We start from the raw sequence: 56,782 nt of genomic DNA, 5'->3' as shown, positions 1-56,782 counted from the left end.
TACGCTCTTCGATACCGGCGCGCAGCCGGATGCCGCGGAACTGGCCGCCGCGCTCGCGGCGCCGGCCGCGGCCGGCCGCTACGACGAACTGCGCGGCAGCGCCGCCGGCCTCACCGCGCCGCTGCTCGCGCCTGCATGGCGCAGCTTCTTCACGTCGATCGGCAGCGACGGCGTGGCCGACCTCGACCGCCGCGCCGATGCGCTGCAGCGCCGCATGCGCGAGAACGGCCTGTTCTATCAGCTCCACGAACAACGCGCGGGCGACGGCGCGGCCGGCCCGTGGTCGCTCGACCTGCTGCCGCTGATCGTCACGCCCGAGGACTGGGTCGCGATCGAGCGCGGCGTGCTGCAACGCGTGCGGCTGCTCAACGCGACGATGGCCGACCTGTACGGGCCGCAGACGATCCTGCAGCGCGGGCTGCTGCCGCCCGCGCTCGTGACCGGGCATCCGGGCTACCTGCGCGCGATGCGCGGCGCACGCGTGCCGGGCGATACGTGGCTGCACGTCGTCGCGTTCGACCTCGCGCGCGGCCCCGACGGGCAATGGCGGATCGTCGCGCAGCACACGCAGGGGCCGTCCGGGCTCGGCTATCTGCTCGAGAACCGGCTGATCGTGTCGCGGCTCTTTCCGCGTGGCTTCCGCGGGCTGCGCGTGCAGCGGCTCGCGTCCGCGTACCGGTCGCTGCTGCAGAGCATGCAGGCGCTCAGCCCGGCCGCCAGGAATTCGCGGATCGTGCTGTTGACGCCGGGGCCGCACAGCGCCACGTATTTCGAGCACGCGTATCTCGCGCGCTATCTCGGCCTCACGCTCGTCGAGGGCGGCGACCTGACCGCGCGTGACAACCGTGTATTCCTGAAGACTTTGCGCGGGCTCGAACCCGTGCACGGCATCCTGCGGCGCGTCGACGACGCCTGGCTCGATCCGCTCGAACTGCGGCCCGATTCGCTGCTCGGCGTGCCGGGGCTGCTGCAGGCCGTGCGCGCAGGCAACGTGCTGCTCGCGAATGCGCCCGGCTCCGGCTTCCTCGAATCGCCGGGCATGCTCGGTTTCATGCCGCGCCTCGCGGAAGGGCTGCTCGGCGAAACGCTGACGTTGCCCGCCGTGCATTCGTGGTGGTGCGGCGAGGCGGCGGCATGCGACGACGCGCTGCCGCAGCTCGCGCGCTGTATCGTGAAGCCGTCGTATCCGCCCGACGCGCAGGCCGGCGGCGCGTTCGACCCGGTGATCGGCGCGCGGCTCACGCCGGCGCAGTTGGCCGAATGGCGTGCGCGAATCCTGGCCCGGCCCGAGCATTACACGGTGCAGGCCGACCTGCCGCTGTCGCAGGCGCCGACCTGGCCGGGGCCCGACACGCCCGACGGCTCCGGCGGCGCGCGCATCGTGCCGAAGCCGCTGCTGCTGCGCGTGTTCGCGCTCGCCGATGGCGCGCAACGCTGGCGGCTCCTGCCGGGCGGGCTGTCGCGGGTCGGCACGCGCGATACGCTGTTCAACGCGCCGATGCCGCGCGGCGGCAGCACCGTCGATACGTGGGTGATGACCGAAGGCATCGTCGATTCGACGACGCTGCTGCAGACCCGTCTCGGCCCCGACGATCTGGTCGAGCGCCCGCGCGCGATCGCGAGCCGCGCGGCCGAGAACCTGTTCTGGCTCGGCCGCTACACCGAGCGCGCGACCAACCTGATGCGTCTCGCGCGCGCCGCGCTGGAGCGGCTGCGCGGCGAGGACGACGTCGACAGTCCCGCGCATCTGGAATTGATCGACACGCTGTGCCGCGACACCGGGCTGATCGCGCCCGACGCACCGAACGCCGTCGATGCGCCGCGCGCGTTCCAGCACGCGCTCGCGACGTCGCTGACGCGCGGCGCGGACCGTACGTCGGGCATCGCGTCGTGCCTGTTCGGGATGCGCGCGGCCGCCGCCGCGATCCGCGAGCGGCTGTCGAGCGATCAGTGGCGGCTGATCGACGACGCGACGCAACTGTTCGCCGACAGCGCCGATCATCCGGAAGCCGAGGAGCAGATCGGCAACGAGGCGTTGCAGCTGCTCGAGCGGCTGGGGCTGCTGCTCGGCGCGATCACCGGCGCGCAGACCGACAACATGACGCGCGACGACGGCTGGCGACTGCTGTCGATCGGCCGGCAGATCGACCGGCTGGACTTCCTGTGCAGCGTGCTGAAGTTCGCGTTCGACGATGGCGCCGTGCATCGGCAGGACGGCTTCGAACTCGTGCTGGAACTGTTCGACAGCACGATCACGTTCCGCTCGCGGTTCCAGCGCGGTTTCGACGTCGCGCCGCTGCTGTCGCTCGTGGTGCTCGACACCGACAACCCGCGCTCGCTCGGCTGGGTCGTGCAGGCGTTGCGCGGCCGGCTGACGAAGGTCGAGCGCAGCGAGGGCTATGCGCTGTCCGAACTGGCCGAGACGATTCCGGACGTGCCCGCGTGGTCGCTGCACGAGCTGTGCGAAACCGGCGACGACGGCCGGCACGACAAGCTGCTCGATGCGCTCGACACGACCGTGAAGGCCGTGTGGGAGTTGTCGAACCGGATCGGCGAGCGCTATTTCAGCCACGTGCGCGAGGCGGGCAGGACGCTATGGTGACGACGAAACACGCGGCGAAGACGCCGCCTGCGACCGGTTCCGGCAGCGCGAAGGAGGCGGCCGCGCCCGCCGCACCCGCAACGCCGGCGGCCGTCGCGGCCGGCCGCGTGCTGCGCGTCACGCACGACACCGAATACCGCTACGCCGCCCGCGTTGAATCCGCCCAGCACCAGGCGCGGCTGCAGCCGCTCGCGACACCTCGCCAGCAGGTGCTGTCGTTCGCGCTCGACATCGAGCCCGCGCCGGAAGCGGTCTGCACCGAGATCGACGCGTTCGGCAACGCGCGCGCATCGTTCGCGCTGAACCAGCCTCACGACGCGCTGCTCGTGCGCAGCCGCAGCACGGTGCGCGTGAGCCCGCCCGTGTGGTCGCAGGGCGCACGCGGCGCGCCGCCGCCCGCGATCGCGCATCCCGACGCCGAACATGCAACGGCATGGGAAGCCGTGCGCGACCGCTTGCGGTTTCGTGCCGGGCAGCCGTACGACGCGGCGAGCGAGTTCGTGTTCGCGTCGCCGCACGTCGCGTGCGATCCCGAACTGGCCGCGTATGCGGCCGCCAGCTTCACGCCGCGGCGGCCGCTCGTGCAGGCCGCGTGGGACCTGATGCGGCGGATTCACGCCGACTTCGCGTATACGCCGAACAGCACCGACATCACGACGACGGCGCTCGATGCGTTGCGATTGCGCAAGGGCGTCTGCCAGGATTTCGCGCACGTGATGATCGGCGCGCTGCGCTCGCTCGGGCTCGCCGCGCGCTACGTGAGCGGTTATCTGCTGACGCAGCCGCCGCCTGGACAGCCGCGGCTGATCGGCGCAGATGCGTCGCATGCATGGGTCGACGTCTACGACCCGGCGTGGCCCGAAGACGGCGGCTGGCTGCAGCTCGATCCGACCAACGACCGCGCGCCGGGCGACGACTACGTAATGCTGTCGATCGGCCGCGACTACGCGGACGTGACGCCGCTGCGCGGCGTGATCCGCGGCGGCGGCGCGGATCAGGAGCTGAAGGTCGGCGTGACGGTCGAGCCGCTCGATACGCCGTAAGTCACGCGGCATGGTCGCGCCGGCGCCGCGCGCGTCGACCGTTTAAGTCTTCGTTAATTCTGCCCGCCTAGCATGGTGATGCCGACGAACGGACCGGATCCGGGTCCGGCGCCGGCGGTACGCACGGGTGCGTCGACGTCACGGCGCCGCGCCGTCGCGCGTGGCCATTTCATTGCAACGGCGGCGGACATGATCAAGAACTTCGACTACCCGCTCGGTAACGAGACGATCGCGCTCTGCGCGAGCTTCGGCGCGGGCCCCGCATTCCGTCGCGTGCTCGTGAGCCGCGCGGATTCGATGGAGACGCTCGTGGTGCTCGACGCGCGCGGCCTGTCGGGCCTGCTGAAGGTCGCGACCGAGCAGCCCGAAGGATTGCTCGACGATGCGATCCGCAAGGTCGCCGACGAACAGCTCGTCGAGCGCGCGATCAGCGGCCGGACGATCGTCGAGGCCGCGCTTTGAGCGGGCGGCGCGTGCAGGCCGGCATGGACGGCTGCAACGCGCCGCCTGGCGTTGCGGCTTACGCGGCGAAGCGGTCCGTCGCGGCGAGCAGTGCCTTCAGGATGCCCGGTTCGTTGTACGCATGCCCGGCGTCCGGCACGATCTCGAACGTCACGTCGGGCCATGCCTTCGCGAGGTCCCACGCGGTGCGCGCGGGCGTCGCGATGTCGTAGCGGCCTTGCACGATCACACCCGGAATGCCGGCGAGGCGATGCGCGTCGCGCAGCAACTGGCCTTCGTCGACGAAACCGCGGTTCACGAAGTAGTGGTTTTCGATTCGCGCGAACGCGAGCGCGTAGTGGCCGTCCGCGAAGTGCGCCGCCAGCGCCGGATCGGGCAGCAGCGTGATCGTGCGGCCTTCCCAGATGCTCCATGCGCGCGCGGCTTCGAGCTTCGCGGCTTCGTCGTCGCCCGTCAGCCGGCGATGGTATGCGGCCATCAGGTCGCCGCGCTCGGCTTCCGGGATCGGCGCGAGGAATTCCTCCCACAGGTCCGGGAACAACCACGACGCGCCTTCCTGGTAGTACCACAGCAACTCCGCGCGGCGCATCGTGAAGATGCCGCGCACGACGAGCGCGCTCACGCGCCGCGGGTGCGTTTCCGCGTAGGCGAGGCCGAGCGCGCTGCCCCACGAGCCGCCGAACACGAGCCATTGTTCCGCGCCCACCATCTCGCGCAGCCGCTCGATGTCGGCCACCAGGTCCCAGGTCGTGTTGTTGTCGAGGCTCGCGTGCGGCGTCGAACGCCCGCAGCCGCGCTGGTCGAACAGCAGGATGTCGTAGCGCTCGGGATCGAACAGGCGGCGATGGTCGGGGCTGCAGCCCGCACCCGGGCCGCCGTGCAGGAACACCGCCGGCTTGCCGGACGGGTTGCCGCAGCGCTCCCAGTAGATGCGGTGGCCGTCGCCGGTGTCGAGGTGGCCATGGGCGTAGGGTTCGATCGGTGGGTACACGGGCAGGCTCCGGGTGAGGGTCGGCAGGAGGGCGGATGAGGCACGGGCCGGTGTGCGATCGGAATACCGCGGCGCCGGTATCGCGGATATTGCGGCGCCGCAAAATTCGTTGTGTCTGCATCGGACCGGCCGCCGCCGGACAAGGCTTGTCATTATGCCCATTCATTCCGCCCGTCGTGCGCCGGCCGGCATCGGGTGTGTGGCGCGGCCATTTCGGCCGACAGGCGCACCGAAATTTTTTGAAGCAATTTCGTTCCGATATTTTTCAGACAAAATCCCGGCGACATATCGGCGAGCCGGTCGCGGGCGCCGGCCTTCATACCGTTCCTCCACCGTGCCAACGGGAAACGAGCCGATGAACCATCGCGTCAAGCAGCTGACCGGGTTGCGCGCCGTCGCGGTCACGATGGTCGTCGTCGGCCATGCGGAGCACGTGCTGCCAGGCGGCTACACGGGCTGGTTCGCGCCGCTGCGGCTGATCGCCGACGGCCGGCTCGGCGTGCTGATCTTCTTCGTCCTCAGCGGCTTCCTGATCACCAACGTGCTGCGCGCGGAATTCGCGCGCACCGGCGGAATCGCGCTGACGTCGTTCTACGTGCGCCGCGCGTTGCGGATCTGGCCGGCCTGCTACGTGTATCTCGCGACCGTCGGCGTGCTCGCCATCGCAGGCTGGCTCGACGTCGATCGCCGGCAATGGCTGTATGCGGCGCTGCATCTGTGGAATTACTCGGCGTGGTTCGGGCTGACCGGCGACAACACGCTGCATCCGGCCGGCGCGTGGTATCTCGGCCATTTCTGGTCGCTCGCGCTCGAGGAGCAGTTCTACTGGTTCTGGCCGCTGCTGTTCGTGTACGGCGCCCGCCGTCGCGGCACGCGCTGGCTGGCCGCGCTGATCCTCATCGTGCCGCTGGTGCGCGCGCTCACGTATTTCGTCGCGCCGGCGCTGCGCGGGCAACTCGGGATGATGCTGCATACGGGCGTCGATCCGATCCTGATCGGCTGCTACGCGGCGCTCAACCGCGAACGGCTCGAAGCATGGATCCGCTCGTGGCGCGGCGAGACGCGCATCGTGACGGCGCTCGTCGTCGTTGTGCTGTTCGGGATGCCCGTTGCCGAGCATCGGCTCGGTGGCTTCTGGAACGCAACCTACGGCGTGACGCTCGAGGCCGCGTTGATCGCGATCGTGATCGTCGTGCTGAATTTCCGCAGCGAGTTCTGGTGCGCGCGGTGGCTGCGCGCCGCGCCGGTCGTGTTCGTCGGCACGATCTCGTTCAGCCTGTATCTGTGGCAGCAGCCGTTCGCGAATCCGGATCTGGCGGTTCCACACGCGTTCCCGCTCGGTATCGTGTGGGCGCTGCTGGCCGCGACGGCGAGCTATTTCCTCGTCGAGAAGCCGTTCCTGCGGTTGAAGGATCGCTACGCCGCGCGCGAGGCGCGACGCATGCGCGACGATGCGCTGCGGATGCCGGTGCCGACCGATGCGATCGGGCCGAAGGTGGTGGAGTAGGGCGTCGCGTGCTCGCCTGCCGCCTCACTTGAAACGCTTCAGGGCCTCGGACGAATGCGCGTCTTCGCTTCGCGCGTTGCCGGTGCCGGCGGCGAGCGCGAGCAGAGGCAAAAGGCGAAGGTGTGTCGTCATGGTCATGATCGAAAATGCTGCGCGGCTTTCCGGGGAGTGTGCTACCGGCCCGAAGCCCGCTTTCCGCGCAGTCCGATCGCACGTCGCTGTTCGGCGAAGGACGGACAGCGCGTGATGCGCCTATTGCTTCTGTTTCGCTGCGACAGGCGTGTCGCTCGTCTGTAGGCCGTGCCGCCGAAGGACGATGGAAACGACTGACCACATCTGATTGTTGACTTGCTGAGACAGCGCGGCCATATAGCGCGTCGTATCGCCATCCCGCATCGCGACCGTCCATCGTTGCATGACCGGATCCTGAAGCATGACGACGAGATGCCGGAGTTCATCGTCCGAGAATTTGGCATTCTTGATGAAACGCCTTGCCAGAAGCGCCTGTTCGCCGTATCCCGGCCTGATCTTGTTCGAGATGATTTCATCGACGTCGGCGCGCACGGATTGCCACGTATTGTCCGGAACGTTCGCATTGAATCGTTTGGACGCATCGATCAGATAACCTGCCATGGTCTTTTCCATGCTGGCAGGATCCCCGCGCTCGGTCAGCGCGACCGCCTGATCGATCAGGGCCTCGGTCGCGGCGTTGCTCTCTGTGGCGGCGTGAGCGGGCCCACCCGGAAGGACGAAGCACAGCGACGCCGTGATGACTCCTGCCCGGGCGAAGGCGACACGATTCCTGATCATGGGCTTCCAGTCGTTGATTGGGGGATTTCGCATCGCACCGTGCGTTGTTCGCCGAGTTGGGAAATTCGAGGATGCGCGATGGAGGTGCGATAGCGTGCAGATTCTACACACGATGTCCCATTCGACCGAACCCGAACGACCCGTATCACATTCGCCGAAAAATCGGCGCAAATGAAAAAGGCCCTTGCGGGCCTCAGGTCGACGAGAAAGGTCAGCCGTTTACCGCGTCAACTCGGTAAAACCGTCCAGCAACCGCTCAACATCGGCCGCCTGAATCGCGCCCATCGTCGAGATGCGGAACAACTCCTTCGACAACCCGCCTTGCCCCGCGTAGATGACGAAGCCGCGCGCCTTCAGGCCGTCGTGCAGCGTCTCGTACGTGACGCCCTGCGGCAGCCGGTACGCGCGCAGCACGACCGACGATGCGCCTTCGGGCAGCACGAGCGGCATTCCGCGCGCGGCGAGCCCGGCCTGCGCCTGATCCGCGAGCGCCTTGTAGTGCGCATGGCGCGCACGCCAGCCACCGGCTTCGTCGAACTCGCGCAGCGCTTCGACGAGCGCGTAATACGCGTGCACGGACGGCGTGAACGGCGTATTGCGCTGGTCCTGAAGCTTCGCGAGGCGACCGAGATCGAGGTAATACGTGCGGCTCGCGGCCTTCGCAAGCGCGCCGCGGCGCACGATCACGAACGCCGCGCCCGGCACGCCGTGCAGGCACTTGTTCGCGGTCGCGGCGACCGCGTCGATCACGCCGCCGGCGAAGTCGATCGCTTCCGCGCCGAAGCTGCTGACGCCGTCGACGAGCATTTTCACGCCGCGCGCGCGGCACACGTCGGCGATCGCGCCGAGGTCGTTCAGCCGGCCGGTCGTCGTTTCGTGATGAATTACCGCGACGTGCGAATAACCGCCCGCGTCGAGACGCGCGGCGATCTGCGCGAGATCGGGCACCTGCATCCATTCGTGCTTCAGCACGTCGTGCGCGATGCCGTACTGCGTCGCGATCTGCGTGATGCGCTCGCCGTACACGCCGTTCTCGATCACGAGCAGCTTGCCGTCCTGCGGCACGAGCGCCGCGATCATGCTTTCGACGGCGGCGGTGCCCGAGCCCGTCATCAGCACGGCGGCCCATTCGGCCGGATCGAGCTCGTACGCGGCGACGAGGCGCGCACGCGCTTCATCCTGCAGATCGAAGAATTCGCTTTCGCGATGGCACAGGTCAGGTTGCAGCAGGCTGCGGCGCACGCGTTCGGTCAGCGTTACCGGGCCGGGATTCAGCAGCAGCATCAATGAGCTCCTTCGGCATGGGCTTCAGCCTGCGCGGCGCCGATATGCCGCATCAGGCGGGTCTTGACCTCGACCGGCGTGACGGTCGGGCGGGGCAGGCCGTCGGGCACGCCCGTGCGGATCGCCACGCGCACGAACTGCGCACCGTCGGCTTGCGTCGCGAGCGTCGCATCGAGCACGTCGAGCGTATCGCCTTCGACGGCCGATGCGTAGCCGCATGCGGCCGCGACGCCCGCGAACGACACGTGCCGCGACACGGTCGCCTGACCGCCGGTCGATTCGTGCGCGCCGTTGTCGAGCAGCACGTGCGTGAGGTTGGACGGACCGTAGGTGCCGAGTGTCGCGAACACGCCCATCCGCATCAGCGCGGCGCCGTCGCCGTCGACGGCCACCACGCGCAGGTCGGGGCGCGCGAGCGCGAGACCCAGCGCGAGCGGCGTCACGCAGCCCATCGAGCCGACCATGTACAGCTGGTTCGGGCGGTCGTCGATGGCATAGAGTTCGCGGCCGCAGAAGCCGGTCGACGCGAGCACGACGGTCGAATCGACCGGCGTGTGCGCGATCACGCGCTGCAGCGCGTCGTGGCGGGTCGGCCACGCGGCGGGCGCTTCGGCGCGTGCCGCCGACTGCGCGGCGACGTGCGCGCGCGGCGGCGCCGCCGGGTTCGCCTTCAGTTCATACGGCGCGACGCTGCCTTTCTGCATCACGAGCGCGTACGGGCGGCCCGTTGCGTCCATGTGCGCGATCGCGCGGTCGAGTGCCGGGCCGACCTGTTCGGGGTCGGTCGGGAACGTCTCCCACGGGATCTCCATCGTGTCGAGCATCGCGGGCGTGATCGGCCCCATCAGCGCATGCTGCGGCTCGTCGGCCACGCCCGGCTGGCCGCGCCACGTGACGATCAGCAGCTGCGGCAGCCGGAACGTCCAGGTCAGCGACGTGAGCGGGCTCACCGCGTTGCCGAGCCCCGAGTTCTGCATCATCGCGATCCCGCGCTTGCCGCCGAGCGTGGCGCCCGCGATCAGCGCGACCGCGTCGCCTTCGTTGGCCGCCGACAGGTAATGCAGCGTCGGGTCCTGCAGCACGTAGTTGATGAACGGCGTCAGGTACGAGCAGGGCACGCCCGCGTACCAGTCGAAGCCGCGTTCGCGCGCGGCCTCGACGAACTGGGCCGCTTCGATCATTGCGCGCCCCCGTTGCCGGCGCCCGGCTCCGACAGCGGCGTCTGGCCGTGCGCGAAGTCGCCCGCGCGGCGGAAGTCTTCGAGATCGTTGACGCCGCGCCAGTGGCCGTGCACGTACTGCACCTCGATCTTCTCGCCGGCGGCGATCAGTTCGTTGAGCAGGGACGGGATGTCGAGCGTGTCGAAATCGGGGCGCGCCTGCAGCGTCGCGAGCATCGCCTTCAGACGATCGACGCCTGCGCCGCGCACGTTCAGCAGACCGATCCAGCGGCCGTGCGGCGTGCCGGCGGCGGCGACGTCGCTCGATACACGTTGCAGATACGTCTTCTGGCCGAACAGGCCGCGATCGTCCGCGGCCGAGCAGAGCGCGAAGTCGCGCACGCTCTGGTGGGTCTCCGTGAGCGACGAATCGACGACGACGCTGAACTCGGCCTCGCTCTCCGCCAGGTCGCGCAGGATGTAGCTGCGGAACAGCAGGTCGCCGTACGAGATCACGGTGTCGCCGGTCAGGCGTTCGGCCGCGCATGCGAGCGACGTGAGTTCGCCCGTCTGCGCATGGCGCTCGTTGACGACGAGCTTGATGCCCGACGTGTCGATCGCGTCGGCGCGATAGCCGCCGACCACGGTGATGTCGTTCACGCCATGCTTCTTGAAGCCATCGACGAGCCAGCGCAGGAGCGGCTTGCCGGCGACCGGCAGCATGACCTTGGGCTTGTCTTCGGTGACGGCCTCGAGCCCCTTGCCGCGGCTCGCGGCGAGCACGATCGCGGCGTTCGACGCGCGCGACGACGACGACAGGTAGATACGCTCGGCCGCCGAGTATTCGTCGGCGTCCTGCAGGCGGAAGATTTCGTTGACCGACGCGACGCGGTCCTCGACGTTGATCAGCGTCTGGTTTTCGTGGATCTCGCGTGCGACGGACTGCATCGCCGATGCCGACGCACGGATCAGGTGGTTCGCCCAGATCACGGTGCTGATGCCGGCCTGGCGGAACACGTCGGTCGGCGTGCTGTAGTACTTGGTCGGCACGATCACGAGCGGCGCGCGGCCGCTCCATTCGCGCGCGAACTGCAGGATCTCGTCCGGGCGCGACAGCTTGCTGTGAATCAGGATCGCGTCGGCGCCGGCTTCCGCATACGCGTTCGCGCGGCGCAGCGCCTCGTCCATCCCCCAGCCCGCGATCAGCGCCTCGACGCGCGCGACGATCGAGAAGTCGGGATCGCTCTGCGAATCCTTGCCGGCCTTGATCTTGCCGCAGAACTCGTCGATCTCGGCGAGCGGCTGGCGCTCGCCGTCGATGAAGCTGTTCGTCTTCGGGAACTGCTTGTCCTCGATGCACACGCCGGCGATGCCGCGCTGCTCGAGCTTTTTCACGAGGCGGCGCACGTTGTTGAAGTTGCCGTAGCCGGTGTCGCCGTCGAGCAGGATCGGCAGGTCGCTCGCGTCGGCCATGAACTCGAGCACGTCGACGACCTGGGTCCAGCTCGCTTCGTTGTTGTCGCGCACGCCGAATTGCGCGGAGATCGCAAGGCCCGATGCCCAGATGCCCTTGAAGCCGGCTTCGCGGACGATCCGTGCCGACAGGCCGTTGTGCGCTTCCATCAGGAATTCGAGGTCGCTGCTGACGAGCATGCGGCGCAGGCGTGCGCTGCGCGATTCGGAGAAGTTGGGTTCGCGTGCGTTCATCGTGCGGCTCCTGCGGTCGTGCGTTGAATCAGGGGAAGAATTTCTTGCGTGGCGCGTGCGACGTCGTTCGGGAAGTCGATCTCGATCCACGGCGAGCCCGTGACGTCGGCGACGTCGAACGAATGGCCGCCTTCGAGCAGCAGGTCGCGCACGGCTTCCTCGTGCGGCATGTTCGCGCGGCCGCTGTCGACGTAGCCCGCGACGATCGTCGCGAGGCGGCGCGCGGTGCCTTCGGTGAAGCGGAAGAAGCCGACCGACTCGCCGATCGTGTCGTATTCGAGGTCGACCGCGAGCTGCTTGCGCAGCTCGACCGGCACGCCGTTCTTCAGGCACAGCTTGACGGGCTCGTCGCCGGCCTCGAAGTCGCGATCGATCAGCAGGCGGTCCACCGATTTGTCCGGATCGGCGACCAGCGCGTGCAGGATGTTCTCGTCGTACAGCACGTCCGCGTCCATCAGCAGCACGTCGCCGCCGCGCGTCATCGCATCGGCGACGGTGTGCACGGTCAGCACGCTGCCGAGGTCGTAGCGCTCGTTCACCACGATCTCGGCGCTGCGGCCGAGGCGCTCGAGTTCCTGCTCGACCTTCCCGGCCTGGAAGCCGAGCCCGAGCACGATTTCATCGACGCCGGCGGCGTCGAGCACGCGCAGATGGCGCTCGAGCAGCGACACGTCGTCGAAGCGCAGCAGGCACTTCGGGAATTGCGCCTCGGGCGGTTGTTGCAGGCGCAAGCCGAGGCCTGCCGCAAGAATGATGGCTCGCATGGGTTCTCCAACCAAAAAGCCGGCGGATCTGAACGATCAGTCGGCGATGGGCTGCGGCGCGCGGCGCCGCTGCCAGTTTCTTTCACTGAAATGCAGATAGAGCAGGCCGGGCAGGCCGAGCGCGAGTTCGCGCGCGCGCTTCGCGAGCGACAGCGCGAGCGCCGCGTCGGGCGGCAGGCCGACCAGCGGCGCGAGCAGCAGGTAACCGCCTTCCTGTGCGCCGAGCGAGCCCGGGATCGCGAATGCCGCACCGCGAATCGCCTGGCCGACGCTCTCGAGCAGCAGCGCGTCGAGCCAGCTGACCGGGTGCCCGAGGAAGTGCAGCGCGAGCCACACTTCGGCGGTGCCGACGATCCAGCCGGCGAGGCTCAATGCGAAGGTCTTCGCGACTTTCGCGCGATCGCGGTAGAGCGCGCCGACGGCGTCGTCGATCGCGTCCGCGCGCGTCGCCAGCGACGACCAGTCGCGCGGGCCGAGCAGCTTCGACGCGAGACGCAGCCCGCGGCCGAACAGCCCGCGCCGCTGCGCCACGTAGAACGCGACCGCGAGGGCGCCGAGCACGCCGGTGGCGATCAGCGCCGGCGTGCGCAGGTGAGCGACGGACTCGTGCGTCGCATACACGCTGAACGCGGCGATGCCGATCAGCGCGAACGCCATCTGCGCGAGCGCCTGCATCGTCGTGCTGACGGTGACCGCGGCGGCGGCATCGGCCATCCGCGTGCCGCGCTGCGCGAGGTGGCGCACCATCAGCACCGGGCCGCCGATCTGCCCGGCGGGCAGCAGGCTGTTCACCGATTCGCCGACCCAGCGCGCGCGCAGCGCGTTGCCGAGCTCGGCGCCCGGCTGGCCGCGGCGGAACATCACCGAGATCGCCAGCGCGTCGATCACGAGCGGTACGACGTGGAATGCGGCGACGAGCGCAAGGCCCCAGCCGGCCGCGAGAAACGTCGACGCGACCGCGCCGACGCCCTGCCACGCGAGCAGGGCGACGAAGAGTGCCGTTCCGAGGGACAGCAGGATCAGGCCGGCGCGTGTCATGACCCGGCCGACCGTCGCGTGGCCAGCTGCTTGAACACCTGGCGGAAACCGAAATACGCGATCGCGTCCTTCATGTTCGAGATGAAGCGCTTCCACGGCCGCATGCCGGGGTTGGTCACGTATTCGAAAGTGAGCGACACGCGCGTCTCGTTCTGGCCGAGCGGCGTGACGCGATGCCGCAGCTTGTCGCCGTCGAACAGCACGATGCCGCCGTCGGCGATCTGCACGGAGCCCGGCGTGTCGGGCACGTCCGGATTGCGCGTATGCAGCTCGTAGTCGAGCCGGCACGACGACTCGTCGATCACGCCGATCAGCAGCGTGTAGCGGCGGCCGTCGTAGTACGACGTGTCGTAATGCCAGCCGATGTGGTCGCCCGGCTTCGTGTAGTAGTACAGCGCGTACGCGTGCGGATCGTCGTCCGGCGAAAGCATCAGCTTGTCGCCGGTGATCTTCTCGAGGAAGCCGATCAGCGCCTTCGACCGGTACAGCTCGGCGATGTACGGCGCCTGTTCGTCGATCGTGTGCCGGCTCACGCTGCCGCCTTGTTTGTGGCCGGGCAGGTAATTGCGGTTCAGGCCGGCCTGCATCGCGCGGGCGGCGGCGGCGAGTTTCGCGTGCGCGTCGGCCGGCAGGAAGGTATCGAGGTACAGGAACGACCCCTGGCGCGTGTAGTCGCCGCGCAGGCGGTCGAGGTCGAGACGGCCGACGCAGTCGGCCACGGTGCGATCGGGATCGGCCGCTGCCGCGCGCGCAGGCGCGGGGCGTGCCGGGCTCAGCACGGAGTCGTCGCGCGTGCTAGGAGTCATTTGGAAGCCTGGATTTCGGTTGAATTCTGAGGGGCGCCGCTTCGCCGAACGATGCGCCACCAGTCGATCACGACCCACGCGGCGAACAGCGGGGCGCCAATCGATGCCGCGAGCAGGAACGGCTGGACGCCGTCGACGAGCGTCACGATCGGCAGCAGATAGAGCACGTCTTCCGTCTCGAAGCCGCCGGCGAACGCCTGCTTGGTGCCGGCCTTGCCGGCGATCGATTCGATCCGCATGCGCAGGAAGAAGATCAGCGCGACGGCTGCGCCGGCCACCGCGCCGAGCAGCACCGGCGACGCGGCCATCTGGCCGCCCTGGGCGACGATGCCGACGCCCATGCTGACGAACAGCGCGACCGTCACGAGCGCGTCGGCCGCGAGGTCGTAAAAGTGACCGATCTTGCTGGACTTGCCGCTGATGCGCGCGAGTTCGCCGTCGGTGTGATCGACGAAGTTCGACAACACGATCAGGAATGCGCCCGCGTTGCTCCAGCCGAAGCCGCCGTGCGCAAGGCACCAGGCGCCGGCGAGGCCGATCAGCAGACGAAGGGTGGTGAGGTGATTCGGGGTAACGGGCGTGTCGATCAGCGGTCGGACGAGCGAGCGCGCGAGCCGAGCATCCCAGGTGCGCGGCAGGGGCGGTTCGGAGCGTGTAGCGGTTTTTCTTTGGTCCATCGGCGAAATATATACGGAATTGTAATTTGTTGCTTTTTCTTCGACCAATGTCCTGACATACGGGAGTGTTACCGCGCATTCCGGGCATCGGCCGGTTGCAAACCGGATGCGCGAAACGGCGTTCGCGCAGGCGGACCCTGTCTGATCCAGTGTGGTTCGCCTCACGCCGCTGTCAAGGGCGGACGGGCCTTGCACGCGGGCCTGGCGGCGATTCGCGCGCGTCGATGCGTTGACGTGCATCAGGCCCGCAACCGCCGCGACGGGCGACAATCGGCCGCGGCGATCGCCGATTGGCCATCGCATGCGGATTCTTCGCGTCGATGCGACTAATCCGGAAAGGTATCGGTCGATTCATGTTCAGCCGTTCGTAATTTTCGCGCGGAAAACTGGCGGTCCGCTTTCGCGCACCTTTCGGATGCATGCGCTTGCGGCCGCCACGGGCTGTCACAGAACTGTCGTTCGATACCCGGTGCATTCAGCAAGTATCTTTTGCATCCAGCGGACATTTCGCGGCGATGGCCTCTGCGATACTCCGACCGTGCCCGTGGTGCCGGGCCGCCCCTCGCGGCCCCAAGGGCTTCGCGTCGCTCAGGAGACACCCCCCCGCGACGTCAACGACAGACCAAAGCGTCAGATATACAGCCATGTCTTCTTCACGCATCCTCGCTCCCGCCCTGCGTTCGCTCGTCCGCACCGCCGACGAAGCCGCCGCGCTGATCCGCCCCGGCATGACCGTCGCCATGAGCGGCTTCACCGGATCCGGCTATCCGAAGGCCGTGCCCGCCGCGCTCGCCGCCCACATCGACGCGGCCCACGCGCGCGGCGAGGACTTCCGGATCAACGTGCTGACGGGCGCGTCGACCGCGCCGGAACTCGACGGCGCGCTCGCCCGCACCGACGGTATCTCGATGCGCCTGCCGTACCAGTCCGACCCGACGCTGCGCGACAAGATCAACGCCGGTGAAGTCGACTACCAGGACGTCCACCTGAGCCACGTCGCGCAATACGCATGGTTCGGGCTGTATGGCGAGCTCGACGTCGCGATCGTCGAAGTCGCGGGCATCCGCGAGGACGGGCTGCTGATTCCGTCCGCGTCGATCGGCAACAACAAGACGTGGCTCGAGCAGGCGAAGCACGTGATCCTCGAAGTCAACGCGCGCCAGCCGCTCGGTCTCGACGGGATGCACGACGTCTATTACGGCACCGCGCTGCCGCCGCACCGCAAGCCGATTCCGCTGACGAAAAGCGACGACCGGATCGGCGAGCCCTACCTGCGCTGCCCGGCGGAGAAGATTGTCGCGATTGTCGAGACCGACGCGCCGGATCGCAGCAACGCGTTCTCCGCGCCGGACGCCACGTCGAAGCAGATCGCGCTGCAGCTGATCGACTTCCTGCGCCACGAAGTGAAGCGCGGCCGCCTGCCGGAAAACCTGCTGCCGCTGCAGTCGGGCGTCGGCAACATCACGAACGCGGTGCTCGCGGAACTGAGCTCGGCCGGCTTCTCGAACCTGACTGCTTATACCGAAGTGATCCAGGACGGCATGCTCGACCTGCTCGACGACGGCACGCTGAGCTTCGCGTCGGCCACGGCGCTGTCGCTGAGCCCGGCTGCCGTGCAGCGTTTCGCCGACGAGATCGCGACGTTCCGCGAAAAGATCCTGCTGCGCCCGCAGGAGATCAGCAACCACCCGGAACTCGTGCGCCGCCTCGGCTGCATCGCGATGAACGGGATGATCGAGGCCGACATCTACGGCAACGTGAACTCGACGCACGTGATGGGCACGAAGATCCAGAACGGCATCGGCGGCTCGGGCGACTTCGCGCGCAACGGCTACCTGTCGTGCTTCATGTCGGCCAGCACCGCGAAGGGCGGCGCGATCTCGCGGATCGTGCCGATGGCGAGCCACGTCGACCATACCGAGCACGACGTCGCGGTGGTCGTCACCGAGCAGGGGCTGGCCGACCTGCGCGGCCTGTCGCCGAAGCAGCGCGCGCGCAAGATCATCGCGACCTGCGCGCATCCCGACTACCGGCCGATGCTCGACGACTACTTCGAGCGCGCGTCGCGCGAGAGCTTCGGCAAGCACACGCCGCACCTGCTCGCCGAGGCGTTGTCGTGGCACGAGCGTTACGTGCGCACCGGGACAATGAAGGCCTGACGTTGCGGCCCGCGGCGGGCATGCGCCCGTCGCATCGTCAATCCATCGCCGCGTGCGCGACGTCGACGCTCGCCGTTTTCTGCGGCGGGCGGATGAGCAGCAACAGCGGGATCATCAGCAGCGTCGCGACGAACATCAGCTTGAAGTCGTTCAGGTAGGCGATCATCGCGGCCTGCTGGTTGATCGTGCGGTCGAGCAGCGCGATGTCGACGTGGCTGCCGGCCATTGCCTGCACGGCCGGGTCGAACGGCGTGATGTGGGTCGCGAGGTCGGCATGCGCGACCTGCGTGTTACGCGTCATCAGCGTCTGCACGATCGAGATGCCGATACTGCTGCCGATGTTGCGCATCAGGCTGTAGGTGGCGGTGCCGTCCGCGCGCAGCTCCGGCTGCAGCGTCGAGAACGACAGCGCGCTCAGCGGCACGAACACGAGGCCCAGCCCGAAGCCCTGGACCACCCCGGGCCACACGATGTCCGCCTCGGACAGCACGATCGTGTACTGCATCATCTGCCACAGCGCGAGCGCGGAAATCGCCAGCCCGGCGAACAACAGCGCCCGCGCATCCACGTATTTCAACAAGCGCCCGACGAACAGCATCGCGATCATCGTGCCGGCACCGCTCGGCGCGGTGACGAGGCCCGTCGTCGCGACCGGATAGCCCATCAGGTTCTGCAGCATCGGCGGCAACAGCGCGCGCGTCGCGTACAGCACCGCGCCGACGACGAAGATGAACAGCGTGCCGGTCGCGAAGTTCGGGTCGCGCAGCAGCTCGGACTTGAAGAACGACGCCTTGCCGACCGTTGCCGTATGCACGAGGAAGAACGCGAAGCTCAGTGCGGCGACGAGCGCCTCGATGCGTATTTCGTACGAGCCGAACCAGTCGAGCTGTTCGCCGCGGTCGAGCATCGCCTGGAACGCGCCGATCGCGAGCGCGAGCGTCGCGAAGCCGAACGCGTCGAATTTGACGTGCGGACGCGGCGCGCGCGCGGGCAGGAAGGTCAGCACGCCGGCCAGCGCGAACGCGCCGATCGGCACGTTGATGAAGAATACCCAGCGCCAGTTGTAGCTGTCGGTGAGCCAGCCGCCGAGCGTCGGGCCGAGGATCGGGCCGACCATCACGCCCATCCCCCAGATCGCCATCGCCTGGCCCTGTTTCTCGCGCGGGTTGATGTCGAGCAGGATCGACTGCGACAGCGGCACCAGCGCGGCGCCGAACACGCCCTGCAGCAGCCGCGCGCCGACGATCTGCACGAGCGATTCGGACAGTCCGCACAGCGCGGACGCGATCGTGAAGCCCGCGATCGAGATCGTCAGCAGCCGCTTCATGCTGAGGCGGTCGGACAGCCAGCCGGTCAGCGGCGTCGCGATCGCCGCGGCGACGATGTAGGAGGTCAGCACCCAGGTGATTTCGTCCTGCGATGCGGACAGCGTGCCCTGCATGTGGGGCAGTGCGACGTTCGCGATCGTGCTGTCGAGGGTCTGGATCAGCGTCGCGAGCATGATCGACAGGGTCAGCATCGGGCGGTTGAGCGCGGGCGGTGAGGCGGGGGCGTCGTCGGCGGTGGGGTTCAAGCGAGTGTCTCCGTGGGGCGGTCGCCGTGGGCGGCGATCCGGTATGGCTCGAATTATAAGCATGCTTATTATGTTCGTGCTCATCGCCTGGCCTGAGCCCCGGGTGATTCGCGGCCTGCCCCTATAATCGCCGCATGGACAAGACTTACGAGAACCGGATCGGCTACCTGATTTCCGACGTGGCCCGCCTGCAAGGACGCCTGTTCGACCGGCGCGCGAAGCGCATCGGATTGACGCGCGCGCAAAGCCGCGTGCTCGCGTACCTGACGTGGAAGGGCGAGATGAATCAGGCGCGGCTCGCGGAATGGCTCGAGATCACGCCGATCTCGCTGACGCGGCTGCTCGACCGGATGGAAGTTTGCGGATGGATCGAACGCATCGCGAACGACGACGATCGCCGCGCGTTCGTGATCCGGCTGACCGACAAGTCACGCGACATCTTTCCGCAGATGCTGGAGGTGGGCGACACGGTCACCGACGACGGGTTGCGCGGCTTCACGCGCGACGAGCGCGACACGCTCGTGCGTCTGCTCGGGCGCGTGCGCCACAACCTGATCGACAGCGGCGGCGAATGAACGCGGTGCGCGGCGCCCAACGACCCGGTGCCGGCGGTTCATGGCGGTCCAGGCTTGTATCGAAGGAGTCGAGCGGCTATCTTGCGACTTCAAGTTCACTTGAGATCGAGCATGAGCCGTCTGGACATCGCCGAAGTTGCGCGCCGCTCGGGCTTGCCCGCATCGACGCTGCGCTACTACGAGGAAAAGGGATTGATCGAGCCGAACGGCCGTCACGGGCTGCGGCGCCAGTACGACGAGTCGGTGCTGGAGCGTCTTGCGCTGATCGCGCTCGGCCGTGAGGCCGGTTTTTCGCTGGACGACATCCTCGCGATGTTCGGCGCGGACGGCCGGCCCGCGATCGATCGCGCGAAGCTCGACGACAAGGCCGACGAGCTCGACCGTACGATCCGCCGTCTCGGCGCGGTGCGCGACGCGTTGCGGCACGCGGCCGTCTGCCCGGCGCCGAGTCATCTCGAGTGTCCGTCGTTCCGCAAGCTGCTGCGCATCGCGGCGCATCGGCATCCGGCGCGCCGCACGAAGACGGAAGGCGCGTAAGCGGTCAGGCGGTCCGGTTTGCCGAAGCGTGGGCGCTCGAGCGTGACACGGGGCGGCCGCATCGCCACGGCTGGTGCCACGAGCGCCTCATCCCGCGTAATACACGCGGCATTCCATCTCGCGTCCGCGCACGATGCGCTTGCCGACGAGCGAGCCGAGCGTTTCGGTGACGACGGTCCGCTGGTTCTCGCATTGCAACGCATCATAGAAGTAGAGCGCGACCCAGTCCGCGGTGCGCCCCGACTCTTGCGGGCGCGCGGGATACGGGCACAGCGCGGTGAAATGCCAGCCGCCTTTCGTCATGTGCATCACGGGCGGCTGAATGCTCACATCCGCGTTCAGCCGGCGTGTCACGAGCGTGGGCAGGATGCCGGCGGCGGCCTTGTTGCGGTACAGGCGGTCGATGTACAGCAGCAGTTCGACGGGCGGCTCGGTGCCGAGGCTGGCGTCGCGCGCGTGGCCTTGCCAGCGCCGGCGCCGGCTCAGCACGTCGTCGAGCGCCGCGCGGATGCCGGCCGCGCGCCGCGGGCCGACGCCCGGAATCGCCTCGAGCTGGCCGCTGCGGGCCGCGCGTTCGAGATCCTCGAGCGTATCGATGTGCAATTGGTCGTGAATCCGCAGCGCGAGCGCATGGCCGATGCCCGGCACGGCTTCGAATGCGGATGCGCGCTCCGCGTCGCCGCGCAGCCGGTCGAGCAGCCGCCAGCGTCCGGTCACCAGCAGTTCGGCGATCGCCTCTGCGACGCCCGTGCCGACTTCCGGCAGTGCGTCGAGCGCATCGACGCCGCCCGCGTCGAACCGCGTGCGAATACCATCTTCGAGCGACTCGATCGTATCGGCCGATGCGCGGTAGGCGGCAACCCGATAAGGATTCGCGCCCTGGTCGGCAAGCAACTGCGCGGCCTCGCGCAGGCAGGCCGCGATCTGCCGGTTTTCCTCGTGTGTTTGGCCGATGGTCGTTTGCATGTGCGGAGCCCGGAGATGTGCAAACGGAATGGACACGGCGCGCAACGCCCCGGTCCACCTTTTATTTCAGCACATTGTCACGGCAAGCGACGAGCAAAAATTGATGTGCGTCAACGGCAAACGTTGCACGGGCGGGACCGGTCCCGCGCGCGTTCGTGCCGGCGTGCAGCACGAGCGCGCGACCCGTTACGCGTCGAGGAACGACTGCGCGCCCTCGGCCTCCGCGGCCATGCGCAGCGTGGCGAGCGCGCGCTTCTCGATCTGCCGCACGCGTTCGCGCGACATTCCCGCGTCCTGCGCGATCGCATCGTAGGTGTCGGGCTCGGCGCCGCCGAGGCCGAATCGCCGGCGCAGCACGTCGGCCTCGGCCGGCGTGACCGAGCGCAGCAGCGACGTCACGCATTCGCGCATGCGCGTGTCGGCCAGACGCTCGAACGGGCTCGCCGATGCCTGGTCCTCGAGCAGGTCGACGAGGCCGGTATCCGCGTCGGGCAGCGGCGTGTCGAGCGACAGCGGCTCGGCAGGCAGCGCGAGCACGGCGCGCAGCTTGTCCTCGGCGAGCCCGGTCTCGGCCGCGAGTTCGGCCGGCGTCGCGCGGCGGCCCGTGCGCTGGCGAAAGCGCAGCGCATGGCGTTGCACGCGCTGGTACTGGTCGCCGACGTGCACGGGCACGCGGATCGTGCGCGAGCGGTCGGCCACCGCGCGCGCGACCGCCTGCCGGATCCACCAGGTCGCGTAGGTCGAGAACTTGAAGCCGCGCCGGTATTCGAACTTCTCGATCGCGCGCATCAGGCCGAGGCAGCCGTCCTGCACGAGATCGGGCAGGTCGACACCGCGGTTCATGTACTTGCGCGCGATCGACAGCACGAGGCGCAGGTTCGCCTCGAGCATCGCGCGCGTACCGTCGCGCACTTTTTGCTGGCCGTCGCTCAGCGCGGCGCCGAGCGCGCGCCGCGCGACCGGATCGAAGCACGCGGCATCGGCGCCCGCGGTGGCGTCCGCTCCGGCTTCGACCGAGGCAGTGGCGAGCGCGCGCACGACGCGGCTCGCTTCGTCGACGGCCGGTGCAACCCATGCGAGCGAACCGAGCAGCGCGGCCAGGCGGTTGCGCGCATCGCGATACTCGGCCGAGCGGCAGCCCTGCGTTTGCAATGCGTCGCGCACGGTCGCAACCGCGCCTTGAAGCGTGTCGTAGCGCGCAGGCGCCTGCGCGTCATCGCCGCCGTCGTCGCCTTCGTCGGTGGTCGCGGCGGTTGCACGCGTTGCGGCATGGCGCGCGAGCAACGCCTCGACGGCCGCCGGACAGCCGGCGAGCGCGTGCAGGATCTGATGGCGGCCCGTTTCGATCTCGCGGGCAAGCACGATTTCGTCCTCGCGCTTGAGCAGCGGCACCGCATGGATGCGCCGCATGTAGAGGGCGAGCGGATCGGTCGATGCGCCGGTGCCGCGCGCGAGATCGCCAAGCAGCGCGCGGCCCTCGTCGAGGGCGTCGCGATCGACGTCGACCGGTGCCGCGCCCGTGAACGGCGCCGGCGCGGCGGGCTCGTCGAGCACGGCGATGCCGATGTCCGCGAGCGCGGCGCGCACGACGTCCAGCGCGTCGGGGCTGTCGCTTTCCGGCGGCAGCGCGTCGACGAGGTCGGCGTGCGTCAGATAACCCTGTTCGCCGGCGAGCGCCAGCAGCTGGATGATCGGATCGAGGGGCGTGTCCGCCCGAAGCGTGGGGCGTGGCGTAGTCATGTCGATGGCGGCGCGAGCCGCGCTCCTGTCTGGGCGGGCCGAAGTCCGCGGGTTTCAGGCTCCCGGGGGCCGCGAACACCCGTCCGCGCCGGCCAGCCTGACTCGATATTCAACTTGAGGGCATTTGCGCCAACTTCAACGCCGGCGTGGCTGACGCGCGAGCATGCGGCATGCCCGCGCGGTCGCGCCCCGTTCTTGTTGCCGCGAAACAAAAAGTAACGGATCAAACCCGCAGAAATATGCGGGGGACGTAAGCTAGAGTCAGGCGCGCGCCACGCGGCGACGCACCGATTCCCTGCGGAGCCTCGAATGAACCCGATTCCCGCCGCGCGGCCTGCCGTCATGGCGCTGGCCATGTTCGCGCTGAGCGGCTGTTATTACACCAGCCCATACGGCTATGCACCGTATTACGCACCCGTGCCTGCCACGGTGTCGCAGCGAGAGATCCCGGTGGCGCCGGCAACCGCCGCACCGGTCGCGCCGTCGACGCCCGCGGTGCCGCCGCCGGCAGACGATTACGCCTACGTACCGGCCCCGGTATATGTCGCGCCGACCTATGTGCCTTACCCGGCCTACTATCCCGCGTACTACCCGGGCTGGTATGGGCCGCCCGTCACGATCGGCCTCGGATTCTGGGGGCATTGGGGCGGCGGCTACCGGGGCGGATACTGGCACCGTCCGTGGGGCGGCGGTCACTGGGGAGGCGGGCATGGGGGCGGGGGCCATCGACACTGACCGACGCGCGGTGGCACCGCGCGGGAGAGCATCATGAGCAACACGATCATCCGAAGTTTGTGCGTCGTCCTGTTCGGCATCGCCGCGGTGCCGGGCATCGCCGACGCCCAAAGCAGCGCCTACACGAACTCGCCGGCCGAAATCTATGCGGGGCCGGCACCCGATTATCCGGTCGTCGCGCAGGTTCCGCCCGGCACCGCGCTGGACGTGTTCGGCTGCCTGAGCGACTACTCGTGGTGCGACGTCGCGCTGCCGGGCGTGCGCGGCTGGGTCGACGCGGAGCAGCTCGACTATCCGTATCAAGGCAATTACGTGCCGTTGCTCGAATACGGCGCGATCATCGGCGTGCCGGTGACCGGCTTCGCGATCGGCGCGTACTGGGACCGCTACTACCGCCATCGGCCGTGGTTTCACGATCGCGACCGCTGGGAGCGTCGTGCCGAGCCGCGCGTCGGCCCCGGCGGGATGCCGCCCGCTTACGGACACCCGCAGCCGGGCGGGCCGAACCAGCGCGCGCCGGGCGGTGGGGCGCCCGAGCGGCATGATGCACGGCCGTCGGCCACGCGCGGTGGCTGGAACGGCCCGAACCGCGCGCCGGCGCCACAACAGGCTGCACCGGCGCCTGCGCCGATGCCCGGCGCCCGTCAGCCGCAGCAGCCGGCGCAGCAGCCCGCGCCCAACGGTGGTGCGGCCCGGATGATGGCGCCGCCCACGTATCAGGGCGGCGGCGGTTACGGCGCACGGCCGCAAGGCGGTGGAAACAGCGGCGGGAACCGCGGCGGTGGGAACCACGGCGGCGGTGGAGGCGGATGGGGCACCGACGAGTTCCGTCATTGATCGACTGACGGCGCCGGTGCCACGGCTTCGGGCCGGCGCCGGACGAAAAAAGCCGCTCCGAGGAGCGGCTTCCGAATCACGCAGGCCGGCCGTTCGCGCGGCCCGTCGTCCGGTGTCAGTCGTCGAGCAGCGACAGGTCGCGCACGGCACCCTTGTCGGCCGACATCACCAGCTTCGCATAGGCCTTCAGCGCCGCGGACACCTTGCGCGGGCGCGGTTGCGCCGGTTTCCAGCCCTTCGCGTTCTGCTCTTCGCGGCGACGCGCGAGCTCCTCGTCCGACACCAGCACGTCGATCGTGCGGTTCGGGATGTCGATGCGGATCCGGTCGCCGTCGCGCACGAGGCCGATCGCGCCGCCCGCTGCCGCTTCCGGCGAGCAGTGACCGATCGACAGGCCCGACGTGCCGCCCGAGAAGCGGCCGTCCGTCAGCAGCGCGCATGCCTTGCCGAGGCCCTTCGACTTGATGTAGCTCGTCGGGTACAGCATTTCCTGCATGCCGGGGCCGCCCTTCGGGCCTTCGTAGCGCACGATCACCACGTCGCCGGCCTTGACCTTGTCGTTCAGGATGTTCTCGACCGCTTCGTCCTGCGATTCGGTCACGTGCGCCGAGCCCTCGAACACGAGGATGCTTTCGTCGACGCCGGCCGTCTTCACCACGCAGCCGTCGAGCGCGATGTTGCCGGTCAGCACGGCCAGGCCGCCTTCCTTCGAGAATGCATGCTCGTACGAGCGGATGCAGCCTTCGGCGCGGTCGAGGTCGAGGCTCGGCCAGCGCGTGTCCTGGCTGAATGCGACCTGCGTCGGGATCCCGGCCGGGCCGGCCAGGTAGAACGTGCGGACCGCTTCGTCTTCCGTGCGGACGATGTCCCACTGGTCGAGCGCATCCTTCAGCGTCGGCGCGTGCACGGTCGGCACGTCGGTGTGCAGCTTGCCGGCGCGGTCCAGCTCGCCGAGGATCGCCATGATGCCGCCCGCGCGGTGCACGTCCTCGATGTGGTACTTGTTCGTGTTCGGCGCGACCTTGCACAGCTGCGGCACGATGCGCGACAGGCGATCGATGTCCTTCATCGTGAAGTCGATGCCGGCTTCCTGCGCGATCGCCAGCAGGTGCAGGATCGTGTTGGTCGAACCGCCCATCGCGATGTCGAGCGTCATCGCGTTCTCGAACGCCTTGAAGCCGACCGAGCGCGGCAGCACGCGCATGTCGTCCTGCTCGTAGTGCTGGCGGGTCAGTTCGACGATGCGGCGGCCGGCGCGCTTGAACAGCTGCTCGCGATCCGCGTGCGTTGCGACGACCGTGCCGTTGCCGGGCAGCGACAGGCCGAGCGCCTCGGTCAGGCAGTTCATCGAGTTCGCGGTGAACATGCCCGAGCACGAACCGCAGGTCGGGCAGGCCGAGCGCTCGACTTCGGCGACGTCGGCATCCGAATACGACTGGTCGGCCGCGATCACCATCGCGTCGACGAGGTCGAGCTTCTTCAGTTCGACGGTCTTGGTGACCGGGTTCGCGAGGCGCGTCTTGCCGGCTTCCATCGGGCCGCCCGACACGAAGATCACCGGGATGTTGAGGCGCATCGCGGCCATCAGCATCCCCGGCGTGATCTTGTCGCAGTTCGAGATGCACACCATCGCGTCCGCGCAGTGCGCGTTCACCATGTACTCGACCGAGTCGGCGATGATGTCGCGGCTCGGCAGCGAATAGAGCATGCCGTCATGGCCCATCGCGATGCCGTCGTCGACCGCGATCGTGTTGAATTCCTTCGCGACGCCGCCGGCGGCCTCGATCTCGCGCGCGACGAGCTGGCCGAGATCCTTCAGGTGCACGTGCCCGGGCACGAACTGCGTGAACGAGTTGACGACCGCGATGATCGGCTTCGAGAAATCGTCGTCTTTCATGCCGGTGGCGCGCCACAGCGAGCGCGCACCTGCCATGTTGCGACCGGCGGTGGAGGTTTTGGAACGGTATGTGGGCATGGTGATGGCTGAAGAAATATCGCGAAAAAGGGTGGAGGCACGGGAATGGAGGCCTCTCGCGCGCCCGTGCGAACAACCTCTTGAGCTGCGCCCTGGGCAAACCCGTCGATTATCCCACAGCCGCCGGGCATGCGGCCGCCGGCGGGCGCGGGCGAGTGGGCGCCGGGCTGGGCGCCTGGACGCGGGCGCGGGACACGCCGGTCGAACCGGACGGCGACTTCATCGCCCGTCCTGCCGGCGATGAAGCCGCGCCTGGCGATCGCGCGTCAGTCGAGCAGCGTCAGGATTTCGTCGTACAGCGCCTTCGGAATCCGCACGCCGTGCGCGATGCTGCGCGCACGGGCGTCGAAGCGCCGCTGCGACGGCAGCCGCGCGCCTTGCCCGGTGATCGACGCGAACATCCGCTCGCCGCGCGCGAGGCCCGCGTCGAGATCGTCGCCGAGGAACACTTTCGGGTCGAATGCGATCACGAGCTCGCCGTGGCACGGCGTCGCGCCGACGCCTTCGTCGAAGTCCATCGATTCCTGACTCGTCATGTCGCCGATCAGCGCGCCGCCGAGCAGTTCGACCATCGCCGCGAGTGCCGAGCCCTTGTGCCCCCCGAACGTGCGCATCGCGCCGTGCAGCGCGGCCTTCGGATCAGTGGTCGGCTGGCCGTCGGCGTCGATCGCCCAGTGCGGCGGGATCGCCTTGCCCTGTTTCGCGTGCAGCTCGATGTCGCCGCGCGCGATCGCGCTCGTCGCGAAGTCGAACACAAACGGCTCGCCGTCCGGGCGCGGCCACGCGAACGCGATCGGGTTCGTGCCGAACACCGGCTCGCGGCCGCCTTCCGGCGCGACCCAGCTGTGGCTCGGGTTCATCGCGATGCCGACCAGCCCCCCGGCGGCGATCGCCTCGACCTCGGGCCACAGCGCCGAAAAGTGGTAGCAGTGGTTGATCGCCATCGCGGCGATCCCGTGCTGCTTCGCCATCTCGACGAGCACCGGCAGGCCGGTTTCGAAGCTCAGCAGCGAGAAGCCGCGATGGGCGTCGACCGCGACGATCGACGACGACAGCCGGCGCAGCGTCGGCACGGCTTGCGGGTCGACCTTGCCCTTCTTCAGCGAGCGCACGCACACGAGCAGCCGATACACGCCGTGCGAGTGGCACTCGTCGCGCTGGCCCTGCGTGATCACGCCGGCGATCGCCCGCGCGTGCGCATCGGACAGCCCGTGGTGCGTCAGCACCCGCAGCGCGAGCGCATGGACCTCATCGAGCGACAGGACGACTTCGGCGAGCGGCTCAGACATCGCGCGCTTCCCGGGGCGCCGGCACGCCGTCGATGCGTTGCGGCACGTTCAGCGGGTTGCCGTTGCGGATGGCGTCGGGCAGCAGCGCGTCCGGCACGTCCTGGTACGACACGGGGCGCAGGAAACGCTCGATCGCGCGTGCGCCGACCGACGTCGTGCGCGTGTCGGACGTGGCCGGGAACGGACCGCCGTGCACCATCGCATGACCGACCTCGACGCCCGTGCCGAAGCCGTTGACGAGAATGCGGCCGGCCTTGCGCTCGAGCGTCGGGCGCAGCGCGGCGAACAGCGCGGCATCGCCGTCGGCGAGATGCGCGGCGATCGTCAGTTGCCCTTCGAGCGACTTCAGCACGCGGTGCAGCGTGTCGGCATCCTGGCAGCGCACGATCAGCGATGCCGGACCGAACACTTCGTCACGCAGTTCGGGATGGGCGATGAATGCGTCCGCCGAGGTCGCGAACAGCGCCGCGCGCGCCTGGAAGCGACCGCCTTCCACGCCTTGCGCCAGCAGTTCGACCGCGTCGTGCGCGCGCAGGGTGGCCACGCCTTGTGCATAGCTCGCGTGGATGTGCGGCGTCAGCATCGTCTGCGCGACGGTCGCCTGCACGGCGGTGGCCGCCGCGGCTTCGAACGCGCGCAGCGCGGAGCCGTCGACGGCGAGCACGAGGCCCGGGTTGGTGCAGAACTGGCCGGCGCCGAGGGCGAGCGATGCGACGAACTGCGGCGCGATCGCATCGTGGCGCGCGTCGAGCGCGGCCGGGAACAGCAGCACCGGGTTGATCGAGCTCATTTCCGCATAGACCGGAATCGGCTCGTGGCGCGCGGCCGCGATGTTCATCAGCGCCACGCCGCCACGGCGCGAGCCGGTGAAGCCGACGGCCTTGATGCGCGGATCGGCGACGAGCGCCTGGCCGATTTCGCGCGACGCGTCGAACAGCAGCGAGAACACGCCGGCCGGCAGCCCGCATTCGCGCACGGCCTGCTGGATCGCACGGCCGACGAGCTCGGACGTGCCCGGATGCGCGGAGTGCGCCTTGACGATCACCGGGCAGCCGGCGGCGAGTGCCGACGCGGTGTCGCCACCCGCGACCGAGAACGCGAGCGGGAAGTTCGACGCGCCGAATACGGCGACCGGCCCGATCGCGACGTTGCGCAGGCGCAGGTCGACGCGCGGCAGCGGCTTGCGGTCCGGGCGGGCCGGATCGATGCGCGCATCGACGTAACCGCCGTCGCGCACGAGCGACGCGAACAGCGCGAGCTGACCGACCGTGCGGCCGCGTTCGCCTTCGATGCGTGCGCGCGGCAGGCCCGTTTCGGTGACGCAGCGCTCGATCAGGTCGTCGCCGAGCGCCAGGATGTTGCGGCCGATCGCATCGAGAAACGCCGCGCGTTGCTCGGGGCTCGTCTCGCGATACGTGTCGAAGGCTTCGTCGGCGAGCGCGCAGGCCGTCTCCAGGTCGTGCAGGCTCGCGCCGCCGAATGCGGGTTCGAGCGGTTCGCCGGTCGCGGCGGCGATCGCGTGAAGGGTGCCGTTCTGTCCGGCGATGGCCGACTGGCCGATCAGGAGCTGACCTGTGAGTTGCATGGGTTTTCCTCGGAAAATGCGGGGCCGGGCGTGGGGCGCCCGGCCGGAATGAAAAGGGGAAAGTGGGTGTGTCAGTCTTCGTCGTCGTCGAGTTGCAGCTTGTCGGAACGGATGCCGGTATTGGCGCCCCAGTAGTAGATGACGAGCGCGACGGCCGCGACGACGACCGTGTCGTACGGATGCGCGAGCTGGCCCGTGCCGCCGAAGCCGCCGAAGTAGGACAGTACGATCATGGCCGCGTAGAACGCGATCAGCCACGCGGACGAACGCACCTGCTCGGCGAGGCTCAGGTGCGCGGTCGGCACCCAGCGGCGGCATGCGAGATAGATCACGAACATGACGATCTGCAGGCCGAGCAGCCAGGACACCGTGCCCCAGCCCGACCAGTAGACGATCAGCGCGGCGATCACGAACGATGCGGGGCCGGTGATGCCGAACGCCACCGCGCGGAACGGCCGCGGCAGGCCGGGCGCGGTGCGGCGCAGCGCGGCGACCGACACGGGCGCGACCGCATAGCTCAGCACGAGCGCGGCCGACACGATGTTGATCAGCGCCTCCCACGACGGGAACGGCATGGTCCAGAAGATCGCGAGGCCGAACGTGAGCCACAGGCCCGCACGCGGGATGCCCGATGCCTCGTCGACGCGCGTGAACACCTTGAAGAACGTGCCCGTCTTCGCCCAGCCGTAGACGACGCGCGGCGTCGCGTTCATGTAGATGTTGCCGCAGCCGCTCGGCGAGATCATTGCGTCGGCGACCACCATCACCGCGAGCCAGCCCACGCCGAGCGCGAGCGCGATGTCGCGGTACGGCAGCGAGAAGGCCTTGCTCACGTCGTGCCAGCCGGCGGCCAGCATGTCGGTCGGGATGCTGCCGATGAACGCGAGCTGCAGCAGCACGTAGATCAGCGTGGACAGCAGGATCGACAGGATCAGCGCGATCGGGATCGTGCGCTGCGGATTGCGCACTTCGCTCGCGACCGACACGATCGGCGTGAGGCCGAGATACGCGAAGATGATGCCGCCGGCCGACACGGCCATCTCGATGCCCGGCATGCCGAACGGCGCGAAACCGTGCGCGGTGAGGTTGGCGGGCTCGAAGAACGTGAACAGCACCGCGATCACCGACAGCGGCACGATGAACTTGAAGATGCTGATGATGTTGTTCGCCTTCGCGAACGTCTTCACGCTCGAATAGTTCAGGTAAAAGAAGAAGCACAGCAGCGCGGCCTGCACGAGCCAGCCGATCGTCGTCGGGTCGCTCGATCCGGCCTTGGTGAGGCCGGGGAACCACGCGGCCGCATACTGGCGCGCGGCGACCACTTCGATCGCGATCAGGCTCGAGAACGCGATCAGCGTGATGAAGCCCATCAGGTAGCCGAGCAACGGGCCGTGCGAGAACACCGGGTAGCGGACCACGCCGCCCGCGCGCGGCAGCGCGGCGCCGAGCTCGCAGTAGACGATGCCGAGCAGCAGCACCGCGAAGCCGCCGAGCAGCCACGAGAAGATGCCGGCCGGGCCGGCGATCGTCGACACGTGACTCGCGGCGAACAGCCACCCCGAACCGAAGATCGCACCGAGGCCGATGAACGTCAGGTCGGTCAGCGACAGCTGCTTCTTGAACTTGCCGTGACCGCCGTCGGCGGGCACGGAACGGGAAAGCGGGACGGACGGGTGTGTGTTGCCTTGACCTGGCATGGGTTTGTCTCCTGGGAAATATCGGGGCAGGTGCGGCCTGCGCCGCGCTCTGGGGCGCAGCAGGCGCAACGCCTGCCGGCCGGCGTGCGACCGGTTCGAACGACCGCGAGGGCCGGGGCCCGCTCGAGTGCGGCGCGGGCAGGCGCTGCGGCGAACGGGCCCGTGCCGGCCATGCCGGACACGGAAGTGGCGATGCGACGGGGGGAGGCCGCCGCACCGCCGGGGGGAAATCGGTCAGCGGTTCGCGCGGTTCCGTTCGGCGCGGTGCGCGGCGTCGAAAGCGATGGAAGCGTCCGGTACGAACCGGTGGCTGAGGGCGGGGAAAACTCCGGTCCGCTGGATGGCGTTTCGGCTCACTGCAATCTCCTGCTTCGTATCGGTCGACGACAGGCGCGTCGACGTGCAACCAGTATCGCCGTGCAAACACCCATCACGCTTGAGCCGTATCGCGGAGCAAAATGACGAAATCGGCACAGTGGCCGCAAGGGCCGCGACACGCGTTCCGCACTATGCCGATTTCGTCGTCGTCCTCATCGAAAAGCCACAAGCGGACGGACGCGCGACGGAGGAAGCTATGCTCCTTTCCCCACTTCGAACGGCTCATGATGAAGCGCATCCAGATCATCGATTCGCACACGGGCGGCGAACCCACGCGGCTCGTCGTGTCCGGTTTTCCCTCGCTCGGCAACGGCACGATGGCCGAGCGCCGCGACGTGCTCGCGCGTGAGCACGATCGCTATCGCACCGCGTGCATTCTCGAGCCGCGCGGCAGCGACGTGCTGGTCGGCGCGCTGCTGTGCGAACCCGTGTCGCCGGAGGCGGCGGCCGGCGTGATCTTCTTCAACAACAGCGGTTACCTCGGCATGTGCGGCCATGGCACGATTGGCGTGGTGCGCACGCTGCATCACATGGGCCGCATCGAGCCGGGCGTGCACCGGATCGAAACGCCGGTCGGCACCGTCGAGGCGACGCTGCACGACGACCTGTCGGTCAGCGTGCGCAACGTGCTCGCGTACCGCCATGCGAAGGCCGTCGACGTCGATGTGCCCGGTTACGGTCCCGTGAAGGGCGACATCGCGTGGGGCGGCAACTGGTTCTTCCTGATCAGCGATCACGGCCAGCGCGTGGCCGGCGACAACGTGGCGGCGCTGACCGCCTATTCGTCCGCGGTGCGTGCAGGGCTCGAACGCGCGGGCATCACCGGCGCGAACGGCGGCGAGATCGACCATATCGAACTGTTCGCGGACGATCCCGAGCACGACAGCCGCAGCTTCGTGCTGTGCCCGGGCCATGCGTACGACCGTTCCCCGTGCGGCACCGGCACGAGCGCGAAGCTCGCGTGCCTCGCGGCGGACGGCAAGCTCGAACCGGGCGTCGTGTGGCGGCAGGCGAGTGTGATCGGCAGCGTGTTCCAGGCGAGCTACGCGCAGGCCGACGGCGGCATCGTGCCGACGATTCGCGGCAGCGCCCACCTGAGCGCGGAAGCGACGCTGCTGATCGAGGAAGACGATCCGTTCGGCTGGGGCATCGTGTCGTGAGCGAGACCCGGACCGACGTCGTCGTGATCGGCGCCGGCATCGTCGGCGCGGCGTGCGCGCATGAACTCGCGCAGCGCGGGCTGCGCGTGCTCGTCGTCGACGACGCGAGCGGCGGCGCGACCGGCGCCGGCATGGGGCACCTCGTCGCGATGGACGACAACGCGGCGGAGCTCGCGCTGAGCCATTATTCGATCGAATTGTGGCGCGCGCTCGCCGGCGAGATGCCGGAAGGCTGCGCGTACCGCAACTGCGGCACGCTGTGGCTCGCGGCCGACGCGCACGAAATGGATCTCGCGCGCACCAAGCAGGCGACGCTCGCCGCGCACGGCGTGGCGGGCGAGCTGATCGACGCGGCGACGCTCGCGCGGCTGGAGCCGATGCTGCGCGCGGGCCTCGGCGGCGCGCTGAAGATCCCCGGCGACGCGATTCTCTATGCGCCCGTCGCCGCGAGCTGGCTGTTGCAGCGCGCGCCGGGCATCACGTTGCGGCGCGATCGTGCGGTGGCGGTCGACGGTCCGAGCGTGACGCTCGCGAGCGGCGACACGCTGCGTGCGGAGCGCGTGGTCGTCGCGAACGGCGTCGCCGCGCGCACGCTGTTGCCTGAATTGCCATTGCGCCCGAAGAAGGGCCACCTGCTGATCACCGATCGTTACCCGGGCCAGGTGTCGCACCAGCTCGTCGAACTCGGCTATGCGGCGAGCGCGCACGCAAGCGACGGCACGTCGGTCGCGTTCAACGTGCAGCCGCGGCCCACCGGCCAGCTGCTGATCGGCTCGTCGCGCCAGTTCGACACCGAGGACGCGCGCGTCGAGCCGCCGGTTCTCGCGCGCATGCTGCGCCGCGCGGCCGGCTACCTGCCGGATCTGGCCGACCTGAACGGAATTCGCGCATGGACGGGCTTCCGTTCCGCGAGCCCGGACGGCCTGCCGCTGCTCGGCGAACATCCGGCGCGGCCGGGCGTATGGCTCGCGGTCGGGCACGAAGGGCTCGGCGTGACGACCGCGCCGGGCAGCGCGCGGCTCGTCGCCGCGCTGATGACCGGCGAACGGCCGCCCATCGACATCGAACCGTATTTGCCGGGACGATTTCTGACGACGTCCCCCGTAGCCGGAGCGCTGACATGATCATTCATCTGGACGGCCGCGCGCTGACGGTGGCCGACGGCGCGACCGTCGCGGCCGCCGTCGCGGCGAGCGGCGACGACACGACGCGCGTGTCGTGCACGGGTGCGGCGCGCGCGCCGTTTTGCGGTATGGGCATCTGCCAGGAGTGCAGGATGACGATCGACGGCCGCCGCCGTCTGGCTTGCCAGACGCTGTGCCGCGACGGGATGCGGGTGGAGCGCACGCGATGAAACAGGAACGACTGAGCGTCGACGTCGCGATCGTCGGCGCGGGCCCGGCCGGATTGTCGGCCGCGCGGGCCGCCGCACGAAGCGGCGCGACGATCGCGATCGTCGACGACAACCCGCGCGCGGGCGGGCAGATCTGGCGCCAGGCGGCGGCCGCGACGCCGGTGCCGGCCGCGGCGGAACGCCTTGCCGTGCTGCGTCGGCCGAACGTCACGCATCTGGCGGCCACGCGCATCGTCGCCGAGACGCAGCCGGGCACGTTGCTGCTGGAGGACGACGAGCGCGGGTTCCTGCTGGAATTCCGCACGCTGATCGTGTGCTGCGGCGCGCGCGAGCTGCTGCTGCCGTTTCCCGGCTGGACGCTGCCGGGCGTCACCGGCGCGGGCGGCCTGCAGGCGCTGATCAAGTACGGTCTCGACGTGCGCGGGCAGCGCACCGTGATCGCCGGCAGCGGCCCGCTGCTGCTCGCGAGCGCGGCGACGGCCCGGCAGGCCGGTGCGCAGGTGTCGCACGTGCTCGAACAGGCTGCGTGGGGCGATGTCGCCGGTTTCGGCGCGGGGCTGTGGCGCTGGCCGTCGAAACTCGCGCAGGCCGCGAAACTCGTCACGGCGGCTTATCGGCCCGGCGCACACGTCGTCGAAGCGTTCGGCGACAAGCGGCTCGAACGCGTGCGGATCCGGCAGGGCGAGCGTGAATTCGAGGTCGACTGCGACCGGCTCGCATGCGGCTTCGGCCTCGTGCCGAACACCGTGCTGCCGAGCCATCTCGGCTGCCGGATCGAGAACGGCGCGGTCGTGGTCGACGCGCACCAGCGCACGAGCCGCGACGGCTGTTTCGCGGCGGGCGAGTGCACGGGTGTCGGCGGCAGCGAACTGGCGATGGTCGAAGGCGAGATTGCCGGCTGCGCGGCCACCGGGCAGACGGCGCCGCTGGCCGGGCTGATTGCGCAGCGCGCGCGCTGGCAGGCATTCGCGGACGCGGTGCGCGAACGCTTCGCGATCCGCGAGCCGATCCGCCGGCTCGCGCGGCCCGATACGCTGCTGTGCCGTTGTGAGGATGTGCGCTTCGACGCGGTCGCGCCGGCGCCCGGCTGGACGGCCGCGAAGCTGCAGACGCGCTGCGGGATGGGGGCATGCCAGGGCCGCGTGTGCGGTGCGGCCGCGCAGGCGCTGTTCGGCTGGACGCCGTCGGTGCCGCGCACGCCGCTCGTGCCCGCGCGGGTCGGCACGCTGATGCTGGACGACACGGCGTCCTGCGACGGCGCCTGACGCGCCAAGGCGAGGCGGCCCGGTTCGCAGCGGGCCGCCTCGCCGTTCATTCCGTCGTCACTTTCTCCCATCCGCCCACCTGCGGCGCCGCACAGGCACGCAGGCACTCGATCGCGGCGGCCACGGCCGCGCGATTCGCGCTGTCCGGATGCCAGTACATCGACACCGCGCCCTGGCCCTCGAGCCGCATCGGCAGGATGCGGATCGCGTTCAATTGCTCGAAGCGCCGCGCGGCACGATGCGAGGCGACGCCGAGCAGGTCGGTGTTGTTCAGCAGCGTGAGGTTCAGGATCGACGAATTCGATTCGACGCAATGCGGCGGCTGTACGCGGCCGGCGGCCGTCAGCGCGACTTGCAGCGCGTTGTGCACGGGTGTGCCGGACGGCCAGACGATCCACGAGTGGGCCAGCACCTCGTCCCAGCCGACGGAGGCCGCGCCGACGAGCGGATGATCGGGCCGCGCGACGAACACCACCGGATCGACGTACAGCGCTTCGGCGTGCAGGTGCGGATCGACGGACGCGGAGCCCGAGCGGCCGACGACGATGTCGAGTTCGCCGCGCGCGAGTTGCGGCATCAGCTGGTTCATCGTGCTCTCGGTGAGCCGCACCTGTGCGCGCGGCATCCGCTTCAGCAACTGCGACACCGCGAGCGGCACGGTATCGGCCGCCGCGACGCCCGACGTGCCGATCGTGACCAGGCCACTGCCGCCTTCGCGCAGCGCGGCCATGTCGTCGCGCGCGACGTCGAGCTGCGCCTCCACACGGCGCGCGTGCTCGATCAGCGCATCGCCGTAGGCCGTCGGCCGCAGGCCGCGCGCGTGCCGCTCGAACAGCGGCAGCCCGACATCCTCTTCCAGTTCCTTCAGCCATTTCGACAGCGCGGGCTGGGTGGTCGCCAGCGCCGTCGCGGACTGGCTCAGGTTGCCCGTGCTGGCCAGGCTCAGCAGCACCTGGAGGTGCCGCAATCGCAGCCGGTAGGTCCAGTCCATCGCGTGCTCCGTGTCGGAAGGTATATCCGAAATCATATGGATTAGATGATTTCGCCATTTTACCGGGTATGTCTGCGTCGAATATAAATGCGCTAACGGACTGAAGCACGCGGTCCCCGACCCGACACAGCGCCGACCGCGATCGGCCGCCCCAAGGAGACATCATGACCAGCCGACACCCGGATACGTCGCGCGCCGACTACTACGCACGGATCGCCGAACAGCGCCTCGCGCCGTTGTGGGAGTCGCTGCACAACCTCGTGCCGAAAGCGCCGCAGCCGGCCGCGCAGGCCGCGATCTGGAAGTACGCGCAGGTGCGCGACCTGGTGATGCAGGCCGGCGGCGTGATCAGCGCGGAAGAAGCCGTGCGCCGCGTGCTGGTGCTGGAGAACCCGGGGCTGCCCGGCAAGTCGAGCATGACGCCAAGCCTGTACGCGGGCCTGCAGCTGATCCTGCCGGGCGAGATCGCGCCGAGCCACCGGCATACGCAGTCGGCATTGCGTTTCATCGTCGAGGGCAAGGGCGCGTGGACCGCGGTGAACGGCGAGCGCACGACGATGCATCCGGGCGACTTCATCATCACGCCGTCGTGGGCGTGGCACGACCACGGCAACCCGTCGGCGGAAGACGGCGGCGAGCCGGTGGTGTGGCTCGACGGGCTCGACATCCCGCTGGTCAGGTACCTCGACGCGGGCTTCGCCGAGAACTATCCGGAAGCCGAGCAGCCCGTCAGCCGCGCGGAAGGCGACAGCTTCGCGCGCTTCGGCCACAACATGGTGCCGGTGCGCCATCGCGCGAGCGATCCGACATCGCCGGTGTTCAGCTATCCATACGAACGCACCCGCGAGGCGCTCGACGCGCTGTACCGCAACGGCGAGCTCGACGCGTGGGACGGCGTGAAGCTGCGCTACGTGAATCCCGCGACGGGTGGCTGGCCGATGCCGACGATCGCCACCTTCATGCAGTTCCTGCCGGCCGGCTTCGACGGCCGCACGTATCGCAGCACCGACGCGACGATCTACTGCGTCGTCGAAGGCAGCGGCACCGCGCACATCGGCGGCGACGCGTTCGCGTTCGAGCCGCACGACATCTTCGTCGCGCCGTCGTGGGCGCCGGTCCGGCTGTCGGCGTCGTCCGACAGCGTGCTGTTCAGCTATTCCGACCGGCCCGTGCTGTCGGCGCTGAACCTGCTGCGCGAAGCGCGCGACTGACGCCGCCGGTTGGCCCGATTTTCCTGATTTCCTCGATTCGTCCAGTGCGCCGCCGAGGCGGCGCGCGTTCCTTCCTTCATGCCTACGCTGGAGCCGTTCATGACTTACGTTTTCCCGCCCGAAGCGCCGGTGGCGCTTCCCGTCGCCGGCAGCGACGCCCGCTTCGCGGTTCGTCGCGTGTACTGCGTCGGCCGCAACTACGCGGCCCATGCGCGCGAGATGGGCTTCGATCCCGATCGCGAACCGCCATTCTTCTTCTGCAAGCCGGCCGACTCGATCGTGCCGGTCGCCTACGGCGAAACGCTCGATTTGGCGTATCCGTCGCAGACGCAGAACTACCACTACGAAGCCGAACTCGTCGCGGTGATCGGCAAGGGCGGTTCCGACATTCCGCTCGAGCGCGCGCTCGAGCACGTGTGGGGTTATGCGGTCGGCCTCGACATGACGCGCCGCGACTTGCAGATGAAGATGCGCGAGATGGGCCGGCCGTGGGAAATCGGCAAGGCGTTCGACCGTTCCGCGCCGATCGGCCCCGTGCATCCGGCGAGCGAGGTCGGTCATGTCGATCAGGCCGGCCTGTGGCTGACCGTCAATGGCGCGACGAAGCAGAAGAGCGACGTGTCGCAACTGATCTGGTCGGTCGCGGAAACGGTGGCCGACCTGTCGAAGTTCTTCCGCCTCGAACCGGGCGACGTGATCTTCACCGGCACGCCAGAAGGTGTCGGCGCGGTGGTCAAGGGCGACGTGATGAAGGTCGGCGTCGAGCGACTCGGCGAACTGGCCGTGCGCGTGGTCTGACGCGCGTTCTTCGATTTCCTCGAAAGGTCACATCGTGCAACTGCATAGTTTCTTCAACAGTTCGACATCCTATCGGGTGCGCATCGCGCTCGCGCTGAAAGGGCTGCCGTTCGATACGCTGCCCGTGAACATCCGCACGGGCGAGCACCGCGAGGCCGGCTACGTCGCGCGGGTGAATCCGTCGGCGTCGGTGCCGGCGCTGGTCGATGGCGATTTCCGTCTCGGCCAGTCGCTCGCGATCATCGATTACCTCGACCAGATTCATCCGGCGCCGCGGCTGATTCCGCTGGAACCGCGGCAGCGCGCACGCGTGCTGGAACTCGCGACGCTGATCGCGTGCGACATCCATCCGGTCAACAACCTGCGCGTGCTGCGCTACCTCGACAGCGAACTGCAGGTCACGCCGCTGCAGAAGAATGCGTGGTACCGGCACTGGATCGCGGAAGGCATGGCCGGCGTCGAGCGCCTGCTCGCGCGCGCGGATACGGGCCCGTGGTGTTTCGGCGAGGCGCCGACGCTCGCCGACGTGTGCCTCGTGCCGCAGGTCGCGAACGCGCTGCGAATGGATTGCGACCTGAGCGCATATCCGCGCAGCCTCGCGGTTCATGAACACGCGCGACGCGAGCCGGCGTTCGAAGCGGCGCAGCCGCAGCGGCAACCGGACTACGTCGCGTAACACGAAGGAGGAGACGGACATGGGCGAGACAAACAATACAGGCCGACGCGTACTCGTGATCGGCGGCGGCATCGGCGGACTCGCGACGGCGCTGGCGCTCGCGCGTCAGGGCATTCGCGTGAAGCTGCTTGAACAGGCCGCGCAAATCGGCGAGATCGGCGCGGGCATCCAGCTCGCCGCGAACGCGTTCAATGCGCTCGACGCGCTGGGCGTCGGCGAGGCCGCGCGCGGCCGCGCGGTGTTCACCGACCGGCTGCAACTGATGGATGCGGTCGATGCGCGGGAAGTCGCGTGCATCGATACGGGCGCCGCGTATCGCGAACGCTTCGGCAACCCGTATGCGGTGATCCATCGCGCGGACATCCATCTGTCGATCTACGAGGCGGTCAAGGATCATCCGCTGATCGAATTCCGGACCAGCACGCAAGTGTGCGGGTTCGAGCAGGACGGCAACGGCGTGACCGTGATCGATCAGCATGGCGAACGTTATCGCGCCGACGCGGTAATCGGCTGCGACGGCGTGAAGTCCGCGATCCGGCAGGCGCTGATCGGCGATGCGCATCGCGTGACGGGGCACGTCGTGTACCGCGCGGTCGTCGACGTCGACAACATGCCGAAGAACCTGCAGATCAATGCGCCGGTCGTGTGGGCCGGCCCGCATTGCCATCTTGTCCACTATCCGCTGCGCGGCGGACGGCAATACAACCTCGTCGTCACGTTTCACAGCCGCGAGCAGGAAACCTGGGGCGTGCGCGACGGCAGCAAGGAGGAAGTGCTGTCGTACTTCGACGGCATTCATCCGCTGCCGAAACAGATGCTCGACCGGCCGACGTCGTGGAAGCGCTGGGCGACCGCCGATCGCGACCCGGTCGAGCGCTGGAGCGCGGGCCGCGCGACGGTGCTCGGCGACGCCGCCCATCCGATGACGCAATACATCGCGCAGGGCGCGTGCCAGGCGCTCGAGGATGCGGTGACGCTCGGCGCGGCCGTCGCGCGGACCGACGGCGACTTCGAAGCCGCGTTCGCGCTGTACGAACGCGTGCGGATTCCGCGCACCGCGCGCGTGCTGTATTCGGCGCGCGAGATGGGGCGGATCTATCACGCGAAGGGCGTCGAGCGGCAGGTGCGCAACGCGCTGTGGGTCGGACGCACGCAGGCGCAGTTCTACGACGCGCTCGACTGGCTGCACGGCTGGCGCGCGGAGGATTGCCTGAAGACCGTCGACTGACGCGCTTCAGCCCGGATCCGGCGGCGCGCGTTCCAACGACATCGCGCGCGACCGCCTTCATGGAGGAGACATCATCATGGCCGATACGCTGTCCATCGACGTCAGCGCATGGATCGACCGACATCGCGTTGCGCCGTTTCAGGCCGCGATCGTCGTGCTGTGCTTCCTGATCGTCGCGATCGACGGTTTCGACACGGCATCGATCGGATTCATCGCTCCCGTCATTCGCGCGGAATGGGGGCTGTCGCCCGCGCAGCTCGCGCCGGTATTCGGCGCGGGGCTCGCCGGGCTGATGGCCGGCGCGCTCGTGTTCGGACCGTTCGGCGACCGGTTCGGCCGCAAGCGCCTGCTGCTCGCCTGTGTCGCGTGCTTCGGCATCGCGAGTGCGGCGTCGGCGACTGCGGGCGGCTTGACCGAACTGATCGCGTGGCGCTTCGTGACCGGCCTCGGGCTCGGCGGCGCGATGCCGAACGCGATCACGCTGACGTCCGAGTATTGTCCCGCGCGGCGGCGCTCGCTGCTCGTCACGACGATGTTCTGCGGCTTCACGATCGGCTCGGCGCTCGGCGGGCTCGCGGCCGCGTCGCTGATCGAACGCGACGGCTGGCGTGCGGTGCTCGTCGTCGGCGGGGCCGCGCCGCTGCTGCTCCTGCCGGTGCTCGCGTGGCGACTGCCCGAATCGGTGCGCTATCTCGTCAACACCGGCGCGTCGCGCGAGCGGATCGCGACGATGCTCGCACGCATTGCACCGGACCCGGATCTCGCGCACGCGTCGTTCGTCGCGCCGCGCGGCAAGCCGGCCGGGTCGCCGCTCGGCCGCCTGTTCGCTGCCGACCTGCTGCGCGGCACGCTGCTGCTGTGGCTGACGTTCTTCATGAGCCTGCTCGTCATCTACCTGCTGTCGAGCTGGCTGCCGACGTTGTTGCGCACGACCGGCGCGACGCTGCAGACGGCCGCGCGCGTGACCGCGATGTTCCAGGTCGGCGGCACGCTCGGCGCGATCGTGCTCGGCTGGCTGATGGATCGCTTCGATCCGCATCGCGTGCTCGCGTGCAGCTATGCGGCGGCGGGCGTGTTCGTCGCGGCGATCGGGGGGCTGGCCGCGTCGCCGGCGGGCGCGGCACTGGCCGTGTTCGCGGCCGGCTTCTGCGTGTCCGGCTCGCAGGTCGGCGCGAACGCGCTGTCGGCTGCGTTCTATCCGACCGAATGCCGAACCACGGGCGTGAGCTGGGCGAACGGGATCGGCCGCGGCGGGTCCGTCGTCGGCTCGATGGCGGGCGGCGCGATGCTCGCGATGGGGTTGCCGTTGTCGACCGCGTTCGCATTCGTCGCGGTGCCGTGCGTAATTGCCGGGGGCGCGGTGCTGGTGCTTGGCGCGGTGCGGGCCGGCGCGAAGCGCGCGGTGGCGGCCGAGGCGATTGCCGGCGAGCAGGCGTAGCGGAGGCAGGGGCGACCATTGCCGATGGCGCCGTCTTCCGACGGCACCGAACGAAAGCAGGAATCTACATTATATAAATGTATATAATGTAGATTCCTTAATCGTTTGCGGTCCCCCTCATGAACGCCGACCCTTCCACCGGGCTGCCCGAGCCCGACCAGATGCGCGCCGCCGCCGAATCGGCATGCGCGCTGCTCAAGGTGCTGTCCAATCCCGACCGGTTGCTGCTGCTGTGCGAGCTGTCGCAGGGCGAACGCTGCGTGAGCGATCTCGAGGCGCGGCTGGATATCCGCCAGCCGACGCTGTCGCAGCAGCTCGGCGTGTTGCGGGACAACGCATTGGTCCGCACGCGCCGTGAAGGCAAGAACATCCACTATTCGCTCGACAGCCCGGCCGTGATCGCGGTGATGGGCGTGCTGTACGAACAGTTCTGCGGCACGGCCGCAAAGGGGACCCGCCATGCAGCTTGATGTGCTTCATTTCACGCCGTGGCTGTCGCTTGCAGGCGGTGTGCTGATCGGGCTGGCGGCTGCGTGGCTCGTTGCGTTCAACGGGCGGATCGCCGGGATCAGCGGCATCGTCGGCGGCTTGTTCACGGCCGGTGCCGCCGAGCGCGACTGGCGTGCCGCATTCGTCGCCGGGCTGATTGCCGCGCCGCTGATGATGCGCATCGCCGGTGTCGCCGCGGCGCCGCAGGTCGATGCGGGCTGGGGCGAGTTGCTGGCGGCCGGCCTGCTGGTCGGGATCGGTACGCGCTATGCGGGCGGATGCACGAGCGGTCACGGCGTCTGCGGGCTGTCGCGTGGCGCGACGCGATCGATCGTCGCGACGACGGTGTTCATGGTCGCGGGTTTTGCGACCGTATTCGTGCGACGGCACGTGATCGGAGGCTGACATGCAGGCAGGATTCGCGTTTCTGGCGGGGCTGCTGTTCGGCGCCGGCCTCATCGTGTCGGGGATGGCCAACCCGCAGAAGGTGCTCGGCTTTCTCGACCTGGCAGGCCGCTGGGACCCGTCGCTCGCGTTCGTGATGGCCGGCGCGATCGGCGTTGCCGTGTTCGCGTTCGCCTGGGCGAAGCGTCGGACGCGGTCGTTGCTCGGCCTGCCTATCCAGTGGCCGGCCGTGCGGACGATTACCGTACGCCTCGTCGCAGGGAGCGCCGTGTTCGGCATCGGCTGGGGGCTTGCCGGGTTTTGCCCGGGGCCGGCGATCGTGTCGATCGGACTCGGGTCGGCCAAGGGCATCGCGTTCGTCGTCGCGATGCTGATCGGGATGGCGTTGTTCGAGTGGATCGAGCACGCGCGGAAGGGGCGGTAGCTGGGTGACGTTGCTGCGGCCGAAGTTGTCGGCTCGGGCGCGTTCGATCGCCACCTGCACCGGTTTCGCGAGCAACTGCGCGTGCAGCGCGATGTGACGATCGATGCGATCGCGCGCCATTTTCCGGCCGGCACGCCGCGCTCACCCCGGACGGCCGCCGCGCGGCGATGCGCCGACGATACGATTTCGGCGATTTCATCGGCTGACCGCATGCGCGGCGAGATGCTGACGGATCAATGACAGGTAGCGATCGCCGACCGAGAAGTCGCGTGCGGCACGCGGCCGTTCCGCTTGGCGCAGCGTTGCCGGCGCGCTCATGCCCAGATACCGGCATACCGCCGACGGGAAGGGCTTGCGTGTATGCCCGAGCTGGCGCGCCGCGCGCTCGACGCGGGCGTCGCCGACCTGCGCACGCAGCCATGCCAGCACTTGGCGATCGGTGTCGTTGACGATACGGACCAGATGTTCCATCGCGCACCTCACTGTTCATAAATACAGTACTGTAAATATAACCAGTATATGAGGAGGCCGCAAGCGGGCGCGCATGCGCCTGGCCGTTCGGCCAGGGTTCAGCGCACCGGCGAAGGTGGGCGGGCGGCTGGCGATCCGGTCATCCGGGCGGCAGGCGCGGCGGGCGGGACGAGGTTCGCGTAGCGCGCGTCGGTCAGCGTGCCGAGAAACGCGACGATGTCGTCGATTTCCGCGTCGGTCAGTGCGGGCGGCGTGCCCGGCCGGCGGTTCATCGGCGTCGAATTGACGTTGATGTTGCCGCGATAGGCGGCCGGCACGTCGTCGAAGGTCCTGGCGCCGTGATACCAGCGGGCCGGGTCGGTCGAGCGCGTGTTGTAGAACGCGACCGCGTCGCGCAGCGTCGTGAACACGCCGTTGTGCATGAACGTCTGCTTGACCGCGACGTTGCGCAGCCCCGGCGTGCGCAGGTAGCCGCACCATTGCGTCGGCTCGGGCCATCGCAGCCGTGTGGCCGTGTCGCACAGGCCGTTGTCGAAATGGCGCGGATCGCGGTTCGCGGGCAGCGCGCGGTTGCGCGGCACCGCGATCGCGTCGTAGCCGAAATCGGTGAAGAGCGAGCGCTCCGGCCGGCTCGACGTCTCCGACAGCGTATGGCAACTCATGCAGTTTCCCTTGTCGGGATTGCGGAACAGCGTCAGGCCGCGCATCTCGGCCGGCGCGAGCGGCTTGCGCGTGCGCAGATACGCGTCGAAGCGCGACGTGAACGGCGCCATGTCGTCGCTCTGCAGATAGGCCTCGACGGCCGAGCCCAGCGCGCGCACCAGTTGCTCGGGGTCGCGCCGCACCGATGCGCCGAAGCGCGCGGCGAGATCGTCCGCCAGTTCGGTGCGGTCGACCTTGCGCAGCAACGCGGCCGGCGATCGGTTGTTCATCTCGTTCGGATCGAACAACGGCCCGCGAATCTGTTCGGCGAGCGTGTCCGCGCGGCCGTCGCTGAAGAGGCCGCCGAACGGCGACGGCGCGGGGGCGTCGTCGTCCTGATAGAAGTGGCGGCGCGGCACGTAGCGCACGTAGAGCAGCGACGGCGCGTTGCGCAGGCTGAAGCGTCCGTGGCGGCTGCCTTCCGGCACGCCCGGCCCCGCGAGCGAAGCGGCCGACAATGTCGGCGCGAACGCGCGCCCCGGATCGTGGCAGCCCGCGCACGACATGCCGCGCGGCTCGGATAGCCGCGGATCGAAGAAGATCCGGCGGCCCAGCGCGACGAGCGTCGGGTCCGGAGCGAAACGGCTGGCCGCCGCGTCGACCTTGTCGGTCACCTGCGGCGTGCCGTTGCCGATCGTGCCGACGACGCGCGACGGCGGCGCGCCGGGGAGCAGCATCGTCTCGGGCGGCGCGGCATGGGCCGCGAACGCCGTGCCGGCGAGCAGGGCGGCGGCAAGTACGCGTACCGTCCATCCGCTGCCGAGGACCGGAACCGAACCGGACACCCAATGCTCGGCAGCGGTCACCGACGAAACCGTCCGCCTCCGCGAGCCGGCCATCCGTCGCCGGCGGCCGGTCGAATCCATCAAATCGTCACTCAATCGAACTGCGTCACTCACGGCGCGATGAACCCCGTCTTGTCGCATGCGAGCGTATTGCCCGACTGGTCGCACGACGCGAGCAGCTTGCCTGCCGCCGAATATGCACGGAACACCCAGCCCGTCGCCGGCGCCGCGCGTCGCTCCATGATCAGGAAGCCGAAGCTGTTGTTGTGCGACAGCCGCTCGATCACGGCGCCCGGCGCGGGCGTCAGGCCGGCCGGGAATGGATCGGGCAGCGCGACGTCGAGGTTGTCACCGCCGTTGCCGGACACGATCGTCGCCGGATGCCCGGACGAGAAGTTGATCGCCTGGAAGTCGTGCACGTGCCCGTGCAGCGCGACGTGGATGCCGGGCGGGTAGTACGCCTGCGCGTTCAGGCTCGCCATCACCGACTGCAGCGCGAGGTTGCCCGGCGCGGGCGTGCTGCCGGCGATCGGCGCGAACGCGAGGATCGGATGGTGGTTCGTGAAGATCGTCGTCGACATGCCGGCTTTCGACGCGAGCGCCGCGACCGTCTGGAACTGCTTCTGATAGATGCGGAACTGCGCGTCGGTCGTCTTCAGCGGATTGCGGCCGACCTTCGCGGTGTCGAACACGATCACTTGCGTGCCGCCGCCGAGCGACACCGCATAGGGATCCGAGTAGTTCGCGTCGTCATCGTTGGCCGGATCGTCGCACGAACGGGCCGCCGAATACGGGTGCGGATCGAGGAAGCGGTACCAGCCCTGGCCGGCCCGCGCGCATTCCTCGTGGTTGCCGCGCACGACGACCCACGGCGCCTTCGCGAACAGCGGCGCGGCCGGGCGGAACAGGTCGGCCTGCCACGCATCCCAGCCGTAGCCCCACGGGCTGTCCTTGCAGCCGGCGATGTCGGGCGGGCACGCGTTTTCGCGGTAGTGATAGTCGCCGACGTGCAGCACGAGGTCCGGCGACAGCTTCGCGACGCTCGCCGCGATCGTGTCGAACGGCCAGACCGTCGCGTCGTTGCACGCCTGCCATGCGTTGTCGGCCTTCTTCATTCGGCAGCCGGTGTCGGCGATGATCGCGATGCGCTGCGGCTGTGCCTTCGGCAGCGGCAGCGCGCGGCCCGCGACGCTCGCCGTCTGGGCATCGGCCGGCAGCGTCGCTTCGCAGACCGACACCGGGAAGCTCGACGGTTTCGAGTCGGCCGGCGCGCTCGCCGTCGGCCGTTGCGCGACGGTCGCGGCGCCGGCGCGCAGCGTCATGCGCGACAGCTTGCCGTCGACGGACAGCTGCGGGCAAAGCGGATCGCTCGCGGACGCAGGGCTGTAGTTCGTGACAACGCGTGCGATCGCCTGGTTCGCATCGCCGATCTCGACCCACGCGGCCTGAACGTTGATCGCGGCACTGGCCGGGTCGGCGGGCGTATCGATGTGATTCGAACACGCGGACAGCGCCGCGAGGGCAACAAGCGAAGCGTAGCGCACGAACAGCGCGCGGGAGAGGAGTCGTCGCATGGGAGGCACCGTAGGAAAGCCGTCAACGATACGGAACGCGAATGTAAGAAATGTGAAGGCACGGAGGCGACGGCCGATGCGGCGCGCGAGTCGTGCCGCGTTCGCGGCCTTGACCTCAAGCCGGCTTGAAGCAGCATAGTCCGGATCACGGTCAACGATGCGGACAAACGGAGAATCGACGATGGAAGGAAACCGGACAAACGAAGCGCAGTCTGCGCTGTGGAATGGCCCGTCGGGGCTGGCATGGGTCGACGCGCAGCGCTCGCTCGACCGGATGTTCGAGCCGTTCGAGGCATTGCTCGCGGATGGGGCGGTGGCGGCGTCCGCGAGCAGCGTGCTCGACGTCGGCTGCGGCACCGGAGCGGTGACGCTCGCGATCGCACGGCGCCTTGGCGCGCACGCGCACTGTACGGGCCTGGACATTTCGGCGCAGATGCTTGCCGCCGCACGGGCTCGCGCCGAACGCGAGGGCGTTGACGCCGACTTCGTGCATGCCGATGCGCAGACGCATGCGTTCGCGCCGGGGCGGTTCGACCTGATCGTGTCGCGCTTCGGCGTGATGTTCTTCGACGATCCGGTGCAGGCCTTCGCGAACCTGCGGCACGCGGCGCGCCCGAACGCGCGACTGCGATTCGTCGCATGGCGCGGCGCCGCCGACAATCCGTTCATGACGACGGCCGAGCGCGTTGCGGCGCCATTGCTGCCGGCCCTGCCGGCGCGGCAGCCGGGGGCGCCGGGACAATTTGCGTTCGGCGACCGGCAACGGATCGCGTCGGTATTGTCGGACAGCGGCTGGGCCGACATCGCGATTGAGCGCATCGATATCGCGTGCGCGTTGCCGGCGTCCGCGCTGGACGACTACATCGCGCGACTCGGGCCGGTCGGGCTCGCGCTTCGTCAGGTGGACGACGCGACGCGCCGGCGCGTGATCGATACGGTTCGCGCTGCGTTCGAGCGCTACGTGGAGGGCGCGGACGTGCGCTTCGACGCGGCGTGCTGGCTCGTCACCGCGCGGGCGCCGTCTGCATGATGCATCAGGAAAATGGCGGCAGCCCGTTGTTCGGCATGTGTGCTGCCGTCCATGCGTGACAGGGCTGCGGCGCCGTGCAAAAGGCAGGTGTCAGTCGCGCCTCGCCCGCAACATCAGCCAGGCGCAGCCTGCCGCCACGAGCGCGAGCCCCAGCAGCACCGCCTCGACGCCGAGTGCGAAACCGGGCGGCATCTCGCCGCTGTTCGGCATGGGCGACAGGTTGGCGGTGATCGCGATCGCGCCGCCGGCGAGCAGCGCGATGCAGACGATCCAGTAAACCTTGCCGCGCGCGGCGGCGGTGCGGATCCGCCAAAGCGCGAGGCCGACGCCGCCGAGGTAAAGCACCGCGAGCGTCGCGAGCGCGACGAAGTCGCCGGTGCGATCGTTCAGCAGGCCGCTCATGGCACGGCTCCGTCGGGCGCCGCGCGTCGGCTCGACAAGAGGAACGCAGCGGTCGGGTTCATTCGGCCTCCGTTGCGTGTCCCGGCGCGCGGCTCAGCAGATGCGTACGCTGGTCGGCCGCGAGCGAGACGTAGCGTTCGTATTGACGCAGGACATCGGCGATCAGTTCGTCGCCGCGTAGATATTCGACGTCGTAGCCGAGCCGGCCGTCCTCGAAGAACGTGACGATGCCGTACACGTGCGGACGCTCGGCTTCCGGCTCGGCCGCTTCGCGTACCAGGAAGGCCGCCGCGGATTTCGCCGTCACGCGCGCGCCGTAGACGAAATCGCGGTGTTCCGCGGTCGGTACGGTCAGCCGCACCGCATCGTCGCTGTCGCGCTGCACGTGTGCGTCGACGCCGCCTGAACGCAGCTCGTCGGCGACTTTGCGCAGCGCGGGCTCGACGGTTTCCGCGACGAACTGGCGCGCGTCGGACTCGGTCGTCTGCCGCAGGATATGCGTCAGGCGATGGCGCCAGTGCTGGCCGGTCCAGAAGCTCGTCGCGGGCGCGACGTCCTGCGAATAGTGCGCGCGATCGGCCGCGAGCCCGCGCCACAGCCCGTAACACAGTGCGAGCATGATCAATGCGACCGGCAATGCGGCGATCAACGTCATCGCCTGCAGCGCGCCGAGCCCGCCCGCGACCAGCAGCACGGCCGCCGTCACGCCCAGCAGCGCAGCCCAGAACAGCCGCTGCCAGACCGGCGAATGCGCGGTGCCGCGCGTCGCGATCTGGTCGATCACGAATGCGCCGGAATCGGCGGACGTGACGAAGAACACCGCGATCAGCACGATCGCGACGATCGACAGCAACTGCGGCAGCGGCAGGAAATCGAAGAAACGGAACAGCAACGCATCGACGCTGCCGGCCGTCTGCGCGAGCGCGCCGGCCGCGCCGTGCGTGTCGAGCCAGATCGCGCTGTTGCCGAACACGGTCATCCACACGAGATTGAATGCGGTCGGCACGAGCAACACGCCGATCACGAACTGGCGGATCGTGCGGCCGCGCGAGATGCGCGCGATGAACATGCCGACGAACGGCGACCACGACACCCACCATGCCCAGTAGAGGATCGTCCAGCCGCCGAACCAGCCTTCCTCGCGCGGCGGCGCGTACGCATAGGTGCGGAACGACAGGTCGACGAGATTCGACAGGTACTGGCCAATGTTGTCGCCGAGCGCGCGCAGCAGGAACGACGTCGGGCCCGCGACGACCACGAACGCGAGCAACAGGAACGCCAGCAGCAGGTTCAGCTCGGACAGCCGCCGCACGCCCTTGTCGAGACCGCTCGCGGCCGATGCGCCGGCCAGGATCACGACGATCACGACGAGCCCGATGCGGAACGCGTTGCCGCTCGTATCCCAGCCGGCGACCGTATGCAGGCCCGCGCTCAACTGCATCACGCCGTAGCCGAGCGTCGTCGCGATGCCCGCGACCGTGCCGACCAGTGCGAACGCGTCGACCGTGTGGCCGATCCAGCCGTTCACGCGCTCGCGCAGCACCGGATACAGCCCGGAGCGCAGCGTCAGCGGCAGGTTGTAGCGGAATCCGAAGTATGCGAGCACGAGCCCCATCAGCCCGTAGATCGCCCACGCATGGAAGCCCCAGTGGAAGAAAGTCATCAGCATCGCCTCGCGCGCGGCGGCCGGCGTGCCGGGATCGACGGTCGGCGGCTTCAGGAAGTGCTGCATCGGCTCGCCGACGCCGAAGTACATGAGGCCGATGCCCATGCCCGCCGCGAACAGCATGGCCGTCCACGACAGGAAGCTGAACTCGGGCTCGGCGTCGTCGGGGCCGAGCCGGATGTTGCCGAAGTCGCTCGCTGCGATCAGCACGAGAAACACGAGGAACGTGGTGACGGCGAGCACGTAGAACCAGTCGAAGCGCGCGACGACCCATTGCTGGCCGGAGGAGAAGAGCGCGCCTGCTTCGGTCGGGAGCAGCGCGCACACGACGAGCAGTGCGCCGATGACCGCGAGCGCGGGCAGCACGACCTGCGGCTTGAATGTCGTGCGGGGCGAGGAACGGGAATCTGGCATGGCTGGCATCCAGTTGTGGGCGCAACGAGGCGCGACGCCGCCCGGCGCGCGTGTCGCGCGTCGGACCCTGATACGGCGTGCGTCGAGTGTACCGCGGTGTCAGGACTGCAAGAAGGGATATGCAGCAGGGAAAACCTGACGAATTGTAAGGTATCGGGGCGATCGCGAAAACCCGCACGCTGCGCGCTGCGTGCGAAAGAGGCGGACGACGAACGTCAAACCGGCGCCCCGGACGATGCCGGATCGTCCGGGGCGCAAGCAACGGAGGCGCAGCCGTATGGGTTCAGAACGTCACGGCGATCCCGGCCATGCCGACGAACTGGCCGTGCGTCGTCGACGGCGTGAGCTGCTGCGAATCGCCGACGATCGGCGCCGCGTCGACGATATGGCCGGCGCCCAGCGCGCCGAGCGTCCGTCCGCTCGAATGCGTATACGCCTGCAGCGCATACAGCGTCGTGCGCTTCGACAGGCTGTACGACTCCTTCAGCGAATACTGCTGGTAACGGGCCGCGTCCGACACGCCGTTCGCCTTCGACGCGAGCGTGTACGCGAACGCGCCGGCCACCGAGAACGTCGGCGTGAAGCGATATGCGGCGAGCGCGCCGTAGGTGTTGAACACGGCCGTGTCCGTGAACGCGGAGCCGTTGCCGGGCAGATACTTCACGTTCGAGTAGTTGAGGCCCATCGTCAGGTTGCCGAGCGTGTAGTTGCCGGCCGCCGCGACCTGCTCGACGGCCTTCGCGGTCAGGTAGCCCTGGTTCAGCACGGACACCGCGAAGCTGCCCGACGCGGCGGTCGCCGGATTCAGGAAGCCCGCCGACGAACCCGAGCTGTTGATGCGCAGGTAACCGGCCGCGATCCCGATCGGCCCGTTCGCATAGCGCAGCGCGGCGCTGAACGTGTTGCCCTTGCCGGTCGCGCCGGCGATGCCACCGAACGCATACATCGCGCTCGCGGTCACCCCGGACAAGGTCGGCGACGTATAGGTGACGGAGTTGTTGACGCGGATCGTCGTGTCGAGCCCGTCGATGTCGCCCGGATGCGCGCCCGTCGCGCCGGTCAGCCAGCTGCTCGCCGCGTACGGGCCGACCAGCAGGAAGTACGGCGTGTACTGGCGGCCGGCCGTCACCGTGCCGTAATGATCGTTGCGCAGCCCGACGAAGGCCTGGCGGTTGAAGATCGTGCCGGCGGCGGCCTGCGCGCCGGTGTTCAGGTTGAAGCCGGATTGCAGGTCGAAGATCGCGTGCGTGCCGCCGCCGAGATCCTCGTCGCCGCGCAGCCCGAACTTCGACGCATACAGGTTGCCGTCGCGCATGTACACGTTCGAGTGGCCTTGCTGGTTGTTCACGTACGCGAGCGAATCGTCGACCACGCCGTACAGCGTCACGCTGCTCTGCGCATGGGCGGCGGAAGCGCCGAGCGACGCGGCCGATAAAATCAGGATTGCAGAGTAGTGATGCGATGCTTTCATTGACGATCTCCAAGTCTCTTCAAGGGGGCGGGAGGCTGATCGGCCTCCTCTTTGGTGGAGGGCGGGCCGTGTGCGCGGCCCGCCCGATCTTAGGGTTCGGCGTTTTCCCGCGCTTGCGCGGTCAGTCGTCGAGTGCCACGACGACGCGACGCCATGCGCCATCCCGCGCATCGTGTTCGACGCGCGCACCGCGCACGGCAAGCGCGCCTTGCAGCGATGCCGGCAGCAGGATCTCCACGCGCTCGGCGGGGCGGTTCATGCGGCCATCCCAGCGGACCGACACGCCGAGTTCGCCCGACGCCGTGCGTCCGGTCTCGATGCGCCACAGCCCGTATTCGCCGTCGCGCCACGCTTCCGTTTCGCCGTCGTCCTCGACGCATTCGCCGTACGCAACGCCGTCCTCGATGCGCGGCGCGACGAGGAAGCCGCGCGTGTCCGCGCGTGCGCCGAACCGTTGCTCGGCGACGTTCAGCGGCAGCACGCGACCTTCGCGCAACAACATCACCGGCGTGTCGAGCGGCGCGGGCAGCGTCACGTTCGCGCCGCCGTCGAACGACTGCGCGCTCGCACAGCACACCCAGCGCGCGCCGGACGGCAGGTAGACCGTGCGCTCCGTGCGGCCCGGCTCGACGACCGGCGCGACCAGCAGTGCGTCGCCGAGCATCATGTCGTCGCATTCGTCGTAGCAGCGCGGGTCGCCGGGGAAGTCGCCGAAGGTCGGCCGCAGCACGGGCTCGTAGCGCGTGGTCGACAGCCACAGCAGGTGATAGAGGTAAGGCAGCAGCCGGTAGCGCTGCTTGATCAGCGACGCGATCCGCGTGGTGATCTCCGGATACATCCACGGTTCGTTGACGGTGCCGTCGTCATTCCACGAATGGATGCTGAAGCGCGGCATGAAGATGCCGAACTGCACCCAGCGCAGCAGCAGCTCGGGCGACGGCGCGGGGCCGGAGAAGCCGCCGATGTCGTGACCGATGTTCGACACGCCCGACAACGCGAGCCCGAGGCCCATCTTGAGGTTGTAGCGCAGCGTTTCCCACGACGTGTAGTTGTCGCCGGACCAGGTCTGCACGTAACGCTGCATGCCGGCGCCGCCGGAGCGCGACACGAGGAACGGCCGCTGCGCCGGCGCATGCGCGCGCTGGGCTTCGCGCGACGCGCGCATCATCAGCATCGTCTGCAGCACCTTCGCCTCGCGCGCGGGAAACGGCTGGCCGAAGCCGTGCGCGATCGCGTCGGGCGACCAGATCTCGTATTCGTTGTTGTCGTTCCACGTCGACTCGATTCCGTAGTCGAGCAGCGCCGACGTGACCTGCTCGCGCCACCAGCGGTACGCGTCCGGTTGCGTGAAGTCGAGATACGCGCCGACCTCGTCCCAGAACTGCACCCATGCCGGTTCGCCGGATGCCGAGCGGATCAGCAGCCCGCGCCGCGCGGCGTCGTCGAATGCCGGGTGGTCGCGCAGCAGGCACGGCTTGATGTTCGCGCACAGGCGGATGCCGTGGTCGCGATAGTGCTTCACGAAACCCTTCGCGTCGGGAAATTTTTCGCGGTTCCAGTTGAACACGTAGCGCTTCGCGCCGATCGACGTATAGCCCGACGAAAGGTGGAACGAATCGCACAGGATGTCGTGTGATTCGCACTGCTCGACGAACTGGTTCATCTGCCGCTGCGCGTCCGGCGCGTCGGTGTAGCTCATCGTCGAGCCCGAATAGCCGAGCCCCCATTTCGGCGTGCGCGCCGGGCGTCCGGTGAGCCACGTGAAGCGCCGGGCGGCCGCGAGCGGCGTGTCGGGCGACGCGATGAAGTAGTAGTCGAGATCGCCATGCTCGGCGACGAAGTAGCGGTAGAGCCCGTGGTAGTTGTCGAGTTCGCGGCCCATGTCGAATGCGCAATCCGACAGTGTGTCGTAGAACAGCCCGAAGCCCTGGCACGCGCCGGGCGACCACGTGACGTAGAACGGAATGTGCTTGTAGAGCGGGTCCGTGTGCTTCGCGCTGTAACCCATCGCATCGATGTTGCGCATCTCGAAGCGCGCGCCGGTGCGGTCGAGGTCGCCCGCGCGCTCGCCGAGACCGAACACCTTGTCGCCGCGCTCGCGTGCGACGTAGTGATAGGCGCGATCGTCCCACCAGCCGAAGTTGTAGGCCTGCGTGGCGCGGTCGGCGAGCACGACGCGCCACGCGTCGTCCGCGCCGCGCATCGACCACGTGCAATGGCCGCCCTGCAGTTTCACGTCGAGGCGGATCTGCGCGGTTTCGATGCGCACGCCGCCGTCGTCTTCGACGAAGTCGTAGGCCGGCAGCGCGAAGCCGCTCAGGTCGAGGCGGTCGCGCCCGTCGAGCGGCACGTCGTCGAGGCCCGGTGCGATCGTCCAGGTGCGCGGGGTGCGCGCCGTCGCGTCGGGCAGCACGCGCACGCGCACGATGTCGTCCTCAAGCACGAAGATCTCGAAGGTCGCGCCCGCGTCGGACGCGAGCAGCACACGGTTCGCCTGCCGGTCGGCGACGCGGAACACGGGCGGATGAAGAAGCGAAGTCATGAAGGCGATTCCTGGTGAAGACGGAGGTCAGGCGTGCTGCGCGAGCAGGCGTTCCTGCTTCGACTGCCCGCGGATCAGCACCGCGAGCAGCGTCACGCCGATGATGTCGAACAGGCCGAGGCACGCGAACAGCGGTGCGTAGCCGATCTTGTCGGCGAGCGCGCCGACCAGCAGCGAGAAGCCGAGCCCGCCGATCCACGCGGCCATGCCCGCGAAGCCGCTGGCGGTGCCGACTTCCTCGGGATCGAACACGTCGGCCGACAGCGTGTTGACGAGCGCGGAGATCATCTGGTGCGCGAAGCCGCCGACGCAGAACAGGCCGATGGCCGTGTACGGCGACGACACGAGCCCGATCATCGCCGGCCCCAGCATCAGCACCGCGCCGAGCGCGACGCCGGCGACACGCGACCACACGAGCGGCAGTTTGAACCGGTTCGCGAGGTAGGGCGACAGGTAGCCGCCCGCGATGCCGCCGGCGTCGGCCGCGAGAAACGGCATCCACGCGAACACGGCGATCTGCGTGAGCGGCATGTGGCGTTCAGTGGCGAGGTAAAGCGGAATCCAGAAGCTGAAGGTCTGCCATGCGGGTTCCGCGAAGAAGCGCGGCAGCGCGATCGCCCAGAAGCGCCGCGCGGTGACGACGTCGCGAATCCGGCGCTTCGACGCGGCCGGCATCGTGGCTTGGCCGTCGCGGATCAGCGTGCGCTCCTGCGACGTGATGCGCGGATGATCGGACGGCGACCGGTACTGCGTGTACCAGAGCGCGGCCCACACGAAGCCGAGCGCGCCGGTGACCATGAACGCGGATTGCCAGCCGAACCGCATCGACAGGAACACGACGAGCGGCGGCGCGATCGCGGCGCCGAGCGACGTGCCCGCGTTGAAGTAGCCGACCGCGACGGATTTCTCGCGATCGGGAAACCATTCGGCGACGGCCTTCATCCCCGACGGGATCGCGGCGGCCTCGAACAGCCCGAGCAAGCCGCGCAGGATGCCGAGCGACAGCCAGCCCGACGCGAAGCCGTGCGCGACGCCGACCACCGACCACAGCATCGCGAACAGCGCGAACCCGAGCCGCAGGCCGATCAGGTCGACGATGAACCCGCATACCGGCTGCATGATCGTGTAGCCGATCTGGAACGCCCCGACGATATACGAGTACTGCTGCGTCGAGATCGCGAACACCTGCTTCAGTTCCGGTGCGAGGACCGCGAGGGAATTTCGTGCGAGGTAGTTGAGGATCGTACCGAGACATACCAGCACGATGATCCACCAGCGCAACGCCTTGACTGTTTTCACTGCTGTCTCCTGAGCCATGCAAATCGCCCGGCGGGGCGTCTTTTGCGGGTCATGTTTGTACGATGTCCGATCTTGATGGGCGACCGATTCACCTGATTTTTATCGGAATCACCGCGTTCAATCGAACATTTCGCTGCTGTTGAAGGTCAATGTTATCTGACGACTGATCATTTTCGAGCATCCTATGTTCGAATTCGAATCCGGTCAACGTGAATCTGCATTCGAACGAACATCCTCGGGGTATTCCCGATATGTCCGCGGACAGGGCCCCCCGGTGCATTGCGCGACGAGTGGCGCCGAATGTCTGCTCGACGAGGCCGAACGGCGGTCGCACGACCGACTGCATCAGGCGGGCCCGGCAGGGGGCGTGACAACCCTGATGAAAATTTATTTTTTTCCTGCCGGCAGATTGTGTAAATTGATTTTCATCCACCTTGCAAAACCATTCGCATGACGCCTCTCGTTCCGCACGATGCCAGTCACGACGAATCCGCGATCGCGGAGCGCATCGCCTCGGCCATGCCGCGAATGACGCCGATCCACCGCCGGATGGGCGAGTTCGTGCTCGCGAATCCGTTTCGCGCGGCGACGATGCGGATCGACGAGCTGGCGCAGGCCGTGAATGCGTCGATCGCCACCGCGAACCGCTTCGCGAAGGCGCTCGGCTTCGACGGCTATCCGGCGATGCGCGCGGCGCTCGTGCGCGGCTTCGAGGCGACGCTCGGCCCGGTCGAGCGGCTGCGTTCCGCGCAGGAGCAGGAACAAGAGCACGAGCAGGGCGTGCGCGGCGCCGCGTGGATCGACGCGGTGTTCGACCAGGCCGTCGCGAACATCGAGAACACGCGTGCGCAACTGGATGCGGCCGACGTCGAGGCGGCCGTCGAGGCGATCGTCGGCGCGCGGCGCGTGCTGATTCTCGGCGCCGGTTCGAGCGCCTTTCTGACCGGGCTGATGGAGCACGGATTGTCGGTGTGTCACGACAACGTGCAGTCGCTCGCGCTGCTCGGCGGCCCGTCGCATGCGGCGCGGCGCCTGTACACGGCCGACTCGCGCGATCTCGTGATCGCGCTCGCGTTTCCGCGCTACGTCAAGGACACGATCGAGCTGGCCCGCCGCGCGGCCGCGCGCGGCGCGCGCGTGCTCGGCATCTCCGACGGGCCCGGTTCGCCGCTTGCACCGATCGCGTCGCTGAATCTGTACGTCAAGGCCGAACGGCGTTTCGCGGCCACGTCGGAAGCGGCCGTGCTGACGATGATCGAGGCGCTGATCGACGCGGTCGCGCTGCGCACGCACCGCTCCGCGAAGTCCGCCGCCGAAATGACCGAATTCCTGTTGCCGTGGCTGATCCAACCGCAAGCGACGCCGCCGGCCGCCAACCCTTCTTCCTCCGGTCCGAAAAAATCATGACTTCACCCGCGATCGTCGCGATTCATGGCGGTGCAGGCACGATCCTGCGCGATGCGATGGACACCGACACCGAACGCCAATACCGTGCCGAACTCACCGCGATCCTGCAGGCCGCGCAACACGTGCTCGCCGACGGCGGCAGCGCGCTCGACGCCGTCACCGTCGCGGTGCGGCTGCTCGAGGACTGTCCGCTGTTCAACGCGGGGCGCGGCGCCGTCTATACGGCCGAAGGCAAGCACGAACTCGACGCAGCGGTGATGGACGGCACGACGCTTGCGGCCGGCGCGATCTGCTGCGCGACCCGCGTGCGCAATCCGGTGCTCGCCGCCCGACGCGTGATGGAGGCGAGCGAGCACGTGCTGCTGGCAGGCGCGGGCGCCGACGCGTTCGCGGCCGCACAGGGCCTCGAACTCGCCGAGCCCGGCTACTTCGACACGGAAGCGCGTCATGCACAGTGGGTCAAGGCGCGCGCGGCGGCCGGCATGATGCTCGATCACGATGCCGCGACCTTCGCATTCGGCGCCGGACAGCCGGCCGAGCCGCTCGATCCCGACCGCAAGCACGGCACGGTCGGCGCGGTCGCGTGCGACGTGCACGGCCATATCGCGGCGGCGACGTCGACCGGCGGCATCACGAACAAGCAGCCCGGCCGAGTCGGCGATTCGCCGATCATCGGCGCCGGCT

50 protein-coding genes and 1 pseudogene (2 of these 51 running past the window's edge) are annotated in these 56,782 nt (G+C 68.9%); 24 read left to right on the top strand and 27 right to left on the bottom strand.

Annotation, left to right across the window (positions count from 1 at the left end):
• The 3 genes from HWX25_RS04190 to HWX25_RS04180 form a co-directional block, all read left to right on the top strand.
• Positions 1–2,602 carry the 3' portion of a circularly permuted type 2 ATP-grasp protein gene (locus tag HWX25_RS04190; RefSeq protein WP_175907335.1) on the top strand. Its footprint begins 5 nt before the window's first position, so 2,602 of the gene's 2,607 nt are visible here — the last part of the coding sequence; its start codon lies off the left edge, out of view; its stop codon occupies positions 2,600–2,602.
• Positions 2,596–3,645, top strand: coding sequence for a transglutaminase family protein (locus HWX25_RS04185; RefSeq protein WP_175907305.1), 1,050 nt, complete (start codon positions 2,596–2,598; stop codon positions 3,643–3,645). Before HWX25_RS04190 ends, HWX25_RS04185 begins: the two co-directional genes overlap by 7 nt.
• Before the next feature lie 189 nt (positions 3,646–3,834).
• The gene (locus HWX25_RS04180) at positions 3,835–4,107 is read left to right on the top strand and encodes a hypothetical protein (protein ID WP_175907303.1); all 273 of its coding nucleotides are present in this window, start codon (positions 3,835–3,837) and stop codon (positions 4,105–4,107) included.
• Between the two features lie 58 nt (positions 4,108–4,165).
• On the opposite strand, the gene pip is transcribed toward HWX25_RS04180, so the two are convergent.
• Together pip and HWX25_RS04170 are read right to left on the bottom strand one after the other, a co-directional pair.
• On the bottom strand, positions 4,166–5,098 hold the full coding sequence (gene pip / locus HWX25_RS04175; protein ID WP_175907301.1) for a prolyl aminopeptidase: 933 nt from the start codon (positions 5,096–5,098) through the stop codon (positions 4,166–4,168).
• A 152-nt stretch (positions 5,099–5,250) separates the two neighbouring features.
• Positions 5,251–5,418: a hypothetical protein gene (locus HWX25_RS04170; protein ID WP_175907299.1), complete on the bottom strand. Its 168-nt coding sequence runs from the start codon at positions 5,416–5,418 to the stop codon at positions 5,251–5,253.
• A gap of 35 nt (positions 5,419–5,453) precedes the next feature.
• On the opposite strand from HWX25_RS04170, the gene HWX25_RS04165 reads away from it, so the two are divergent.
• Positions 5,454–6,605: an acyltransferase gene (locus tag HWX25_RS04165; RefSeq protein WP_175907297.1), complete on the top strand. Its 1,152-nt coding sequence runs from the start codon at positions 5,454–5,456 to the stop codon at positions 6,603–6,605.
• Between the two features lie 252 nt (positions 6,606–6,857).
• Here HWX25_RS04165 and HWX25_RS04160 read toward each other — a convergent pair whose 3' ends face one another.
• The 8 genes from HWX25_RS04160 to HWX25_RS04125 form a co-directional block, all read right to left on the bottom strand.
• Positions 6,858–7,415, bottom strand: a complete 558-nt coding sequence (locus HWX25_RS04160) for a hypothetical protein (RefSeq protein ID WP_175907295.1) — start codon at positions 7,413–7,415, stop codon at positions 6,858–6,860.
• Between the two features lie 219 nt (positions 7,416–7,634).
• Positions 7,635–8,699: a 2-aminoethylphosphonate aminotransferase gene (locus HWX25_RS04155; RefSeq protein WP_175907293.1), complete on the bottom strand. Its 1,065-nt coding sequence runs from the start codon at positions 8,697–8,699 to the stop codon at positions 7,635–7,637.
• Entirely contained in the window at positions 8,699–9,880 is a 1,182-nt protein-coding gene (aepY, locus tag HWX25_RS04150; protein WP_175907290.1) for a phosphonopyruvate decarboxylase, read from the bottom strand. Before aepY ends, HWX25_RS04155 begins: the two co-directional genes overlap by 1 nt.
• A complete protein-coding gene (gene aepX / locus HWX25_RS04145; RefSeq protein WP_175907288.1) occupies positions 9,877–11,565 on the bottom strand; it encodes a phosphoenolpyruvate mutase in 1,689 nt (562 codons plus the stop codon). The genes aepY and aepX overlap by 4 nt, the downstream gene beginning before the upstream one ends.
• Complete coding sequence (locus HWX25_RS04140; RefSeq protein WP_059524991.1) at positions 11,562–12,329, bottom strand: phosphocholine cytidylyltransferase family protein; 768 nt, start codon at positions 12,327–12,329, stop codon at positions 11,562–11,564. Before HWX25_RS04140 ends, aepX begins: the two co-directional genes overlap by 4 nt.
• Positions 12,330–12,365: 36 nt before the next feature.
• On the bottom strand, positions 12,366–13,367 hold the full coding sequence (locus HWX25_RS04135; protein WP_175907286.1) for an HpnL family protein: 1,002 nt from the start codon (positions 13,365–13,367) through the stop codon (positions 12,366–12,368).
• Positions 13,364–14,173 (bottom strand): 2OG-Fe(II) oxygenase, encoded by an 810-nt coding sequence (locus tag HWX25_RS04130; RefSeq protein WP_175907284.1) that lies wholly within the window; start codon positions 14,171–14,173, stop codon positions 13,364–13,366. Before HWX25_RS04130 ends, HWX25_RS04135 begins: the two co-directional genes overlap by 4 nt.
• Positions 14,170–14,850 carry a CDP-alcohol phosphatidyltransferase family protein gene (locus HWX25_RS04125; protein WP_059524997.1) on the bottom strand — a complete coding sequence of 227 codons (681 nt, stop codon included), beginning with the start codon at positions 14,848–14,850 and terminating at the stop codon, positions 14,170–14,172. Before HWX25_RS04125 ends, HWX25_RS04130 begins: the two co-directional genes overlap by 4 nt.
• 644 nt (positions 14,851–15,494) lie before the next feature.
• On the opposite strand from HWX25_RS04125, the gene HWX25_RS04120 reads away from it, so the two are divergent.
• Complete coding sequence (locus HWX25_RS04120; RefSeq protein ID WP_059700099.1) at positions 15,495–17,009, top strand: acetyl-CoA hydrolase/transferase family protein; 1,515 nt, start codon at positions 15,495–15,497, stop codon at positions 17,007–17,009.
• A gap of 37 nt (positions 17,010–17,046) precedes the next feature.
• On the opposite strand, the gene HWX25_RS04115 is transcribed toward HWX25_RS04120, so the two are convergent.
• A complete protein-coding gene (locus HWX25_RS04115) occupies positions 17,047–18,528 on the bottom strand; it encodes a DHA2 family efflux MFS transporter permease subunit (RefSeq protein ID WP_175907333.1) in 1,482 nt (493 codons plus the stop codon).
• Positions 18,529–18,716: 188 nt separating this feature from the next.
• Between HWX25_RS04115 and HWX25_RS04110 the strand changes: the two genes are divergently transcribed.
• Together HWX25_RS04110 and HWX25_RS04105 are read left to right on the top strand one after the other, a co-directional pair.
• Entirely contained in the window at positions 18,717–19,157 is a 441-nt protein-coding gene (locus HWX25_RS04110) for a MarR family transcriptional regulator (protein WP_059818904.1), read from the top strand.
• Positions 19,158–19,268: 111 nt separating this feature from the next.
• Positions 19,269–19,694, top strand: a complete 426-nt coding sequence (locus tag HWX25_RS04105) for a helix-turn-helix domain-containing protein (RefSeq protein ID WP_175907282.1) — start codon at positions 19,269–19,271, stop codon at positions 19,692–19,694.
• 87 nt (positions 19,695–19,781) lie between these two features.
• Here HWX25_RS04105 and HWX25_RS04100 read toward each other — a convergent pair whose 3' ends face one another.
• Positions 19,782–20,660, bottom strand: coding sequence for a helix-hairpin-helix domain-containing protein (locus HWX25_RS04100; RefSeq protein ID WP_175907280.1), 879 nt, complete (start codon positions 20,658–20,660; stop codon positions 19,782–19,784).
• Between the two features lie 186 nt (positions 20,661–20,846).
• Complete coding sequence (locus HWX25_RS04095) at positions 20,847–22,400, bottom strand: sigma-70 family RNA polymerase sigma factor (RefSeq protein WP_175907278.1); 1,554 nt, start codon at positions 22,398–22,400, stop codon at positions 20,847–20,849.
• Between the two features lie 309 nt (positions 22,401–22,709).
• On the opposite strand from HWX25_RS04095, the gene HWX25_RS04090 reads away from it, so the two are divergent.
• Both HWX25_RS04090 and HWX25_RS04085 read left to right on the top strand, forming a co-directional pair.
• Positions 22,710–23,135: a hypothetical protein gene (locus HWX25_RS04090; protein ID WP_175907276.1), complete on the top strand. Its 426-nt coding sequence runs from the start codon at positions 22,710–22,712 to the stop codon at positions 23,133–23,135.
• A gap of 33 nt (positions 23,136–23,168) precedes the next feature.
• Positions 23,169–23,972 carry an SH3 domain-containing protein gene (locus HWX25_RS04085; RefSeq protein WP_175907273.1) on the top strand — a complete coding sequence of 268 codons (804 nt, stop codon included), beginning with the start codon at positions 23,169–23,171 and terminating at the stop codon, positions 23,970–23,972.
• A gap of 115 nt (positions 23,973–24,087) precedes the next feature.
• Here HWX25_RS04085 and ilvD read toward each other — a convergent pair whose 3' ends face one another.
• From ilvD to HWX25_RS33880, 5 genes and pseudogenes are all read right to left on the bottom strand, one after another.
• The gene (ilvD, locus tag HWX25_RS04080; RefSeq protein WP_059525009.1) at positions 24,088–25,947 is read right to left on the bottom strand and encodes a dihydroxy-acid dehydratase; all 1,860 of its coding nucleotides are present in this window, start codon (positions 25,945–25,947) and stop codon (positions 24,088–24,090) included.
• 266 nt (positions 25,948–26,213) lie between these two features.
• The gene (locus tag HWX25_RS04075; protein WP_175907271.1) at positions 26,214–27,236 is read right to left on the bottom strand and encodes an Ldh family oxidoreductase; all 1,023 of its coding nucleotides are present in this window, start codon (positions 27,234–27,236) and stop codon (positions 26,214–26,216) included.
• Positions 27,229–28,821, bottom strand: coding sequence for an aldehyde dehydrogenase (NADP(+)) (locus tag HWX25_RS04070; RefSeq protein WP_175907269.1), 1,593 nt, complete (start codon positions 28,819–28,821; stop codon positions 27,229–27,231). The genes HWX25_RS04075 and HWX25_RS04070 overlap by 8 nt, the downstream gene beginning before the upstream one ends.
• A gap of 71 nt (positions 28,822–28,892) precedes the next feature.
• Positions 28,893–30,518, bottom strand: a complete 1,626-nt coding sequence (locus HWX25_RS04065) for an APC family permease (protein WP_175907267.1) — start codon at positions 30,516–30,518, stop codon at positions 28,893–28,895.
• Between the two features lie 249 nt (positions 30,519–30,767).
• Positions 30,768–30,875: pseudogene (locus HWX25_RS33880) on the bottom strand (dihydrodipicolinate synthase family protein); the annotation flags it as partial.
• Positions 30,876–31,123: 248 nt separating this feature from the next.
• Between HWX25_RS33880 and HWX25_RS04060 the strand changes: the two are divergent.
• Genes HWX25_RS04060 through HWX25_RS04045 form a run of 4 tightly spaced genes read left to right on the top strand, consistent with a single transcriptional unit; the run spans position 31,124 to position 34,675 of the window.
• Complete coding sequence (locus HWX25_RS04060; protein WP_124485087.1) at positions 31,124–32,056, top strand: 4-hydroxyproline epimerase; 933 nt, start codon at positions 31,124–31,126, stop codon at positions 32,054–32,056.
• A complete protein-coding gene (locus HWX25_RS04055) occupies positions 32,053–33,180 on the top strand; it encodes an FAD-dependent oxidoreductase (protein ID WP_059818913.1) in 1,128 nt (375 codons plus the stop codon). The genes HWX25_RS04060 and HWX25_RS04055 overlap by 4 nt, the downstream gene beginning before the upstream one ends.
• Positions 33,177–33,410, top strand: coding sequence for a 2Fe-2S iron-sulfur cluster-binding protein (locus HWX25_RS04050; protein WP_011658575.1), 234 nt, complete (start codon positions 33,177–33,179; stop codon positions 33,408–33,410). Before HWX25_RS04055 ends, HWX25_RS04050 begins: the two co-directional genes overlap by 4 nt.
• Positions 33,407–34,675: an FAD/NAD(P)-binding oxidoreductase gene (locus tag HWX25_RS04045; protein ID WP_175907265.1), complete on the top strand. Its 1,269-nt coding sequence runs from the start codon at positions 33,407–33,409 to the stop codon at positions 34,673–34,675. Before HWX25_RS04050 ends, HWX25_RS04045 begins: the two co-directional genes overlap by 4 nt.
• Positions 34,676–34,721: 46 nt before the next feature.
• Here the strand turns inward: HWX25_RS04045 and HWX25_RS04040 are convergent, their stop codons facing one another.
• Positions 34,722–35,666 carry a LysR substrate-binding domain-containing protein gene (locus HWX25_RS04040; protein WP_175907264.1) on the bottom strand — a complete coding sequence of 315 codons (945 nt, stop codon included), beginning with the start codon at positions 35,664–35,666 and terminating at the stop codon, positions 34,722–34,724.
• A 164-nt stretch (positions 35,667–35,830) separates the two neighbouring features.
• Between HWX25_RS04040 and gtdA the strand changes: the two genes are divergently transcribed.
• From gtdA to HWX25_RS04000, 8 genes are all read left to right on the top strand, one after another.
• Positions 35,831–36,877 carry a gentisate 1,2-dioxygenase gene (gene gtdA, locus HWX25_RS04035; protein ID WP_175907262.1) on the top strand — a complete coding sequence of 349 codons (1,047 nt, stop codon included), beginning with the start codon at positions 35,831–35,833 and terminating at the stop codon, positions 36,875–36,877.
• 99 nt (positions 36,878–36,976) lie between these two features.
• Complete coding sequence (locus HWX25_RS04030; RefSeq protein ID WP_175907260.1) at positions 36,977–37,675, top strand: fumarylacetoacetate hydrolase family protein; 699 nt, start codon at positions 36,977–36,979, stop codon at positions 37,673–37,675.
• Positions 37,676–37,709: 34 nt separating this feature from the next.
• Positions 37,710–38,351 carry a maleylacetoacetate isomerase gene (gene maiA / locus HWX25_RS04025; protein WP_059818916.1) on the top strand — a complete coding sequence of 214 codons (642 nt, stop codon included), beginning with the start codon at positions 37,710–37,712 and terminating at the stop codon, positions 38,349–38,351.
• 19 nt (positions 38,352–38,370) lie between these two features.
• Positions 38,371–39,579, top strand: coding sequence for a 3-hydroxybenzoate 6-monooxygenase (locus tag HWX25_RS04020; protein ID WP_175907259.1), 1,209 nt, complete (start codon positions 38,371–38,373; stop codon positions 39,577–39,579).
• A 76-nt stretch (positions 39,580–39,655) separates the two neighbouring features.
• Positions 39,656–41,017 (top strand): aromatic acid/H+ symport family MFS transporter, encoded by a 1,362-nt coding sequence (locus HWX25_RS04015; protein ID WP_175907258.1) that lies wholly within the window; start codon positions 39,656–39,658, stop codon positions 41,015–41,017.
• Positions 41,018–41,136: 119 nt separating this feature from the next.
• Positions 41,137–41,487 carry a metalloregulator ArsR/SmtB family transcription factor gene (locus HWX25_RS04010; RefSeq protein WP_059525037.1) on the top strand — a complete coding sequence of 117 codons (351 nt, stop codon included), beginning with the start codon at positions 41,137–41,139 and terminating at the stop codon, positions 41,485–41,487.
• Positions 41,477–41,911, top strand: a complete 435-nt coding sequence (locus HWX25_RS04005; protein WP_175907257.1) for a YeeE/YedE family protein — start codon at positions 41,477–41,479, stop codon at positions 41,909–41,911. The genes HWX25_RS04010 and HWX25_RS04005 overlap by 11 nt, the downstream gene beginning before the upstream one ends.
• A gap of 1 nt (position 41,912) precedes the next feature.
• Entirely contained in the window at positions 41,913–42,335 is a 423-nt protein-coding gene (locus tag HWX25_RS04000; RefSeq protein ID WP_059818919.1) for a DUF6691 family protein, read from the top strand.
• Positions 42,336–42,530: 195 nt separating this feature from the next.
• On the opposite strand, the gene HWX25_RS03995 is transcribed toward HWX25_RS04000, so the two are convergent.
• From HWX25_RS03995 to HWX25_RS03985, 3 genes are all read right to left on the bottom strand, one after another.
• Positions 42,531–42,806, bottom strand: coding sequence for a hypothetical protein (locus HWX25_RS03995; protein ID WP_057928306.1), 276 nt, complete (start codon positions 42,804–42,806; stop codon positions 42,531–42,533).
• 98 nt (positions 42,807–42,904) lie between these two features.
• Positions 42,905–44,233 carry a cytochrome c peroxidase gene (locus tag HWX25_RS03990; RefSeq protein WP_175907331.1) on the bottom strand — a complete coding sequence of 443 codons (1,329 nt, stop codon included), beginning with the start codon at positions 44,231–44,233 and terminating at the stop codon, positions 42,905–42,907.
• 170 nt (positions 44,234–44,403) lie between these two features.
• Entirely contained in the window at positions 44,404–45,867 is a 1,464-nt protein-coding gene (locus tag HWX25_RS03985) for a metallophosphoesterase (protein WP_175907256.1), read from the bottom strand.
• A 181-nt stretch (positions 45,868–46,048) separates the two neighbouring features.
• Here HWX25_RS03985 and HWX25_RS03980 point away from each other — a divergent pair, with 181 nt between their 5' ends.
• Entirely contained in the window at positions 46,049–46,897 is an 849-nt protein-coding gene (locus tag HWX25_RS03980; protein ID WP_175907255.1) for a class I SAM-dependent methyltransferase, read from the top strand.
• 90 nt (positions 46,898–46,987) lie between these two features.
• Here the strand turns inward: HWX25_RS03980 and HWX25_RS03975 are convergent, their stop codons facing one another.
• The 5 genes from HWX25_RS03975 to HWX25_RS03955 form a co-directional block, all read right to left on the bottom strand.
• Positions 46,988–47,299, bottom strand: a complete 312-nt coding sequence (locus tag HWX25_RS03975) for a hypothetical protein (RefSeq protein ID WP_175907254.1) — start codon at positions 47,297–47,299, stop codon at positions 46,988–46,990.
• Positions 47,300–47,357: 58 nt separating this feature from the next.
• On the bottom strand, positions 47,358–49,379 hold the full coding sequence (locus HWX25_RS03970; protein ID WP_175907252.1) for a BCCT family transporter: 2,022 nt from the start codon (positions 49,377–49,379) through the stop codon (positions 47,358–47,360).
• A gap of 283 nt (positions 49,380–49,662) precedes the next feature.
• Complete coding sequence (locus tag HWX25_RS03965) at positions 49,663–50,850, bottom strand: porin (RefSeq protein ID WP_175907250.1); 1,188 nt, start codon at positions 50,848–50,850, stop codon at positions 49,663–49,665.
• Positions 50,851–50,971: 121 nt separating this feature from the next.
• A complete protein-coding gene (locus tag HWX25_RS03960; RefSeq protein ID WP_175907248.1) occupies positions 50,972–53,392 on the bottom strand; it encodes a glycoside hydrolase family 31 protein in 2,421 nt (806 codons plus the stop codon).
• Positions 53,393–53,419: 27 nt separating this feature from the next.
• Positions 53,420–54,691 carry an MFS transporter gene (locus HWX25_RS03955; RefSeq protein ID WP_059525059.1) on the bottom strand — a complete coding sequence of 424 codons (1,272 nt, stop codon included), beginning with the start codon at positions 54,689–54,691 and terminating at the stop codon, positions 53,420–53,422.
• A gap of 450 nt (positions 54,692–55,141) precedes the next feature.
• Between HWX25_RS03955 and HWX25_RS03950 the strand changes: the two genes are divergently transcribed.
• Complete coding sequence (locus tag HWX25_RS03950) at positions 55,142–56,098, top strand: MurR/RpiR family transcriptional regulator (protein WP_059818926.1); 957 nt, start codon at positions 55,142–55,144, stop codon at positions 56,096–56,098.
• Positions 56,095–56,782, top strand: the 5' portion of a protein-coding gene (locus HWX25_RS03945; RefSeq protein WP_175907246.1) for an isoaspartyl peptidase/L-asparaginase. The gene runs 299 nt beyond the window's last position; only the first 688 of its 987 coding nucleotides appear in the window; its start codon is at positions 56,095–56,097; the stop codon falls past the right edge of the window. Before HWX25_RS03950 ends, HWX25_RS03945 begins: the two co-directional genes overlap by 4 nt.

It is taken from the genome of Burkholderia sp. BCC1640 (assembly GCF_902833125.1).
Classification (GTDB): domain Bacteria; phylum Pseudomonadota; class Gammaproteobacteria; order Burkholderiales; family Burkholderiaceae; genus Burkholderia; species Burkholderia diffusa.
This window is presented reverse-complemented; position numbering and strand designations above follow the sequence as displayed.

Excerpts from the sequence above, each read along its gene's own strand:
- HWX25_RS04160 (WP_175907295.1), bottom strand. The coding sequence starts at position 7,415 with ATGATCAGGAATCGTGTCGCCTTCGCCCGGGCAGGAGTCATCACGGCG.
- ilvD (WP_059525009.1), bottom strand. The coding sequence starts at position 25,947 with ATGCCCACATACCGTTCCAAAACCTCCACCGCCGGTCGCAACATGGCA.
- HWX25_RS04185 (WP_175907305.1), top strand. The coding sequence starts at position 2,596 with ATGGTGACGACGAAACACGCGGCGAAGACGCCGCCTGCGACCGGTTCC.
- HWX25_RS04165 (WP_175907297.1), top strand. The coding sequence starts at position 5,454 with ATGAACCATCGCGTCAAGCAGCTGACCGGGTTGCGCGCCGTCGCGGTC.
- HWX25_RS04125 (WP_059524997.1), bottom strand. The coding sequence starts at position 14,850 with ATGGACCAAAGAAAAACCGCTACACGCTCCGAACCGCCCCTGCCGCGC.
- HWX25_RS04000 (WP_059818919.1), top strand. The coding sequence starts at position 41,913 with ATGCAGGCAGGATTCGCGTTTCTGGCGGGGCTGCTGTTCGGCGCCGGC.
- HWX25_RS03965 (WP_175907250.1), bottom strand. The coding sequence starts at position 50,850 with ATGAAAGCATCGCATCACTACTCTGCAATCCTGATTTTATCGGCCGCG.
- HWX25_RS04105 (WP_175907282.1), top strand. The coding sequence starts at position 19,269 with ATGAGCCGTCTGGACATCGCCGAAGTTGCGCGCCGCTCGGGCTTGCCC.
- HWX25_RS04010 (WP_059525037.1), top strand. The coding sequence starts at position 41,137 with ATGAACGCCGACCCTTCCACCGGGCTGCCCGAGCCCGACCAGATGCGC.
- HWX25_RS03985 (WP_175907256.1), bottom strand. The coding sequence starts at position 45,867 with ATGCGACGACTCCTCTCCCGCGCGCTGTTCGTGCGCTACGCTTCGCTT.
- HWX25_RS04155 (WP_175907293.1), bottom strand. The coding sequence starts at position 8,699 with ATGCTGCTGCTGAATCCCGGCCCGGTAACGCTGACCGAACGCGTGCGC.
- HWX25_RS04075 (WP_175907271.1), bottom strand. The coding sequence starts at position 27,236 with ATGTCTGAGCCGCTCGCCGAAGTCGTCCTGTCGCTCGATGAGGTCCAT.
- HWX25_RS03970 (WP_175907252.1), bottom strand. The coding sequence starts at position 49,379 with ATGCCAGATTCCCGTTCCTCGCCCCGCACGACATTCAAGCCGCAGGTC.
- HWX25_RS04135 (WP_175907286.1), bottom strand. The coding sequence starts at position 13,367 with ATGACACGCGCCGGCCTGATCCTGCTGTCCCTCGGAACGGCACTCTTC.
- HWX25_RS03975 (WP_175907254.1), bottom strand. The coding sequence starts at position 47,299 with ATGAGCGGCCTGCTGAACGATCGCACCGGCGACTTCGTCGCGCTCGCG.
- HWX25_RS04070 (WP_175907269.1), bottom strand. The coding sequence starts at position 28,821 with ATGCAACTCACAGGTCAGCTCCTGATCGGCCAGTCGGCCATCGCCGGA.
- HWX25_RS04130 (WP_175907284.1), bottom strand. The coding sequence starts at position 14,173 with ATGACTCCTAGCACGCGCGACGACTCCGTGCTGAGCCCGGCACGCCCC.
- HWX25_RS04040 (WP_175907264.1), bottom strand. The coding sequence starts at position 35,666 with ATGGACTGGACCTACCGGCTGCGATTGCGGCACCTCCAGGTGCTGCTG.
- HWX25_RS04005 (WP_175907257.1), top strand. The coding sequence starts at position 41,477 with ATGCAGCTTGATGTGCTTCATTTCACGCCGTGGCTGTCGCTTGCAGGC.
- HWX25_RS04065 (WP_175907267.1), bottom strand. The coding sequence starts at position 30,518 with ATGCCAGGTCAAGGCAACACACACCCGTCCGTCCCGCTTTCCCGTTCC.
- aepX (WP_175907288.1), bottom strand. The coding sequence starts at position 11,565 with ATGAACGCACGCGAACCCAACTTCTCCGAATCGCGCAGCGCACGCCTG.
- HWX25_RS03980 (WP_175907255.1), top strand. The coding sequence starts at position 46,049 with ATGGAAGGAAACCGGACAAACGAAGCGCAGTCTGCGCTGTGGAATGGC.
- HWX25_RS04120 (WP_059700099.1), top strand. The coding sequence starts at position 15,495 with ATGTCTTCTTCACGCATCCTCGCTCCCGCCCTGCGTTCGCTCGTCCGC.
- HWX25_RS04095 (WP_175907278.1), bottom strand. The coding sequence starts at position 22,400 with ATGACTACGCCACGCCCCACGCTTCGGGCGGACACGCCCCTCGATCCG.
- HWX25_RS04180 (WP_175907303.1), top strand. The coding sequence starts at position 3,835 with ATGATCAAGAACTTCGACTACCCGCTCGGTAACGAGACGATCGCGCTC.
- HWX25_RS04060 (WP_124485087.1), top strand. The coding sequence starts at position 31,124 with ATGAAGCGCATCCAGATCATCGATTCGCACACGGGCGGCGAACCCACG.
- HWX25_RS04100 (WP_175907280.1), bottom strand. The coding sequence starts at position 20,660 with ATGCAAACGACCATCGGCCAAACACACGAGGAAAACCGGCAGATCGCG.
- HWX25_RS04170 (WP_175907299.1), bottom strand. The coding sequence starts at position 5,418 with ATGAAGGCCGGCGCCCGCGACCGGCTCGCCGATATGTCGCCGGGATTT.
- HWX25_RS04085 (WP_175907273.1), top strand. The coding sequence starts at position 23,169 with ATGAGCAACACGATCATCCGAAGTTTGTGCGTCGTCCTGTTCGGCATC.
- HWX25_RS04115 (WP_175907333.1), bottom strand. The coding sequence starts at position 18,528 with ATGCTGACCCTGTCGATCATGCTCGCGACGCTGATCCAGACCCTCGAC.
- HWX25_RS04020 (WP_175907259.1), top strand. The coding sequence starts at position 38,371 with ATGGGCGAGACAAACAATACAGGCCGACGCGTACTCGTGATCGGCGGC.
- HWX25_RS04045 (WP_175907265.1), top strand. The coding sequence starts at position 33,407 with ATGAAACAGGAACGACTGAGCGTCGACGTCGCGATCGTCGGCGCGGGC.
- HWX25_RS04030 (WP_175907260.1), top strand. The coding sequence starts at position 36,977 with ATGACTTACGTTTTCCCGCCCGAAGCGCCGGTGGCGCTTCCCGTCGCC.
- HWX25_RS04090 (WP_175907276.1), top strand. The coding sequence starts at position 22,710 with ATGAACCCGATTCCCGCCGCGCGGCCTGCCGTCATGGCGCTGGCCATG.
- HWX25_RS03995 (WP_057928306.1), bottom strand. The coding sequence starts at position 42,806 with ATGGAACATCTGGTCCGTATCGTCAACGACACCGATCGCCAAGTGCTG.
- HWX25_RS04140 (WP_059524991.1), bottom strand. The coding sequence starts at position 12,329 with ATGCGAGCCATCATTCTTGCGGCAGGCCTCGGCTTGCGCCTGCAACAA.
- HWX25_RS04050 (WP_011658575.1), top strand. The coding sequence starts at position 33,177 with ATGATCATTCATCTGGACGGCCGCGCGCTGACGGTGGCCGACGGCGCG.
- gtdA (WP_175907262.1), top strand. The coding sequence starts at position 35,831 with ATGACCAGCCGACACCCGGATACGTCGCGCGCCGACTACTACGCACGG.
- aepY (WP_175907290.1), bottom strand. The coding sequence starts at position 9,880 with ATGATCGAAGCGGCCCAGTTCGTCGAGGCCGCGCGCGAACGCGGCTTC.
- HWX25_RS04015 (WP_175907258.1), top strand. The coding sequence starts at position 39,656 with ATGGCCGATACGCTGTCCATCGACGTCAGCGCATGGATCGACCGACAT.
- HWX25_RS03950 (WP_059818926.1), top strand. The coding sequence starts at position 55,142 with ATGACGCCTCTCGTTCCGCACGATGCCAGTCACGACGAATCCGCGATC.
- HWX25_RS04110 (WP_059818904.1), top strand. The coding sequence starts at position 18,717 with ATGGACAAGACTTACGAGAACCGGATCGGCTACCTGATTTCCGACGTG.
- HWX25_RS03960 (WP_175907248.1), bottom strand. The coding sequence starts at position 53,392 with ATGACTTCGCTTCTTCATCCGCCCGTGTTCCGCGTCGCCGACCGGCAG.